The sequence below is a fragment of the Kribbella sp. NBC_01505 genome (assembly GCF_045040285.1).
In the GTDB taxonomy this organism is placed as follows: domain Bacteria; phylum Actinomycetota; class Actinomycetes; order Propionibacteriales; family Kribbellaceae; genus Kribbella.
Genome location: NZ_CP109425.1, coordinates 8310413 through 8366140, shown reverse-complemented (window position 1 = coordinate 8366140; position 55728 = coordinate 8310413). Strand labels below are relative to the sequence as shown.

Genomic DNA, 55728 nt, shown 5'->3' with positions numbered 1-55728 from the left:
ACGGTGACTTGGTCGCCGCCGGTGCGGAACTGGGTGGTGCGGTCCTGCCAGGCCTGGTCGAGGTCTACGCGGGATGGGCGTTCGGCTGGTTCGGCGAGGGCTTCGGCGGCTTTGATTCGGGACAGGCGGTAGGTGCGGTCGGAGCCGTCGCGGGTAGCGAGGAGGTAGCCCTGGTCGCGGACGGTGACTACGCCGATCGGGTCGACCTCGCGCCACTCCGGTGGCTTGTTGAAGGCGGCGTACTCGATGCGCAGTTTGTGGCCGGACAGTACGGCGCGTAGCACCTCGGCGGCGACGGTGTCGGGTAACTCGTCGGTGAGGACCGGGCGGGCGAGCAGGTCGGCGGCCGGGTCGATGAGCAGCCGTTGGGAGGCTCCGGCAGCGGTGTCTCGGTAGCTCTCCGGGAGGGCGTCGATGACCTTCAGCATCGCCGAGGCGAGTGCTGAGCCGAGGCCGAAGGCTTGGGCCCCGCGACGTGATCCCGCGACCACGAGCGCGAGCGCCTCGTCGTGGTTGAGACCGGTCAGCTCCGTCTGGAATCCGGGCAGCAGCGCGAACCCGCCGTACCGGCCGCGCTCTGCATAGACCGGCACGCCGGCCGCGGACAGCGCCTCGATGTCACGCAGGACCGTGCGGGTCGAGACCTCCAGCTCACGCGCCAGCCGGACCGCAGACAACCGGCCGTGCTGCCGCAGCAACAGCACAAGCGAAACCAGCCGGTCAGCACGCATACGAAAACCCTACGGCATACACGACAGAGGGTGTCGTGATTGCCTGGAAGGCTTGCCAGTAACAGAAAACAAGCCGAAGGGGACTGATGTGGTAGTTGCACGAACGGCGGTCAATCCGTGGGCCTGGTCGGGGGCGTTGGGGTACAACCAGGGCGAGCTCGTCAGCGGGCAGACCCGGACCTTGTACTGCGCCGGCCAGACAGCCATGAACGCCGAGGGCAAGCCCGAGCACGCCGGTGACATGGGCGCGCAGCTCGCGCTGAGCCTCGACAACCTGGAGGCAGTCCTCGCCGAAGCCGGCATGTCCCTCGCGAACCTGGTCCGCCTCAACGTCTACACCACCGACGTCGACGTGCTGTTCCAGGAGTACGGCGTACTCGCCGGGCGCCTGGGCGCTGCCGGAGTCGCTCCGGCAACCACGATGCTGGGCGTGACGCGCCTCGCGATACCCAACCTGCTCGTGGAGGTCGAGGCCACGGCGGTCGCATGAACCGCTACTGGGACTGGTGACGCTCACCAGGGCTCGGGCCGGGTCCCGTCCGTCGCATCCGGCGGATTGCCCGCGCGACGCCGTTCGAGATCCACGGCGAGCGGTAGCAACCCGATCTCTGCACGATTCCTGTCGATGACATCCGCGTCCAGCGTGGACCGGAGTACGAGCTCGTCGTGACGCTCGAAGGCGGTCGCCAGTACGGCGAAGTCGGGTGGCTGGTTCGTGCGCATGCGCTGGTTGTCGACCACATGGGCCAGGTGCCGCGGATGCATCTCACCGGCCCGTACGGCGTCCTGTAGCAGCGGGATGCAGTTGGCCTGGAAGGTCAGATTCTCCGGCGTACCGATGGTGGGGACCCCCGATCCGGCGTGCTGCAGGAGCAGCCAGATCGCGTCCGCACCGTCCTCGCCGATCACTGACCTTCCGGGCCAGCCACGCTCATCGAGCACGCCGCGCAGCCAGTGGACGTTGTCGTGCACGACCGCCACAACCCGCCGTACCAGCTCGGGTGCGTCGGCTAGCTCCAACAGGTAGTAGGGCCACGGGACCTCGGACTCCGTCTCGGGCCGGATGTCGTAGGTCTCGGCGTCCGCCAGGAAGGCGCCGACAGCGGCACTGTCGGCGCCTGCCCTGTCAAGTACGTCGGCACGCAATTGGTTGTCCACGCAGCCAAACTATGCGCTCTCGGCTGCGGCGGCGCGGCCGGTCTGGCGGCCGGTGAAGAGGCAGCCGCCGAGGAAGGTGCCTTCCAAGGCGCGGTAGCCGTGGACACCACCGCCACCGAAGCCGGCCACCTCGCCTGCTGCATAGAGGCCGGGCACCGGCTGACCGTTGGCGCCGAGCACGCGACCGGAGAGGTCGGTCTGGAGGCCGCCGAGCGTCTTCCGGGTCAGCACGTTCATCCGGATCGCGATCAGCGGGCCGGCCGACGGGTCGAGGAGTTTGTGCAGGGAGGCGGTGCGGGCCAAGCTGTCGCCGCTGTAGGCGAGCGAGTTGCGGATGCCCATCACCTGGCTGTCCTTGGTGAACGGGTTGTCGACCTGCTGATCCCGTACGACGATCTGCCGGCGCAGGTCGTCGTAGTTGATCAGGTTCGTCCCGGTGAGCTGATTCATGCCCGTGACCAGGTCGGGCAGCGTGTTCGCGATGACGAAGTCCTCGCCGCGATCCATGAACGCCTTCACGGGCGGCGGCGTACTGTTCAGCAGGCGGCTGGCGAGGTACGCGACCAGGTCCTTGCGGGTCAGCTCCGGGTTCTGCTCGGACCCCGACAGGACGAACTCCTTGTCGATGATCTTCTTGTTCAGCACGAACCACGAATAGCCGTGGCCGGACTTCCCGATCAGCTCCAGCGTGCCGAGAGTGTCGTAGCTGGGCACGCCCGGGTTGGCGAAGCGGCGACCGGTCGCGTCGAACCACATCGACGACGGCGCGGCCAGCACACGGATCCCGTGACCAGGCCAGATCGGGCTGTGGTTGACCATGCCCTCCGTGTAGTGCCACATCCGGTCGGGGTTGACCAGCCGCGCGCCGGCCTGGGTGCTGATGGCGAGCATGCGCCCGTCGACATGAGCCGGTACGCCGGTCATGAGCCGGGCGGGCGGCGTACCGAGGCGGGCCGGCCAATTCGCGCGGACGAGATCCAGGTTGCCGCCGATACCGCCGGAGGTGACGATCACCATCGGCGCGTGCAGGGCGAAGTCGCCGACCTTCACCCGCGAACTCGGCGTACCGCGGGCGGCACTGCTCGCTTCCAGAACACTGCCCTGTACGCCGGTCGCCGCGCCGTTGCTGCTGATCAGCCCATCGACCTGATGCCGGAACCGGAACGTCACCTTGCCCTCGGCGGCCGCGGCCCGGACCTTCTTCTCGAACGGCTCCATCACGCCAGGGCCGGTCCCGAGCGTCAGGTGGAAGCGCGGTACCGAGTTGCCGGGGCCGTCCGCGAGCTGCCCGCCGCGTTCGGCCCAGCCGACGATCGGGACCCAGGTGAGCCCGAGGCTCGCCAGCCACGAACGCTTCTCACCGGCCGCGAACTGCAGATACGCCTCGGCCCAGCGCGATCCCCAGTAGTCCTGGCCGAGCGGATCGTTGATCCCGCGGTCGAAACCCGCCGTACTGAACCAGTCGTTGCGGGCGAGGTCGATCGAGTCCCGGATACCGGCGAGGCGTTGCTCGGGGGAGTTGATGAAGAACAGTCCGCCGAGCGACCAGAACGCCTGACCGCCGAGACTGGCCGCGGGTTCCTGGTCGAGCAGAATCACTTTTCGCCCGGCCGCGACCAGCTCCGACGTCGCCACCAGGCCGGCCAGCCCGGCACCGACCACGATCACGTCGGCATCGGCGCTCGCTGCGGCTGAGGCTTGCCGCGGTCCGAACGCGCCCAACGCCGTACCGGCCGCGACCCCACCACCCACGGCCAGCACGCTGCGCCGGCTCACACTGTTGTCACCCATCGAGCCATCTCCCTCACAAAGATGCACTACTGTTCAGTAAGGGTAGGCTTTGTGACCACCCGATCACCAGAGGTGACGGCGAGCCTAAGGCTGCCGGCGAAACCGCACCGCATCGGCGATCACGAACCCGTCGGCCGCGTCGCTCAGCTGAACGTATCCGGCGATCCCGGCCTTGAAGGTGAAGATCCCGAGCGACTTCCATTCGCCCGTGCGGTTGTCGGGGGTGGCACGAACGCGCTGATTGACAGTGATCGTGCTCGTGCCGGTGGCGTGATGGACCGCGTACTTCGCGTTGCTCGCCCGGTTCGGATCGGCCGTGTAGGAGACGAGTACCTCGTACCGGCCGTCGGCCGGCAATGCGGGCCGGAACCGGGCCAGGCTGGTGCCGGTGCCCTTGGGATGCGTGAGGTAGTTGAAGCCGTAGTACCCGGCGATGCTGCGGGCGCTGTTCCACTCGCCGACCACCTCGAAGCCGAGCCCGTCGTTGTCCACAGTGACCTCTTCACGGAGATCAGGCTTCGCTGGTGCCGTGATCAGGCTGAGCTTGTCGAGGGAGACGGCCTTGCCGCCGCCTCGGCCGGCCCCGGCGAGCGTCACCCGGAGCGTGTGCCGACCGGGGGCGAGACGTCGCGTGTCCACCAGTACGACGTCGTACCCGTCGCCACGGAACGCGGTGAGGTCGATGGCGGAGGTGCGCGGCGTCTGGCCGTCGACGGCGAGCGTGACCAGAGCGCCGTCGGCAGTGCGGTAGTAGCGGAGCCAGAGCTCGTACTGGTCGTCACGAGTGACCATGAACGGGTATTCGATAGTGCCCGTCGGGGGAGGGCCGAGTGGGAAGGTCTGGGTCGTCAGTGCGGGTCCGGTGGCGAGGGAGTCGCGGCCTTGGGTGAGCCACTCGAGGTTGAAGCGGGCCACGGCCACATTGCGCGGGAATCCATCCAGATCGCCATCCCGCCCGTACAGGAGAACTATCGTGCCGTCGGAAAGCCGGCCGAGGTCCGAGTAGTAGCTGCGGCCCGGGTTGACGACGCGGCTGTAGCGGAACGAGTCGCCCTCGTCGTAGCTGACCGCCACCGTCATGTTCCGGCGCATCGGGGCGTCCGGGCGGCTGAAGAGGACCCGGTCTCCGGGGTAGCTGATCAAGCCCGTGTCGACGCCGTTGAACAAGCCGGCGCCGAAGTCGAGCCCTGGGCGCGACCAGCTCAGGCCGTCGTCGGTACTGACTGCCACACCCCGCGGCCAATCGTTGCCCGAGCCTGGGCGGCTGTTCAGGATGATGATGCTGCCGTCGACGCGCTGCACCACCCGGGCCTCGCCCATAGCCGGCAGACCCGGGCCCAGGGGGACATCACCGCCTGACTGCCACGTGCGGCCGTGATCATCGCTGTAGATGGTGGAGACGCCGTACCGGCGTTCGGCCGTCGGCACGCCGGTGATGACAGTCCGGTGGCCAACGGTCAGCAGCAGGCGGCCGGAGGCAAGCTGGATGCCGTGACCGGGGCCAGGTCCATGCATCGCCCAGTTGTGCGGGAAGTGGGCGAACAGTGCGGTCAGATCGCGCCGCTCGCCCCAGGTCGCACCGCTGTCCGTGCTGGAGATGACGTGGAGCGTGCTGGAGTCCGAGGAGCAACTGGTGTTCTCCGGCAGCCGCACGCAGAGGCCGTGGAACAGGAACACCTCACCAGTCTGCTGGTCGACGACGAACGCCGGATTGGCCCAGCTCTGGCCGTTGACGGACGGTACGACGGCATCGGACGGCTGCCAGGTCGTGCCGCCGTCGGTGCTGCGCCGAATGAGCAGGTCGTGCGGGCCGGCGTCACAGACCTCGTGCCTGCCCTCGGTACACGCGAGGATCGTGTCGTCGGGCAGCACCGCCAGCCCATGAACGTGGTAGCTGGCCAGCGTGCCGACGGTGTTGTCCCACAAGATGGTCTCGGCGAAGAACGGTGTCGCGGCCTCAGCTGCTCTCGCCGGCAGGGCCGCCGCTGCGGTGATTGGAACGGCGGACGTGATAGCTCCGGCGGCGAGTCCGGCAGTAAACGCGCGACGGCTGATGGGCGGCGTCATACGTCAGCTCCTCAGGGCGGGAACTCGGACGCTACCGACTCGCGCGCCCCCGCAACTGGTTCCTCCACGTCCAGATCTGGACTCTGGCAGGAAGCTGAATCAACGGGTGTCGATTTCCGGGGGGTGAGTTCGACGCTGGGGTGAACAGTCACCTTCAGAAGGAGAAATCGCCATGTCCCGTAAGGTCGTTGCCGCCTACTTCCTGTCCCTCGACGGCGTCGCCGAGGGTGCCGACAAGTTCCTCACCGGCTGGGACGACGAGACCGACGCCGCGGGCGCCCGGCTCATCGAGACCCAGGACACTGTGATCCTCGGCCGCCGCACCTACGACGAGTTCGCCGGCTTCTGGCCCACCAGCGACATCCAGCCCTTCACCGGCTTCGTCAATGCCGCCCCTAAGTACGTCGCCACGTCGACGCCGCTCGAACTGCCCTGGAACAACTCGCAGGCAATCATCGGGGGACTGGCCGAGTTCGTCCGCGAGCTGAAGACTCAGCCCGGCGGCGACATCGGCGTACACGGCAGCATCTCCGTCACCCAGACCCTCCTCGCGGCCGGCCTCCTCGACGAACTCCGACTGGTCATCATTCCCACAGTCGTCACCACCGGCCGCCGCCTCCTCGACAACCTTCCGCCCTTCCGCCTCGAAACCCTCACCAGCACGACAACCCCCAGCGGGCACCTGCTGGTCGACTACCGGGTGATCTCCTAGAACGTGAGCCGCATCAGCGTCCTGGCGTCGCCGGTGCCGCGGGCCTCGCGGTCCACGTAGAAGCACGTGACGGCGTGGACACCGGCTCGGGGACCTTTGCGCTCGAAAAGCTCGACCAGATCGCTCCAGCTCTTGGGGCGGACTATGTGAACCTCCACCTGAGGATTATGACTCTGCCGGTGAGCCTGTCGGATTTGGCGGATGTCGTTCGTAGCGTGGGTAGAGGCGGACAGTCGGTCCGCTCACGGTGAAGGAGCGGACATGCCTGAGTACCTCATCTACTTCAACCAGCAGTGGGTGGGCGACCACACCGAGGAGTGGTTTCGTGGGCGCGGGCCGCTCGCGAGAGCGGTCACTGAGGAGATGAAGGAGGCCGGCGTGTACGTCTTCGCGGGCGGGCTGGAAGAGGAAGACGGCCCGATCTACAGCGCCGATCCGACCAGCGGCGAGGTGCTGATCACCGACGGGCCGTACATCGAGACCAAGGAGTTCCTGGGCGGCTTCGCGCTGGTGAACGTTCCGGACGACGAGACCGCGAAGCTCTGGGCAGGCAAAGTGGCCAACGCCTGCGGCTGGCCGCACGAGGTCAGGCGCTTCAAGCCACAACCGAAGTCGCGCTGACCTACCGGGCCTCCGGGCGCGGGTCCCACTCGCGCCTCAGGAGTCCGTAGACCCACGAGTCGGAGACGTCGCCGTTGACGATGCAGTCTTCGCGGAGCGTGCCTTCGCGCACGAACCCGAGCTTCTCGAGGACCCGACCAGATGCTGCGTTGCGGGTGTCAGCCTCGGCCTGGACGCGGTTCAGATCCAGCGTCTCGTACGCCCACCCGAGCAACGCGCGCGCAGCCTCGGTCGCATAACCGTGCCCCCAGGCCGCAGCGTTGTAGCAGTACCCCAGCGACGCACTGCGGAACTCGGGATTCCACTGAGTCAGACTGCACCACCCAAGGAACACACCGTCCCGATCTACAGCTAGCCGCGCCCCGGTACGTTCCTCCGCCATCTGCCGGCAGGCCGCGATGAAACGCTCGGCGCGCGCCGGCTCGGTCCACGGTGGCGAATCCCAATAACGCAGTACGTCGGCATTGCTCTGCAGCGCGTACAGCTCCTTCGCATCCGCGTCCTCGAAGGGACGTAGCCGAAGGCGATCGGTGTGCAGAGTCGGAGTCGTCAACGCCATGTGCGTCATCGAAACACCTGGTCCTAGTTGATGTCGAACTCGTTTCCCTCCGGATCGAGCATCGCGACCGCGTAGTGATCCAGCCCCTCTTGGGACATCGTGTTCAGCCGCGTGGCGCCGAGCGCGACGAGCCGCTCGGCCTCGGCCTCGATACGTTCGCGCCTGACCTCGAGGGACGAACTGCGGCCGCCGCTCGCGTTGACGTCGATGTGGATCCGGTTCTTGATCGTCTTCTCGTCAGGCACGACCTGGAACCAGATCCGCGGCCCCTCACCCTTCGGATCGGAGATGCTGTCGGCACCGATGCCGAGCTCGTCCTCAGGCACGCCGATCGACCGGTAGAAGTCGTCCCACGTCTCGAAGCCGGCCGGCGGCGGCTCAACGACGTACTGCAAAGCCGCAGCCCAGAAATGAGCCAGCGGCTCAGGCGACCTGCAGTCGATCACCAGCTGGTACGACACCGTCATCCAAGACCTCCACTAGTTTCCACCCCGCGAAACACCCGGTCGCGGAGAAGCTCGTACTGCTCCCGATGACGCCGAGGCGCATCCGGCGGCCGAACAACCACCCGACCGTTGGCGATCACCTCACCCGGCCGGAACTGCTCAGCCGTCAGATCGACCTCACTGCCGTCCGGCAGCCGATTCCAGTAGTGATTGCCAACCTTGCTCCCGGCAACCTGCACCTCACCCAGAACCAACTCACCACCCAGCAAGTCCTGAACCACCAACGCCGTCATCCCACACTGATCCCGCGCCGGATCCTCCGCCCGCCACTCAGCACTCGACTCCGGATAACACGTATCCGCCCCCCAAGCCGCCCGCAGCAACACCTGCAACTCATCCACCGTCAACACCCCGCCACACTCCCACAAGCCCCCGACAATTCCGGACGACAAGGGCAGAAGCCCGCCTTTGTGGAGTGCTACTGCCACCCGGCGGCAGTAGGACTCCACAAAGAGGCGATGGCGGGCACCGGAACGGGGGTTGGTGCGCGTGCCGGTCGCCTGAGCTTCCGGGCTTCGGTTGCGGTCCCGGAAAACGAGGGGATCTCCCCGCAAGTTGCTGGTTCTCCCCTCAAATTTTGAGCAGAGAAGGGTCAACTTGAACGGATATCCAGCCAAATTTCCGCAGGCCAGGCAGACAGCCGAACCCCAGTGGTCAACCGCGGCGGCGAGTCAGCTGACAGGCCTCCTCGCCGTCGGGAGCAACCACAGCCCGTCGGCCACAGGCGGCGGGGAACCGCGGTCACCGGCCGCAACATCCGGCCCAGCCACAGACCCGCCCAGCCACCCGCCGCCAAATCGCGACAGGCTCTCCGTGGCAGTAGAACTCCGTGAACCTGCTGATAGGCCCGTTCCTCGCGCCTCTGCGGGGATCTACTGCCGCTCAGAGGCAGCAGATCCCCGCAGACCGCCAAAAACCACCGCGAACGGGCCACTCAACAGGCCTCCTGATCGCCGGGGGCAACCGAAGCCCAGAAGCTCAAGCAACGGGCACTCGATCACCGACCGCACCATTCCCTCAGCCAGAGGCCACCCCAGCCACACTGCTTCAGTAAATCCGGCCGCAGCGACGACCAGCCACCGCGTACGCGGCCGGACGGGACGAGCGCCTTCGGGGCGGAGGGGTTCCTGCCCAGACAAAGCCCTCAGCCCCCGCGACCGATACCACCTGTCGCGACGGGCGCCCAGCGGCAGCAGATCCCCGCAAAGACGCAAACGCCTGACCTCAAGTCCGGCTGGCGGTTACCAGAAGTCTGTCGGTGGTCCGTCTGCCGACGCCGGGCTGGATCACGATGGACCGGAATCCCGCGCGTCGCAGCCGATCCTCCAGCTCAGCGGTCGTCCATGGACGCATGTGGAACGTGTACTCGAGAGGCGGTGCCGCCAGACCGCGTACGTCGGTCAGTTGGTAGCGCTCGTCGACAACGATCCGTCCCGCCTGCCACGTCGGCCGGCTCGAAAACCTCAGCCGGGTGCCATCGGCGAGCTCCACATCGTTCGACCGCCAGATGCCGTCGGCGCGCGCTCGCGATCCGCCGGCCTCGCGTACGTCAAGAACCACGACGCCACCATCCCGGGTGAGCTCTCCGAAGAACGAGAGGGCCTGGTCGCGCTCCGCATCCTCGACGAGATCATTCAGAACCCCGCGACAAGTGATCGCGTCGAACGTCTCCGCAAGAGCCGGTGCGCAGATGTCCGCGCGAACCGCCCGCGAACCCGGACAGCGGTCGGCTGCAATCGCAAGAAGTCCCGGAGCGGCATCCAGCAGGGTGACCTGATGCCCGCGATCGATCAGAGCCGCCGCATGCCGCCCAGTCCCACAACCTGCATCCAGAATCGAAGCAGACTCAAAGCCCGCGCCTCGCAGATGCTGGTCGATCCGGTCGACCCAAGGTTCGACGGGATCAACGATCAAAGCGTCGTACGCGTCCGCATGGAGGTCGTAGAACGGTCGCTCCGAGCTGACCCGCGCCGATCGAGAACTCACCGGCCGACCTTCTGGAAGACCAGGCAGTAGTCACCGCTCATGATGTCGGGCATGCGATCCCACTGCAGATAGATCTCGCCGCGGAAGCGAAGTGGGGGAGCAGCACCCGCGCGATGTCCCACGCCAGCGGAGTCACGACCTCACCTGTTCGAAGATTCGCAGCGTTGACCACCAGATGACCACCCTCGCGCAGGCATCGTTTGACGGCCAGGAACACCTTCACAAGATCCTCCAGGTAGGTGGAGTAGTCACCGTCCAAGGTGGCATAGGCGGTCATCGGGTTCTGTGGATGGTCGACCGCGGTCATGTAGGGCGGCGACGTCAGGCAGAGATCCACCGGCCTGATCTCGAACCGATCGAGTTCGCGCGCATCCCCCTCGACAACCCGTGCGCTCGGGCCGAGCCGCTCCCTGATCAGCGCCGTGCGCTCAGGGAGCAACTCGACGCCGATCGGCGTCCTTCCGAGTTCCTGGCTCACGAGCAGTGTCGTCCCGTAGCCGGCGAAGGGATCCAGTACGACGTCGCCTGCCGACGAGTACTGCTCGACGATTTCGCGCACGAAGGCTCGCGTGAAATGCACGTCCACGAATCCTGCTCCTCCGGGACGTTCCGCGGCGAGCTGGTCAGCTGACATGTTCAGCACACGCTTCATGTACCGAGCATGCCCCAGGCCCAGGACAGATTTACGCGGCCAGTGCGCGCGCTGCGGCGTTCGCGCTGTCTTCAGGGCTGGTGTTGAAGGCAATGGCGGCTTGCGGGGCGTACTTGCGGACCAGGTTCACCATGAGCTCGAACAGCTCAAGCGCCTCCGGTGGCTTGCGGATGCCGCCACCGATGACTACGCAGTCCCAGGGACGCGTCTTCAGGGCCGCTGTCGCGTCCGACTCGATCTGATCATTCAGTCCGAGCAGGCAGTTCTCGGCCTCGAGGTCGAACTCGGCGAACCGCGCCTGCCCACGGTCGAGCGCGGCGGCGACCGCGTCCTGGTCGGACACGGGCACCTGGTACGGGTCGAATCCGATCACAAGCACTGTTGGCTGGGTCATGTTTTCCCTTCTGAAGTTGAGCCCGGTACCTGCCGAGCCAGTCCATCGATCAACGCCTGTACGCCGTACTCGAACGCGCGATCGCTCTCGGGCGGACCGCCGGTCGCGAGCGCCGCGAACAGCAACGGGTGTTCGGTCCCGGGGCTGTCGTTCCGTACGACGACCTCGCGGGTGGCCGCGGCCTGTTCCTCCAGGACGAAGCCGGTGACGAAATGGCTGATCGCGATCAGCGAATGCAGCGCGGTCGCCGGATCCATGCCCGCCCGGACCAGCTCAGTCAGACCGGCCTCGGCAGCATCAGCCGCATCCGGTCCAGGCCGGGTGCCCGCAATCAGCCGAGCCCCGTCCCGCCGCGACAACAGCAACCGCCGACGTTCGCGCGCCATCACCAAGGCCTGCTCCCGCCACGCTGCCCGCAAGTCACCGTCAAGCGGTACGGCGGCTTGCGGCATCGCTGGTCGCAGCAGCTCCTGAGCCATCAGGTCGAGCAGCTCCGGCTTGTCCCGGAAATGCCAGTACAACGCGGGCGACTGCACCCCGAGCCGCTCAGCCAGCCGCCGGGTCGACAACTTGTCCAACCCCACCTCATCCAGCAACTCAAGCGCCGCCCGCACGATCACCGCCCGGTCCAACCGAGCCCCACCTCGCTCCGTCACACCCCACCTTATCACTGATAAGGAGAGCAGTCAGGCTTGCCAGATCCTCCGAAGAACAGGACATATCCGCCCGCCGCCGCACCCAGCCGCCAACGCTGAGCGTGCCGCCGACCCGCAGTAGACCTATACGTCCTGTTGTTGCGCGCACCCCGACACGGGCTCAACGCCGTACGGGCGAGTTGTTCGGCCGACGGGGGAGGCGTGCCCGGGCTGGGCGCGCGCGTGCTACTGGCTGGTGAGGAGTAGTTCGTTGCCTTCGGGGTCGGCGATGCGCCAGTGGTGGTCCGACTCGTCGAGGAGGCGGCCGCCGGCTGCGGTGATTCGGGCGAGGCGGGACTGGGCGAGATCGGCCGGTACGGCGAGTTCGAGGTGGATGCGGTTGCGCTGCCGGAGGCGCTCGGTCTCGGAAACGTCGAGTTGCTGGAACACCAGCTCTGGGTTCAACCGTCGCGGGTCGTGGATGTCGCTGATCCCGGCTCGCCGGTCTTCGATGTATCCGAGTGCGGCGACCCAGAACGCGCGGACGGCGTCGACATCGGCGGCGTCGAGGAAGAGCTGGACGAAACGGGGGAGTGCCGGATCCACTGTGGCCCCGAGCTTGCGGGCGGCAGTCTGGATGGTTGCGGCGAGGTTGGTGAAGTCGAGTTCGAGGCCGTGGGCTTCGTCGCCCCACTGATCCTTACCGCTGTCGAGGATCACGAGTCCGGGGCGCAGGTCTACCAGCAGTGGGAAGCCGGCGTCGTCGGCCAGCGTCGCCACCGCTGCGGTCAGGTCGCCCTGCTGCTTCGGCGAGGTGACGCGGTAGCACGCCATCGCACTCCACACCTCCTGCCAGTCACCCGTCCCGACCCCTTCGCCCGGCGTCCCGCCCGGCAGGAAGTCGACCTCGTTTCCATCGGGATCGGCATGACGCACCCCGAACGGTCCCGATGCTTCACCAGGACTCGCCTGCTCAACCGCCGCTGCCGGCCGCACGACGTCGAGATGAATGCGGTTCCGCAACGGCCGCAGCTCAGCCGACTCCCGAATCCGCAGCGCAGGATCACGCCGCAACGAATCCGTCAGACCGCCGTTCTCCCCGGGCGCGTAGCCGAGCACAGGCTGCCAGAACTGACTGACGTCGGCTGGCTTCTCCGATTCGAACACGACACTCAGGTGCTGCAGCACCGCCGGATCCGCGGCCAGCCCGAGCTCCCGCGCGGCCGCCGAGATCGTTTCGGCGTGCTCGTCCGACTCGAGACGCACCCGCAGCCCTGTCGCCCGAAGCTCGACCGCATCCGCCAGCTCCACGATGCGTCCAGCCAGCGCCGCCCCCTCGATCAGCGAAGGCGCCTCGAACCACGCCGTCGCAACCCCATCGACCACTCGCCAGTCCGCGCCGATCCGTGTCATACCCGGCACCATAACGCCCATTCCGGACAGTCCCCGTCCGGATAGGAGCGTCCAGCTGGGGGAGTGGCCCAAGCATGCGCTAGGTGACGCTGGTGGCCCAGATCCCTTACCACGCAGGGTTTAAATGACTGGGGGAGTCAAATACCCACGGTTGATGGCGTCCAGGAGGTTCGGCAGGCTCTCTGGGTGGGCCAGCTTCAGGCCAGCGAGCTCGCCGGGCCGGAACCAGCGGAGGTCGTCATGCTCCTCCGGCGCGGCGTTCACAGGTTCGCCGTCCCAGCGCGTGACGAGGAACGCCTGTACGTCGAGTGTCGGATCGCTGATCGTCATCGGGACCCGTACGGCGTCGTGCACACGAACCCCGAGTTCCTCGAAGCATTCCCGGACAACGGCCTCGTGCGGCAACTCGCCTGCCTCAACATGTCCGCCCGCCGAGAAGCTCCAGGAATCGGGATACCACCGCCGCGCCGGATGCCGATGCACCAGCAGCACGAGACCGTCACGGACCAGGAGAGCGACCGAGATCGGAATTCGCGCAACCATGACGAGACTCCAGACGATCGATTCCTGTCAGGGCCGGACCCACCAGTTCATCAGGGTACCGCTGTCGAGGACGGAGGTGTCGGTGATCTCGAGGGCCCAGATTCCGGCCGCCGGCATGCTCGAGGCATCGACTTCGAAGGTGGTGTCCAGCCGGATCCGGCCGTCACTGTCGTCCGGCTCCTTGAGGGTCTTGCGGACTCCGTCCGGTCCACGGAGGACGATCCTGAGGTCACCGATGAACGGATGGACGATGCTGACGCCGACCTTCGTTGTCTTGAGCGCCGCCGGCCGCGTGCACTTGAAGACCTCGTTGGTGCTCTCTCTCGTGACCGGTCCCGCGTCGTTCGCATCGGGGATCGGCATCGGCCTGGTGTTCTTCGCGCCACAGGGCTGGGCAAGCAGCATCTTGGCGAATGCGGTGCCGTACTGGTAGACCAGCGGAATTGCTCCAGCGGCCGTCCGGTACTGCCCGTGGATGGGGTTGTTGAGCAGTCCCACCAACTCATCTACGTGCGCGTCGTTCAGCACGTCCCCGACCGTCTCCCAGGGAGGCTCGAAGAACGACCGGGGCGCGTCGCAGTACTTGTCTCCCTTGAGGCACAACTCAATGGTTCGCGTCTGCAGCGGCCGAGAGAATTCCTCGTCCGACATCAGCAGTCCCTTGCCGTGTTCAGGGACGAGTTGCCCCGTCCTCGGATCCAGAGTGGTGTTGTACCACGAAGGTCCCCAACTGAACGGATTACCGAAGACCAGCACCGCCCCTATCCGAGCAGTCGCCGCATCGGACAACTCACTCACGGCCTCGTGTACGACCATCGCGCCCTGGGAGTATCCGATGAGGCCGATCTGCTCGTTCGGACAGGTCACGACTCGTTGTTCCAGGAAGCCACGGAGCCTGTCGACACCGAGCGCAACCGAGCTTTTGAATTCGTACCAGTTCGCCCACGGAATGTCTCGATTCACCGGCGGCGCCGCCGGATAGTCGACCTCGTAAATGGAGCTGGGCGAGAGCGACCTCTTGGCCGCTTGCGCGTACTGCAACGTGGTGTTGCTCCCGTAGACCTCGCCACTTCCCCGGGCGTGCACCACCAGATAGCCGGTGCAGGGTGGCGGGGCAGGTGCCGCCTGGCTTCGGGCCGGTGCGAACACCAGACCTCCGAACACCAGCAGCATCGCTGACATCAGCTTGAGACTCCGCACAGCACTCCGCCTTTCTACTTCGGCCATCTGACGCCGACCGAGCTGTGCTGAATCAAGGTGGGCACCTTGGCCACCTCGGCCTCGATCTCCTGGTACACACCGACATTGTTCAGGAATTGCATAAGCGCGTAGTGATCCATTCCTTTCGTTCTGCTGATGATATTTCGAAAAATGTTTTCGGCGGCCTCGGCCTCCGGGCCAGTGGCATGGAGGGAGAACGAATACATTGCCGATTCGGCATCGCTCAGGATCTTTTCCGATATGGTCAATACATAATCGTTGAGATACTTCTCGACACCTTCTCGGTAATTGTAATAGAACTGCCGCGCGCTTATCTTCTCGTCCTGTGAAACCACCGCGTTCGACGCTCGGTCGACGATCTGCTCCGAATTCAGGTACAGCAGTTCGACGAATCTTCGCCCGACCACGGACATCGAGAGGAACTCGTCACGGACCCGGTCGGCCAGGGCCGGGTCCCCCTCGGTGTCAGGGAGGTCGAGCATGTCGGGGATGACCGGAAAGACGAAGCAGCCGTTCTTCACGACCCAGACCGGGTGATCCGCGTTCCCACCGGCACACACCAGCGATCCGGAGTCGCCCGCCCAGCCGAAAGAGTTGACCTGGTGGACGCCTGTGATCCAGTACGACGTGCCGGGCCGGACCTCCACCTGGATCGTATGGTCGAGGCCCGTCACCACCGCTGCGGTGTACCGCGTCGTGCGGCCGACCTTGTCGACCTTCATTCCGAGCTCTGCCTTACGGACGGCGTTCTGGTGCAGGAACTCCACGTTCAACAGATCAAGCGTCGTTCCGATGTCACAGATGTAGATGTTGGCGGCCGTGTCGCCGGCGAACAGCAGCCCCACCGCTGGATGGGTCGACGACAGCGGCTTCATCAGTCCGTAGGCGACGTTCTTGCTCATCAGGTCCGGGTTGATCACCTGCGCGATCGCGGCATCGACCCGGCCAGGTTGTGCCGGGTTGAAACTGAGTGGGACGAAGCGTTTGAGTTTCGCGATCGCGTTCTCCGGCTTGGTCCCGCCTCCGTCGAAGCCGGGCTGGGTGATCAGTTGCCCCACCTGGCCGGCGTTGACATTCGCCAGCACATGGTTGTTGGAGAGAACGCAGATCGAGCCGTCGGTCCGGTCCCGGACCACGGCACCCAGTGTGCCGGTCCCCAATCCGTCGATGTTGGCGATCCCGGCTCCTTGCATCACCGGCCTCAGTTTCTGCGAGATCGGCTCCGGCGCCTTCCAGCCGTCGCTCTGCAAGACCTTGGGTTGTTCGTCACTCGGTGGCTCGCCTGCGTAGAAGGGGCCGGCCTCGACGACGTCAACGCCGTACCGAATGCCGTTGATCTCGATGCTGGTCGGCAGGAGGCGATGGCCAGGCACGTACGCCGCACGGCGCTTCTTCGCCACCGTGGCGATGACGACCGGTTCATCGGTCGCCTCGCCCCCTCGGTAGCGGTAGCCGACCCCGGCTCCGGTCACGTTGCGGTCGGCCCCGAACTCGCGCAGCAACTGATCGCGTCCCTGACCCAAGACCTGCCGGTGCAGGCTGTCGAACTCCTCCTGGATCATCGTGTGGCCCCGATCGCCGTACCGCGAAGCCTCTTCACAGCTGCCAGCCACACCTGGGCACCGTCGTCGCGGCGAGGATCCGCGGGTTCGTAGACGAGATGAGCGGCCAGCGCGACGAGCGCCGTGATCGAGACAGGATCGGCACCACTCACGAGGGCGGCCAGCAGTTCCTGATCGGTCGCACCCACTTGCGGCCCGAGAAGCCAGGCACCGCGGCGAACCGCGGACAGTCGCTCGGCCGGCAAAGTGGTGACGATCTGGGCGGCCGTCCTGATGCGTGCGGCGGGTGCCGCGACGCCCTCGATCTGGGGGAACGGGCGCGGAAAGACCGCGCCGAGTTTCGCGACGCGAATCAGCACGGCCAGCTCGCTCTGGGACAGACTGCTTCCCAAGGTGGCGTACGCCGAGGTGCCTGCCACAACGAACTGGGTACTGACCACGGCACCGGCCGCGTAGAGCAATCGGCGACGACTGATGGTCATGGGCATCGTCCTTCCTGATCGGCCGTACGACGTCTGTCGTTGGTGTCCACATCGACGATCGCGTCGATGAATGATTCGAGTAGGCGACGGGCCGTCGCAGCGGGAACCTGGGACGCGGCACGTCGGGCCTTCGCGGCGGCGTCAAGAGCCGACTGCAACGCCTGGCTCTGCGCCTGCGACCCGCTCACCGCTGAGTCCAGGTCCGGTAGGACTTTTGCTGCTCGGAGTTCGCTGAGTGGTGAACCGAGCCGGGTCGGCGCATCAGCCAGTCCGAGGAAGTGCTCGACATGGATGAACGCTTCTCCGGCGTGATATCCGGCCGTCCGGCACGGGCCGACAGCGGAGTCGGACCTGCTCGCACCGATGCGCGCCGCGAACTCGAACAATGTTCCGAACATGGCCGCGGCGGAGCCATGGCCACTGATCAGCGCGGAGCGATGTGCGGCGATGTCGCCGAGCCACTGCGCGAACGACCAGGAAGCATCCGGCGCGTACTGTGCCACCAGCCGAGCGGCCGCACTGAGCAGGAAGTCACCGGCCAGGACGGCAGTCGTGGTCGCCCAGTCCACGCCGCGTGCCGGGTCTGTAGCCGGCGGACGAAGGAAGGCGAGCGAGCCGAGGACGGCAAGCTCGATCGCTGCCGCGACGGGGATCAACGAGGTGTCCGGCGGGCCACCGTCGGCCGCCGAGGAGGCCAGCAACAGCAGCGCAGGACGGACATCCGCGCTCGTCGGGCCATCGCCGGAGGCCAGCAACCGTGCGACGAACGGCCACTTCTCCCGAACCGTGGCTACCTCGACCTCGTCGCAGGCCGCCAGAAAGGGCCGGACCCGCAACGCGTCGGCGTCGCTCAGCGCAACCCGGAGACCGGAACTGACGGCAGGCAACCCGGCCGGCAGCAGGAGCGCCCGGCGCCCCTTGACGAAGAACCCGTTCTTGCTCTGCGCCGTGGCCGCGAACGCGCGCCACGTGAGGTGATAGCGGCGGGCCGCATGCCTCGCCGCGCCGAAGTAGCCGAGAAACTCGCGGGCGGCGCCACGCTGGTAGGCCGCACCGGCGAGTTTCGGATCATCCGGAAATGCCTGGATGGCGGCGGCGGCAAGGTGTCCGCTCTGGAATGCGTAGCTGAGACCTTCGCCGGTGAACGGATTGGTCAATCCGGCGGCGGACCCGACGAGGAGTGCGCCATCGCGAACCACGTGCCGCGGGTCGAAGGCCGTGCCCAGCAGACCTAGGGCGGGTCGGCCCAGAGGCCGGGCCCCGGCCGGAAGTCGCGGGGGACTGGTGGGCGGCGCACCCCGGGTCAGGACGAGCATCGTGCACCGGTCTCGTGCCGAAGGGATCATGACAACAGCGCGTAGGTTGCCGGTGCCGGTCAGGTCGGGCGGATCGAACGTCACATCAAGCCAGGACTGAACCGGCAGTTCCAGTCGTTGCGCCCAGATCGTGCCCTCCCCAGCCTGTGGACCGGTGGCCAGCACCGTGTGGATCGCTGCGCCGGTCGGCCGATGGACGATGCGGACACCCGCGGCCTCGCACTGCCGCAGCAATGACTGTTCCAGCGTGGAGCGATCACAACTGAATCCGGTGAACTCGGACAGCGTGTCATCCGGCCCGGTACCGAATCTGAACCTCAGCCCGGACAGGCTCCAGCGCGGAAGCGATCGAGTGATCTCCTCGGCCGTCGGTGCCGCGACGTACACGTCATGGTCGGCCGGCTTGCGATCTCCGGTGACCAGGACCGCATCGATCCCGCTGCCGGCCAGCGCCAGAGCAGTCGCGCAGCCGGCCGGTCCGGCGCCCACGATCTCGACCGTCACGGAAGACTCCGCCAAAGGTCGTCGGTCAAGGCCGTGACCCGCGTGACTCCCGGGATCCAGGAGACGCTGGACACGGCATCGGCGTACACCTGGTCGGCAGCCTCCCGTGCGATCCGCAGCCCACCACTCGCGTCGACCCGATGGGCGATCCGCGGCAGGTCGCCCGCACCCAGCTCCGGGTCGAGGAGCATCCGGGCCAGGTCACCACCGCCGTCCATCCGCAACGCGTGGAGCACCGGAGCTCCGAACAGCCCGAGCAGCAGGTCGCTGCCGGCCGGCTTCTGCTGTTGCACCAGGTCGAGATCAAGGCAGTCGTCGCGGACCTGGAACGCCACGCCGAACTCCATGCCGAACGAAGCCAGTCCCTCGACGATCTCCGCGGACAAGCCCGCTTCGGTCGCACCGAGGACGCACGACAAACGGAACAACTCGCCGGTTTTGCGGCGTACGAGTTCCGTGTAGTCCTCCGGCAGATAGCCGACATCGAAGGCACGCTCGACATCGAGCATCTCGCCGTACGTCAACTCGGCGAAGCTTTCGCTCACCGGGAGCTGGATGCCGAGATCTGCCGCCGCTTCTCCTGCCGCCGCGATACACGCCAACCCAGCCAGTAGCGCCAGCTCGACACCCGCGGTCACCTGCGCGGTAGCCAGCCCGCGACGGACCGATGAACGATCGATCACGTCATCGTGCATGAGCGACGCAAGATGGATCGCCTCCACCACGGCACCGACCTGCGCGAGCCGATGCGGAGCCGGCGCACCCAGTTCGGCACACGCGAACATCACCCGGTGCCGAATGCCCTTCCCGGGCCGAGAAGCCAGTCCCTGCACGAGCGCGCGCAGCTCCACCGGCAGCGAATCGGTCATGGCGAGCAGTCGGCTGTGAACTGACTCCGAGAACGCGGACTCGTCGCGCAGCACCACACCACCCCTCCCAGGCCCGGCTTGGCTGTGCCCCCGCAGCACCGGTCTCGTGAGCGTAGGTTCGCGCGATCACACCCGCCAAACAGTTGGCCTAGACCTCTCGCCTCGCCAACAAGAAGCCGGATCGCCGGGGGAGCGGGGTCTGGTCATCGCTCTCAGACTGGCCTTCACTGCCAGCTCCTGACTGCTTATGTGGTCACTGCAGTTTCATTGAGATTTCATCGCCGCCTGTCATCGTCTTTCTGGATTCAGGAAACAACACATCTGGGGGAGTTCGCATGAAAGCTCTATCAGTTGCAAAGACTTTTGCGAGCGGCCTGGTCGCGACAGCGATCGGCGGCTTCATGGTCCTGCCCGGCGGCGCGGCCGCGGCCGAGAAGGCACCGAGCTTCACCGGCCAGGCGGTGGCAGCCGGCCTGACCTCGGCCCAGGCCACATGGCTCCAGTCAGAGGTCGACCGCACCATGGCTCGCACCGGCGGTACACAGATCGCGCCGAACCGGATCCAGCTCGAGGGCGCGGTGGTGAACATCGCGCTCCCAGGTGAGCAGCAGCCTCGCACGTTCGGCACCGCCGCAGCCGCGTGCAGCAACTCCACGGCACCTTACGGCTATTTCTGCGCATACAAGAACGTGAACTACACCGGTTCCTACATTGCCATGTACCGATGCGGTAAATACAAGCTGCCGGGCTGGGTCAACAACGGTTCGTATCTCAACAACCAGACGCCGGGCACCAGAGGGTTTTTCCTGAATCAGTACGACGTCCTCTACGAAGGCAGCTCAGCTCCGGATTCAGGCAATCCCTACAACTGGAACCCGATCTGGTCGATCGTTCCCTGCTGAGGCCGTTCAGTCCGGAGTGCAGACGTAGAGTTGGAGTGGCGCATCTGCGGTGAATGGCGCACGGGACCAGTCGCCGAAGCGTTCAACAACCCGAAGGCCGCCAAGCGTGAGCAGCAGCGGCAACTCCTGGGGGAAGATGCTCCTGATCTCGAGCGGCGTGACGCTGAAGTCGGCCTCGGAATCGGTCGAGAAGTACCACCTGCCGCGACTCACCTGCGCGGCCGCGTCGTAGGTCTCCGCGACGTCGACATGGACTACGCCACGATTGGGATCCACGAACGACAATGCGTCGCGCCTGCGTCGAACGCCGTCGGCCTGGGCAAGCATGCGCACGCTCGGGTTGAACACGTCGAAGATGAGCCGTGCTCCGGGCGCCAGGTGTTTTCGCACCGACCGGAAGCAGTCCACCAAGTCCTCAGCTTTATGTAGATGGAGCAGTGAATTGGCGGCGATGAACACGAGATCGAACGTTTTCCCCAAGTCGAACTCGCGCATGTCGCCCTGCACCCACTGCACCTCCACGCCACGCTCGTCTGCCTTGCGCTGAGCCTCGGCGAGCATGTCCGGCGAGAGCTCCAGGCCCGTGCACGGATGCCCGTCGGATGCGATCGGGATCAGCTTGTGTCCGGTACCACTGCCGAGTTCCAAGACCGACCCGCCTTGCCGATCGGCCTGGGCCCTGTAGAAGTCGACGGCCTGTTCGCCTCCTGGGAACAACCGGTCGTACAACCTCGCGTCCGAGTAGAACTGCTCGCTCATGAGGCGCACCCTCCTTGCTGGATCCGAGTCGCTTCTACGCTCGTGAAGAAGCGCCGATAAGCGACATTATGTCAACTAGTAGCCTGAGAGCCCCCTCTACACCTTGCGCGCGACCACCTTGTAGTTCTCGGCTTCGAGGTCGAACGTGCTCACTTCCGTGCGCAGTCCGACCCGGTGCAGGTCGGCTTCGAGTTGCTCGTAGCGGTAGGGCCAGCAGGACAACAGTTCCGAGCGGGTCAGAACCGACCCAGTCGGATCAACTTGAGCGATCGCAATCTCGATGTGGTGCTCGTCCTCCCACTGCGGCGCGATGTCCCAGCGGTAGACCACAACGGCGTCGCGACCGTTCCGGCGGACGAGTCGGTCACTGATGTCGAGCCGGGAACCTCTGGCCCGCACGAGTTCCCAGGTGCGGGACGTGAGAACCAAGCGCCCGCCCGGGCGCAGGAGCCGTGACATCGACTCCAGAGCAGCGGCCCTGCCTGTCGCGCCCGCGGCATGGTGAAGCGAGTTGCCGACGCAGAACACCATGTCGAACGTGTCGTCCTCGAAATGGTCGGGCAACTCTTCCCAGTTCGCCCGCAGGGTCCGGACGGAGGCCCCGAACTCTTCAGACAGCTCTGCAGTACGTCGAACCATCGCTTCGCTGGCGTCGGTTGCGACAACCTGTATGCCACGACCGGCGAGGCCGACCGCCAGCTGTCCGGTTCCGCACGAACAGTCCAGGACGTGAGCGTTCGGCGGCAGGAGACCGAGGACGTCATCGAACGACGCAGCGAACTGGGCCGGAGGCAACTTTGCATCCGAGATGAGCCATTCGTACACATCGGCGAGCACGTCGTAGTCCGTCACAACCACTACCTCCGTCACGCGGCAGACTCACGGTGAGACGTCAGTCCATCAGCGTAGCGAGCCGGGCACCAATGATTTTCGCAAGGACACCTCTCCCCCGGACACAACCTCAGCCGTCGCGTTCGGCGCTGACGATCAGGAAGTTCGGCAGTGCGACGTACGACTCGATCGCGTCGATTCCGCTGTCTCGTGCGACCTGTGGATCAAGTCTCGGTTCGCACAGTTCGGTCAGGCGGCAGCCGAGACCGACGACCTCGTTGATGTAGGCCGACAGCGGGCGGTGGAAGTCGGGCGCGTGGCCCTCTGGCATCTCGTACTCGTCCAGGTACCGATCAAGTTGGTAATGACCGTGCTCCCGCCATGTCGGGTAGAGATTCTCGAACGCCGGATGAGTAATCGAGAACACGAACCGGCCGCCCGGCTTCAGGGCGCCGACGCACGCTGCCATCGCCGACTGCCAGTCGGGTATGGCGAGCAGCACCATGCTGCAGACCACCGCGTCGAACGGCTGACCAACCTCCGGCAACACCGAGAGGTCAGCCTGCACGTACCTGATCCCTTGGCTCCGCTCCCCCTCGATTTTCTGAGCGCGCGCCAGCAGTGCGGTAGCCGGCTCCACACCAACCACCTCAGCGCCGCCTTCGGCCAGCAGTCGGCTCAGATAGCCTTCGCCACTGCCCGCATCGAGGACTTTGCGACCATCGACGGTCCCCAGCATCCGGAGCAGGTTCCCGTTCATCAAGTGGCGCTTGGGAAAGTCGCCTTGATCGTCGTACGACTCAATCGCGTCGACCGGCATCGCCGACCACGCTGCGATCGCCTCTGAGTTGCTGATCGTGGACATGCAGGCAACCTACCGCTCCCCCATCAGCTGACTCGGTCTTGGAGCCTGTTGTGAGCGGGTTCCAAGAGAGCTGCGACCTAGTTGTGGGAGCTTCGCTGCCCTGGGGGTGGGGAGATGTCTGTCAGAGGAGCCAGCGCAGGTGGGGATCTGCTGGGTCAGTTGTGCCGTGATCTTCGGGTGCTGCGTGAGCAAGCAGGTGGCCCGAGTCTGCGGGCGTTGTCGGTGCAGGTGCGGCTCGGAAAGAGTCAGCTGGCGGCCATCTTCGGTGGGCAGGTTCGCCGACCGCTGGACTGGGAGGTACTGCGGGCCATCGTGGAGGCCTGCTACCAGCACGCCTCCCTGCACGATCGCTCTCATCTGCTGTCGTTGACCGCAGGCGTCGACCAGTATTGGCGGCCACGTCATGCGGTGGTGGAGCACGTCTACAGCACTGCTTTCACCGTCCCGCCGGCCGCTGCGGTGCTGGTGCCGCGCCAGTTGCCGTCGGCGGCGCCGTACTTCGTCTGCCGCGAGTCCGAACTGGATGCTCTGGACCAGGCAGCTCGGACGGGGTCTCCCCTGCTGCTGACCGGGCCGGCGGGTGTCGGCAAGACCACCTTGGCTGTGCAGTGGGCGCATCGGGTCGCCAGCGACTTCCCGGACGGACAGTTGTATGTGAACCTGCGCGGGTTGAGCGCTGCCGAAGTCCTCCGTGGGTTCCTCGGCGCATTGGACGTTCCGGGCGACCGGGTGCCGGACGGCTTGGACAATCAAGCGGCGCTGTTCCGGAGCCTGCTCGCGGGCAAGCGGATGCTGATCGTTCTCGACAACGTCCGCGACGCCGCTCAAGTGCGGCCGTTGCTGCCTGGTACGTCGACCTGTCAGGTGCTGATGACGAGTCGCGACCAGCTGCTGGGCCTGATCGCGAGAGATGGCGTGCATCCGGTCCTGCTGGATCCGTTCAGCGCCGACGAGGCGCGCACGTTCCTGGCCCTGCGGCTCGGGACCGAACGTGTCGACGCCGAGCCGGTAGCGGTCGGTCGGATCGTGGAGAGGTGTGCAGGCCTGCCGCTCGCCTTGGCGGTGCTGGCTGCCCGCGCGGCCACCTATCGCGAGTCTCCGCTCGAGCCCCTGGTCATTGAGGAAGCATGGGCCGAGGCCCGGACGGTGTAACCCGCCCGGGCCTCGGTCCGTGTGATCAGGCGTTCACGCAGTCCCAGTACCGGTTCGCGGGACCGTTGGGGTACCACCCGTTGACCTCGCAGTGCGTGTGCTCGTTGTCGCTCGCGTTGTAGATGTCGACGAAGGCCGGGAGCCACGCCGAACCACTGCCGTCCTTGCGGAGCCAGATACCTCCGATGTGCCCGAGGTCCTGCGCATTGAACGGCCCGAACGTGTCGGTCCGACCGGCCTCGAAGTTGTCGAACTTGTCGTCGAGCCTCTTGGGCCCGAACGTGCCGGTGTCGCCCAGAATCGTCAGGTCGATGTTGGCGTCGGTGCCCGCACCGGACACGTTCGCGGTGTAAACGGTGACGTAGTACGTCTTCACGCCTGCCGCGCTCGCCGGCGCGGTACCGGCGAGCAGCGCTGTCGACAGGACGCTGGCGAACATCAGGAGTGCGGCGGAGATCTTCCTCATCATGTACTTCCCCCAATAAGTTGCGAGTCTTTCGGACAGGAGAAGCGTTTCGCGATCGGTGGGTGCGGGTGAGCGGATCCGGACAGATTCACGCTCGGCCCGCCCGCGCGGGGCCGCGGACTCCGGACAGCGCCGGACACCGGACAGCGTTGACATGGTCCAGGTCCACCGTTGATGATGGTTGCGATGCAGTAGGAAGCATCGGCCGACCGCCGAAGGGCTATGCCCACCTATGTTCCGTATCCAGAACAATTAGGTGCACCGGTGTCGAATCTCGAGAATCTCCGCAAGCAGGCGAAGCTGTATGTGCGCTGGCATCGTGCGGGCTACCACCCCGTGGCCGCTCAGATCAGGGCCACGTTGCCGCGCTTCGAGCATCTGACCGATCGTCAGGTGCTCGAGGGGTCGTTCAAGCTGAGCGACGCCCAGGAGCTGGTCGCGCGCGAGCACGGATTCGAGAGTTGGCCGGCGCTCCGGACAGGAGTGCACGTGACGACCGTCAACAACACATCTACTCCCCCGGCCACTGTGCTGGGAGCGGTTGAGGCCCAGCTGTTCGTGGCCGACCTCGACGTGGCCTGCGAGTTCTATGTCGCGAAGCTCGGCTTCGCACTCGCCTTCACGTATGGGGAGCCGGCGTTCTACGGTCAGGTCAGACGCGACGAGGTAGGACTGAACCTGAGGCATGTCGACGAGCCGGTCTTCGTCGGCGACATCCGTGAACGTGACCATCTGCTGTCGGCCTCGATCAACCTCGGCAGCAGCGCCGAGACGCGTCAGCTCTACCTTGAGTACGAAGCAGCAGGCGTGGAGTTTCACCAGACGCTGCGCAAGGAACCATGGGGTGCGCGGACCTTCATCGTCCGGGATCCGGACGGCAACCTCGTCCTGTTCGCCGGGCCCGCGACCGACGCGTCCTAGCCCGAAACCGGGTTGACAGCGGGCGGGGCCGACCCTTCGGATGGGGCTGGTGAGTTCCCGCAAGATCTACGCTGACCAGGTCGAGATCGACACACCGCTCGTTCGCGAGCTGGTGGCGGTTCAGTTCCCGCAGTGGGCAGCCAAGCCGCTGGAGCCGATTGACTCCGGCGGCTTGGTGAACGCGATCTACCGCCTCGGTTCCGACCTGTCCGTACGCCTGCCGCTCCGGCCCGCGATCACCGACATGGTGCAACGGGAGCAGGCGAAGCTCGCGGCACTCGCGCCGTATCTGTCGATGGCCATCCCTGCCGTCGAGGCGATCGGCGCACCCACCGACGCGTATCCGGGCGAGTGGTCCGTTCACCGCTGGCTCACCGGTACGACGCCCTCCCCCGGCGAGCTCGTTGATCCACGCGGACTGGCGATGGACCTCGCCGCGTTCGTCGACGAGTTCCGGCGGATCGACCTTCCGGACCGGCCGCCGGCGTACCCGGGCGAGCGCCGTACACGCGCTTCGATGATCTCGATGGACTCCGCGACGCGGAAGGCGATCGGCGATCTGGTCGGCCTGATCGACACTCACGCGGCGCTGGCGTCGTGGGAGGAGTCGCTCGCGGCGCCGTACGACGGGCGCGAGGTGTGGGTGCACTCGGACCTGACGCCGAACAACCTGCTCGTGTCGGCGGAGGGCCGGCTCACTGCGGTGCTCGACTTCGAGACCTGCGGCGTAGGCGATCCAGCGTGCGACCTGTTTCCGGCGTGGTACTTACTGCCCGCGAAGGCCCGCGACGAGTTCCGTACGGCGCTGCGCGTGGACGACGCGACATGGCTCCGCGGCCGCGGCCGCGTGCTGTCCCAGGCCCTGATCGTGTGGTCGCACCACAAGGACACCAACCCAGAGATGGCAAACTACCCGCGCCGCGCCGTCAGCGAGGTGCTCGCATCCACCTAGCGGGGGGAGGCGCTTGAAGAGGGGGATGCTTCCGTTGCTATTGGATGGCGTCTACTTCGGCGTGTAGGACGGCGATCGCGTGGTCGGCGTCGAGGCCGCCTACCAGCACCCGGAGGGTGAGGCCGTCGGATAGGGCTAGCAAGCGTCGCGCGGCGACGAGGGCGTCCGCTTCGCTGATGTCGCGCATCGCCCGTACGTGCGCGGCGCACTCGGCCTCGCCGACGCGGAGCGCCTCGGCGAGGACCTCGCGGCTCCGGGCGTCGGTGATCGCGGAGGCGAGGTACGCGTACCAGACCGCCACCCCGATCCGCCCCGCTTCGGTGCGCGGCACCTGCTGGATCAGCACGTGCAGCAGCCGGTCGCGCGCGGGGGCGTCGACCGTGTTGTCGTACGCGGCGACGGCCTGCGCGACAAGCCGGTCGAGACCGGCCAGCACGAGCGCCTCCCGGCTGTCGAAGTAGTGCTGGATCCGGCCGATCGACACGCCCGCGGCCTGCGCGACCACGCGCAGGCTGACCCCTTCGATGCCGTGCAGGGCGATCACCTGCCACAGCGCGCGGACGATCTCGGTACGGCGCAGCTCGTGATCGACGATCTTGGGCATGGTGTGAGCCTATCCGGTATGGTCATACTGCAACCTGATACAGTATAAACGTATTGCAAAGATGTCTTGGACGGGATGACAGACATGACTACGGACACTTCGCGGGCCGAGACGAAGGACGCGCCGGCCGAAACAAAGAAGAAGAGTAAGAAGCGGCGTCGTTGGCCCATCGTTCTTCTGGTCGTCGTCGCGGTGCTGTCCACGAGCGGATTGGTGGCGATGTTGTTCATGAGCGGACCCGCGCTCGGGTACTTCCGCACTCCTGAGGGGCGTGCGGCCTATGTCTCGGCCTACGACGCGGCGATGAAGACGATGCCGGCGCCCACGGCTACGCGCGACGTCACGACGACCTTCGGGACGGTGCGCACCTACGTCTGGGGCAACGAGAACGCGGTCGACGACGTCCCGGTCGTGCTGCTGCCCGGTCGGGCCAGCGGAGTGCCGATGTGGAGCGTCAACCTGCCCGACTTCGCCGCGCATCGCACGGTGTACGCGTTCGACGCGATCGGCGACAGTGGGCTGTCGCAGCAGACGCTCCCCTTGCGCGACATGGACGACAACACGCGCTGGGTCGACGAGACGCTGACCGCGCTGAAGCTCGACAAGGTGCACCTGGTCGGGCACTCGCAAGGCGGCGGGCTCGCGACAGCCGTGGCCGTGCGGTATCCCGAACATCTCGCCAGCCTCACCGTACTGGAGCCGATCATGACGCTGGGAAGGGTCCCGGCCTGGGCCTTCGGCTGGACCGCGCTCGCCTCCCTTCCGGGGATCCCGAAGTCGTGGCGTGACCACGCGCTGAACAAGATCGGCGGGGTCGAGGACGACGAAGTCGATCCGAACGACCCGGTGGCCCGGATGATCACGGCGGGTGCCGAGCACTACTCGTCGGGAAGCCTGCCGATGCCGACGCCGTTGACCGACGCTCAGCTGAAGGCGTTGCCGATGCCGGTCTACGTGGCCTTGGCCCCCGACAAGTCGCTGGCGGGCGGCGGCGCGGCCGACAAGGCGAAGCTGATCCCGGACGTGCGGGTCAAAGTGTGGCCGAAGACGACGCACTCGCTGCCCATGCAGGCCGGCAAGCCGCTGAACGACGAGCTCGAGTCGTTCTGGGCCGCCCACCCGTAGGGGCTGTGCGTTTACCTAACGGGGGCGGAGCTTGAAGATGAAGATGCCGAGGTGCTTGTTCATCCACTCCTGCTTGTGCGGGTAGCGGCGTCGGGCATCCTCAGGTAGTTGCGGCTCCAGCGCGGACTCGATCCACAGCCCCGCGGCACTGAAGTCGTTGAGCAGGTCGGACATCGTGTAGGCGCGTTTGGTGAGGGTGATGTTCTCGTTCCAACTGTGGGCGTAGGAGAACTCGGCGGTGGAGAAGTACTCCTCCCCCAGCGACGTCCCGTTCTGTTCGGACCGCTCGACAGCGAACCGGATCGGGTTCGTCCTGGTCAGCAGGATGAACCCGTCGTCGGCCAGCATCGCGCGCGCTGCTTTGAGGGTGCGGACCGGATCCTGGGCGTACCCGAAAGACTGCAGGAACAGGATCCGGTCGAAGGTGCGACCCGCGAGCCCAGGCACCGCATCCAGGTCGGACAGATCGCCGCGGATGAGCTCCACGCCGGGCGGCGGCGTACTGAGGAAGTTGCCACTGATGTCGACACCCACGGACGCTGCCGCACCCTCTTGCACCAGCTCGGCGACCTTGCCGCCGTTGCCGCAGCCGAGATCGAGCACCGACCGGCCAGTGACATCGCCCAGCACGCCTCGCTGCGCGGGCCACTCGACGAGCCGGTCCAGCGAGTCTTCCTTGGTTCGGGCGCGCTCGTAGTCCGGGGCGAGGTCCAGCCACGGCCGGCTTGACTCCGCCAGCTCGTCCGGGGTCTGTGCGTCGTCTGAGATCGTCACGGGACAGACGATAGTCGTCCCCTCGGGGCATAGATTGCGGGGCGTGGATCTTTCGCATCTTGGCGTGCCTGTCGGGCCGATGGTTCGCGTCCATGGCGGGTTCGCCAATCGGATGTGGCGGCTCGACACCGATCAGGGGTCGTTCGCGGTGAAGGAGCTGAACCTCGTCGACCGTCGCCGGACCTACCCCGTCGACGACGTACTGAGGTTCGAGCGAGCGGCCTTCAGTGCGGGGATTCCGATGCCGGAGCCGATCTCGGCGGGCGACGGCATGCTGGTGCATCGGTGGGTCGAGGGCGAGAAGGTACCCGAAGAGCCGGTGCCGCCGGCGTACGCGTTCGAAGTCGGAGACATCCTCGCCCGCCTCCACGCCCTCGACGTCGAGTGGTCCGGTCCGTCGACCGAGGACCCGGCGGCGCGGGACTGGCCCGAGCTGGCGGCGCAGGCGGCGGCGACCGGTCAGCCGTGGGCGGACGAGCTCGCCAGCCACGTGGCGACGTTGCTTGCGATCGCCGAGTACGTCGACACCTGCGAGCGGCCGGGCCCCGTCGTACTGACGCACCGCGACATCCAGCCGTGGAACCTGCTGGCCAGAGACGGCCGACCGGTCGTGCTCGACTGGGAGCTGTCCGGGCTGGTCGACTTGTCCGGTGAGCTCGGCTCGACCGCGTTGAGTCTCGCGAAGGGACCTGGCTTCGACCACATCGAGCCGACGATCTTCCGTGCACTTCTAGACGGGTACGTCGCGGCCGGCGGAACGTTGCCGCCGGCGGGTGCGGGTTGGTTCGTCTACATGGTCGGCGGCTGGCTGGGGCACACGCGGTCGAACGTCCTGCGTTGTCTGGCGGGTGTCGAGGCGAGTACCGGTCCTGACCTCGCTTTGTCGCACGAGACGGTGCGCAACGGATTGCGCGGTCTGCCTGATTTGTTCGGCCGACTTCCGGAGCTTGAAGCGCTGCTCAGGTGACGGCCTATAAGTGAGTCAGCCACTATCAGGTCTGCCGATGCCGGTGCGGCCTGGTCGACGTGACGATCATCTTGACCCAGAATGGGCGGCCGGATGGCCGAGAGGGGCTGAACCTTCATGCGGGCACTACTCCTGAGCGGAGTACTCGCTACAGTTTTTTCATTGGTGGGAACCCGATTCGCGATCGGCTGGTTCACCCGGCACGGCTTCGGGCAGCCGATCAGGGTCGACGGGCCGACCACCCATCTGGTCAAGCGCGGTACGCCGACCATGGGCGGGGTCATGATCCTGCTGAGCGCCGCTGCGGCCTATCTGGCAGCGACCTATCTGACCGGCGGACGGCCCAGTGCGAGCGCTTGGTTGCTGATGTTGCTGTTCTTCGGCTGCGGGGTCGTCGGGTTCCTCGACGACTTCATCAAGGTCTACACGCAGAACAACCAGGGTCTGAGCAGCCGGGCCAAGATGGCCGGGCAGACGCTGGCCGCGCTCGCCTTCGGCATCCTGGCCACGAGCTTCTTCGCCGACGAGCGCGGCGTCCGGCCGGGGTCGTCGTACATCTCCTTCACCCACGACTGGGGCATCAAGCTTCCCTTGGTCGTCGTGCTGCTACTGATCTGGTTCATCGTCGCCGCGGCCTCCAACGGCGCCAACCTCACCGATGGAGCCGACGGGCTGCTCGCCGGCTCGTCGGTGTTGATCTTCGGCGCCTACACGATCGTGAACGTCTGGCAGAACAACCAGTTGTGTGGCTCCGCGCGGTCGAGCGTGGTGGTGTCGCAGTGCTACCAGGTGCGCGATCCGCTCGATCTCGCGGTGTTCTCCTCCGCCATCGCCGCGGCGTGTGTCGGCTTCCTGTGGTGGAACGCCAAGCCGGCCCGGATCATCATGGGCGACGTCGGCTCGCTCGCCATCGGTGGCGCGTTGGCCGGGCTGGCGATCATGTCGCGTACCGAGCTCCTGATGGCGATCATCGGCGGACTCTTCGTCCTCGAGACGCTGTCCGTCCTGCTGCAGATGACCTACTTCAAACTGACCAGGCGACTGGCTGGCACGGGCCGCCGCATCTTCCGGATCACTCCCATCCACCACCACTTCGAGCACCTGGGCTGGGAAGAGGTCACCGTGGTGATCCGCTTCTGGATCATCGGCGGCATCTGCGTCGCAGTCGGCCTCGGAATCTTCTACGCCTCCTGGCTGGCCTGACCTCAGCCGTCCTTGATGAAGTCACCAGTTCTGGTGACGACGTGGATCCGCGTCGGCGCCGAGGGTTGAGGCATCAACGGCACAAGGCAGCGGAGCGAGAACCATGGGCAAGGTAGTTGCGCAGGCGAACATGTCTCTGGACGGGTACGTCGCCAAGCAGGACAACAGCATCGGGCGGTTGTTCGACTGGCTGCAGAACGGTGCGGTCGAGTTCCCGACTCCCGCTGGGGACCTCACTCTGCACCTGAGTCCGTCGAGCTCGGAGCATATGCAGAGGTGGGTGTCTTCACTCGGCGCACTGGTTTGCGGCCGGACGCTGTTCGAGGTGGCGCACGGGTGGCAGGGACGGCATACGTTGGACGTTCCCGTTGTCGTCGTGACGCACGAGGTTCCTACCGACTGGGTCGAGGCGCACCCCGATGCGCCGTTCACGTTCGTGACCGAGGGTGTTGAGGCCGCCGTCGCTGAGGCGCAGAAGCTCGCCGGTGATCGCGTCGTCACAGTTACCGGCGGCATGATCGCCAAGCAGTGCCTGGAGCTGGGCCTACTCGACGAGGTGGCGGTCGACCTCGTCCCGGTCGTGATGGGCGCGGGCAACCGCCCCTTCTTCGGCGAGCTCTCCGCTGGCGACGTCCTGCTCGGCAACCCAACAGTCTGCATCCCGGGCGACTGCGTCACTCACCTCGTCTTCCCAGTGGTGCGATAGGACAGGTGTCCCGGCAGGTGGATGTAGCCGAGGTAGCTCGGCACGGTCGCGGGTGCTGGGGAGCAAAGCCGTCCGGTTCAGGGGGGCACGACTCCCCGAACCGGTTTAGGGACAGCGATCGGGTCCGACCCGGACACTCCCTAAACCGCTTTGGGGAGCACAACCCACCGATTCCGGTTCACTACCTTCCCCAAACCAAGCACGCCCTCCGATCGTTCGGGCGTTACGACACCCCGCGCGGCTGCTCGCCGTTTCCCCGGGACCGGACTTACGTCTGCCGGCACAACAGCGCTATCCGATCTCGTCAGTGCCTGAACTCGCCCGCTCGGACAGGCATCGTCGCAGGTCAGCGCCGCGCGGTGCTTCCAGTCCGGCGAGGCTGACCGAAGTCAGGTGGCACCTCGTGGCCGCCGGCCCGGTGATACACGGACCGTGAGCGGGCATGCAGTTCCGCCAGCGCGTCGCTGTCCCCGGGTACCGCGTCGCGAATCTGCGCTGCCTCCGTCATGGGATACGAGACTGAAGGGCGGCCGATCTCGTGGTCTGGGGGTGCTGGGAGGATCTGGGGTATGGCGTCGGTTCGCGAGTGGCTGGATAGGACGAGCGAGTCGTGGAGTCCCCCGCGTGCGCGCGATACGGCCGGGCCGTTTCGGCTGCTGTTCTGGTTGACGCGGTCGCAGGCCAAGCGGGTTGCGTTGGGGGCGTCGCTCGGCATCACGTGGATGGTCGGCCTGGCGGTGCCGCCGTGGGTGCTGTCGCGGGCGGTTGATGAAGGGCTGGTCGGGCGCGATACGGGTGCGCTGGTCAAGTGGGCGTTGGTTCTGCTGGCGACGAGTGTGGTGATCGCGTTGCTGGCGATCGCCCGGCATCGCACGATGACGAAGATCCGGATGGACGCGTCGTTCCGCGCGATCCGGGCCACGGTCTGGCACACCTCCCGGCTCGGCGCGTCCTTGTCGCGGCGGGTGAGTGCCGGCGAGATCGTGACCGTTGGGATCGCCGACGTACACACGGTTGCCATGGCCCTGACCGTCACCGGGCCGGGCGTTGGCGCAGTCGTCGCGTACGCCGTTGTCGCGGTCATCCTGTTCGCGATCTCACCGCTGCTAGCCGCGGTAGTCCTCGCCGGCGTACCGGTCCTGGTGGTTGCGGTCGGCCCGTTCCTGCATCGCATCGAGCGCACCGGCGGCGAGTACCGGGTGCACCAGGGACGGTTGACGACCCGGTTGGTCGACGTACTGGCTGGGCTTCGGGTGCTCAACGGTCTCGGCGGGAAGGCGTTCATGGCCGACCGGTACGGCGAACAGTCGCAGCGACTGGTGCGACGCGGCTACCGGGTCGCGGGGCCGGCCAGCTGGGTCGGCGCGCTCGCGACGGGATTGCCGGCGCTCTTCCTGGCCGCGGTCGTGTGGTTGGCAGCACGGATGGCCGCGGTCGGGACGATCACGATCGGCGATGTCGTCGCCGTCTACGGGTACGTCGCCGTACTGGTGGTTCCCGTGTCGAACTTCATCGAAGGCGGTGGCGACATCGCCCGGGCGCGGGTGGCCGGCCAGCGGATCATCGACCTGCTCAACCTGCCGGTCACTCCCGATGAAGGCGACGCCCCACTCCCCCGCGGCAGCGGTCCGTTGGTCGATCTCGAGTCGGGGGTGATCATTCGGCCCGGTCTGTTGACCGCGCTGGTGACCGCGCGGCCGGCGGAGGCGCTCACGGTGGTCGAGCGGCTCGGGCAGCTCACCCACGATCCCGGCGTGACATGGGCTGGGACGAGTGTGAACGAGGTCGCGCGCGCCGAGCTCAGGCAGCGGTTGGTTGTCGCGGACAACGATGCCGAACTTTTCGCGGGGACGATGCGTGAGGTGGTTGCCGGGCGCATGGAGGCTGACGACGACCGGATCCACGCAGCTCTTCGTGCCGCGGTGGCCGAGGATGTCGTGGAGGCGTTGCCCGGTGGTTTGGACGGAGCGATCGCCGCGGGCGGGAGTGATCTGTCCGGTGGGCAGCGGCAGCGCATTCGGCTCGCTCGTGCCCTGTACGCCGCTCCTGATGTTCTGCTCGCGGTCGACCCGACCTCGGCGGTGGATGCGAATACCGAGGCGGCGATGATCGACCGGATCCGCGCGGCCCGGCGCGATACGACGACGGTGATCACGACGTCTTCGCCGCTCGTGCTGGATCGTGCTGACGAGGTCATCGTCCTGGTCAACGGGAAGGTGTCGGCCGTCGGAACGCACACCGATCTTCTGCACAGCGATCCCGACTATCGCGAACTGGTGTCGCGCGCTCAGGAGGGTCGATGAGCAGCCAACTGCCGATCGCCAACCCGGCTGCTGTCCGCGCCGCGGCGATCCGGGATCTCGGCGCGGACCGGTGGGCGGTTGCTGGGGTCGTCGTGGTCAACGGTCTTGCGGCTGCGGCGGGTCTGGTCGGGCCGTGGTTGCTCGGCCGGATCATCGACACGATTCAGACCGGTTCGGGGAACGTGCTGAGCGCGGTGGACAAGCTGGCGTTCGGCGCGCTGCTGTTCACCGTCGTACAGACTGTGCTGGCGTGGTGGGCGCTCAAGATCGGTTACCGGTTCGGGGAACGTACGGCGGCGCGGGTGCGAGAGCGGTTCCTGCAGCGGACCCTGGCGCTGCCGCCGCGGGTCGCCGATCATCTGCCGGCGGGTGATCTGATCGCTCGCGGCAGCACTGACGCGTCGCTGGTCGCGCTCACTTTGCGGTCCGCGTTGCCTGAGGTACTGGTGGCGGTTGTGCACGCGCTGTTCCTGATCGTCGCCGTACTGGTTCTGGATCTGCGGCTCGGCGTGTGCGGGCTGGTGTGCTTGCTCGGTGTCGGCGGGGCGGTGCGTTGGTACGTGCGGCGCGCGCGACCGGTGTACTTGGCAGTCGCCGCAACGGGCGCTGAGCTGGCCGGAGTCATCGCCAGCAACGCCAAGGGCGCTCGGACGATCGAGCTGCTCGGGCTGGAGGATCGCCGTACCGAGGTGGGCGAAGCCGGCATTGCAGAGTCCCGTACGGCGCGGCTCGGGGCGCTGTGGTTGCGCTCGGTCCTGTTCCCGTGGGCGGAGATCGCGCTGGCGCTGCCGGTGGTTGGGGTGCTGCTGATCGGCGGCCTGCTGTATGCCAATGAGCTGGTCAGCCTCGGAGTCGTGGTCACCGCGACCGTCTACCTCCGCCAGCTCGTCGGCCCGCTCGACACGTTGATGCTGTGGATCGAGCAGCTGCAGGGCGCTGGAGCGTCGTACGCCCGGGTCGAGGGCCTGGCGGACGTCCCCACGGCGGAGGCGCACGCGCGCCTGGTGCAGAACGCGGATGGCGATCGCATCCGCGTCGAGAACGCACACTTCAGCTACACCGGCGCACGCGACGTACTGCGCGGAGTCGATCTGCTGGTGCAGCCGGGTGAGCGGCTGGCGATCGTCGGTACGTCGGGGGCCGGGAAGTCCACGCTCGCCCGGCTACTGGCCGGGCTGGACCGTCCGCACACTGGCTCGGTCACGATCGGCGGTACGCCGGTGGCCGAGCTGCCGGCTGATCAGCTCCGCGAACACGTCGTACTGATCACTCAGGACCACCACGTCTTCCACGACACCCTCCGCGACAACCTGCTCATCGCCAAACCGGACGCCACCGACGCTGACCTGCACGCTGCTCTGTCGGCTGTCGGAGTGACCTGGCTGGACGACCTACCGGACGGACTCGACACCGTCCTCGGCGTAGACACCGACCTGGCCGACGCCAACGCTCAGCAACTCTCCCTGGCCCGAGTAGTCCTCGCCGACCCGCACACCCTGATCCTCGACGAGGCCACTGCACTCCTGGACCCCAAAACAGCCCGCCAAACCGAACAGTCCCTGGCCGCCGTGCTCAGAGGCCGCACCGTCATCGCCATCGCCCACCGTCTCCAAACAGCCCACGACGCCGACCGCATAGCCGTCATGGAAGCCGGCCGACTAGTAGAACTAGGCACCCACCAACAACTAGTCACCGCCGATGGTGTGTACGGCCGCCTCTGGCAAACCTGGCACACCGCATGACCGAACACCTTTCAGGGCATCCAGCTGATTGCGGAGGCGTAGGTCGGGCGGCTACTTGGGGATTCTGGGTTCGACCAGTTGCGCGGATTGCTGCGCGAGCTTGCAGGCTGTGCCTGGGCCGGGGCTGATGACGACGACGTCGACGCGGGAGGTCGGGCCGAGCTCGAGGCCGATGGCGCAGGAGTAGCCCGGGGTCGCGGCCTCGACGCTTCGGCGGCCGTTCACTGTGCCTGGCTTCAGGCCGCCGCCGTTGTCGTTCATGGTGTCGATGCCCTGCTTGTCCCGGACGCCGACGCCGAACGACAAGATGTCGAGCATGGGCCCGTTGCCGTTGCTGGCGTTACGGACGTAGTTGCAGGAGCGAGCGCTGCCGGTCGTGGATCTGCTCACCGGTAGGAACTTCCCGTACTTGGCGTAGTCGGCGCCCTTGATCAGCGTGCAGGCATCGATCTTCTCCGAGGACGGTGGGCTCGACGTCGTAGGCGTCGGCGCTGAGTCCGGAGCCAACGAGTCGGCTATCGACGGCCCGCCGGACGATGACGCGGCGGGCGCGGCGGTATTGGCCTCCTTGTCGCCACAGCCGGCGAGCAGCACTGCACTCGCGGCCAGCACCAGGAGGGGCCGGACGACGTTCTTCACCACAGGTAGTCCTCGTCTTCAGCGATCATCATCACCTGCGGAGCGTACTAGTCCGGAAAGGTCAGACCGTGCGGGAATCCTTCGGCTGCGTTGTTCAACAGATGTTCACCCTCGGTCGAGAGGTGGTTGACGGAGCGTGAACCGAAGGTTTGCCCTTGTGCGACCCTGCGGGACTGGGTTCGGACTTGTAAGGACGTTCTGTTACCGACAACGATTCCCAAAATCGGTGGCCTTGAGGCAGGCCACCCCCAGAGGAATCGGATGTGAACTATGCGCTTCCCGCCCCGCCCCCGGAAGTCTCTCGTTGGTGCTGTGCTCGCTCTTGGACTCGCTGCTGCCGCTCTGGCGCCGATGCAGACCGCGACGAGTGCCCCAGTTCCTGCTCCCTCCCCTGTTGACGGTGTGTACGACGTACTCGGCTGGAGCTGGGGTGTCAGCCCGGCCGAGGCGAAGGTGCGGCTCGATGGTGAGCACGCCAAGGCTGCTGCGTTCGAGACTGCCAAGTCAGAGCTCGACGGTGGCTTCTTCAACTCTGACCAGCAGCTCGTGGTGAATGTGCATTCCGCCAAGGCTGCTCAGGTTGCTCGTGAGCACGGTCTGTCGCCGCGGACCGTGGCGCGTGGTGAGAAGGCGCTCGCGAAGCTGCAGCGTCAGGTGCAGGCGCTGGCCGACAAGTCCGGCTCGCTGCAGGTGCAGTCGATCGGCGCCGATCTGCCGACCGACAAGCTGCAGGTGGTGCTGCAGCCGGGTAAGCAGTCCGCGAACACTGTTGCCCTGGTCAAGCAGTTGAAGGCGGTCCCGGGTGTCGAGGTGAGCACGAACGACACCACGCTGGCGATGACGGCCGACGTGATCGGCGGTCAGATCATGGACCTGGTGCCGGGCACGAACTGCTCGCTCGGCTTCTCCGGTACCCGCAACGGCGGCGACAACGTGATGCTCAGCGCGGGCCACTGCGTCGAAGGCAACCCGATGGTGCAGAACCGGTCCGGTGTCCGGCTCGGTGCCGGGGTGGCCAGCCGCTTCCGCACCGGTTCGCCGAGCGTCGACATGGGGTTGATGGACATCGACTCCAGCAACGTCGGCCGCGGCTACATCGACAACCGCAACGGCCAGACCACGCGCGTCACCGGCTCGTCGAAGGCTCCGGTCGGCTCGACGATCTGCAAGGCCGGCAACACCACCGGCTGGACCTGCGGCACGATCACGCAGTACAACCTGACCGTCAACTACGGCGGCGCCGGCGGCAGCGTCACCCGCACCAGCGGTCTGGCTCGCTCGACCGTCTGCACCGAGGGCGGCGACTCGGGTGGCGCCTACATCTCCGGCACCGTCGCGCAGGGCATGACGTCCGGCGGCCCGAGCGACGGCCACGACTGCGGCTTCAACCAGGGCGGCAACGCCACCGGCTCGTACTCCTTCTACCAGCCGGTCGTCGACGCGGCCCAGTACTACGGCGTGACCCTCACCCTCGGCTGATCCCCCAGCCACCAGCGACCCCTCCCGCCGACCGCCGGCGGGAGGGGTCGTACACCGTCGCCAGCCGTCGGGGGCGTCGACACCGCAGGGTGGGCTTGAACAAGTTATGACCTGTCCACGCCCACCAGTTCCTGTTCAAGCCCCCGGCTGTCGGCTCGGTGATGGGGTGAGACGTGGTGAGCGTTAGAGACACGCTCTAGACGATCGTCCCGATCCAGTCGCCGGGCAGCGGGTCGGACACGAAGGTGACGAAGATCGAGTCGTCCACCTCGGGATGCAGCGGGTCGAACAGAACCACGGCCGTCTCCACGGTCGGGATCGCCGACCGGCCCTGCGCCTGGCGGGTGACCCAGCGGTCGGTGCCCTGCAGGTCGGTGAACTTGACGATCACCTCGGCGCCGACGACCGACCGATTGCCTTGATCGTTCTGCGAGGTCCGGACCGCCACGTTCGTGATCTCCCCGGTGACCTTGCGCCCCTCGGTCAGCAGCCGCTTCCTGGTCGCGAGCTGCAGACGCAGACGACGGTTGTACTTGATGGCGTACAAGGTGCCGGCTACCGCGATGACGATCCCGATCGCCGGGAGCCAGATGTCGGCCCGGTACATCAACCAGGAGCCAGCACCCCAGGGCTTGTCGTGCTGGAAGACCGGGTCGGTCCTCGTGCCGACGGTCAGCGGGGCACTCCAGGTGAGACCGCCCAGGAAGAGGCCGGCCGCAGCGGCCCAGAGAGCTACCACACTGTATCGGGCCGGTTGCTTCTCGCCGCCGCTGTAGACCTGCATCAGGTAGTGGCCGGTGCCGGCTGCCGCGAGCACACCGATCAAGCCACCCATGAAGAAGACCGGGATCGACGCGAGCCCCAGCAGCCCCTCAGCGCCCGGGTCGGAGTCCACGAAAATACTGTTGATGACGCCGATCCGGAGGTCGCCGACCATGGCGGCGATACCGAGACCGAGACAGAGCGCCGCAGCGACCTGGACGACCCCGGCGATGATCCCGCCGACCAGGAAGCCCGGTCGCCCCGCTCGCTGCAGCCGCTTCGCCCGGCGCGCCGCAATAGGATCCACAGTGCTCAATGTTCTCCCCCTACATCCCCAGTACCGAGAGAGAAGACTATCGGTCGGCACCGACAGAAACCGAGCCTTTTCGCGGGCCGCGAGCCACCACGAACACGGCCACCAGACCCATCAGAATCACGCCCGCCCACATCGACGTCTGCCACCCCTCAACGAACGCCTGCCTGGCGGCGGGACATCTCGACCGTAGGCGGCTGTTGCGGCGCAGGCATAGGATCGTGCCTATGCCGCAAGATGATGGTGAGATGGACAGCCTGGTGCGCAAGCGCATCCGCGCACTCCGGGTCGCGCAGGGCTGGTCGCTGGACGAGCTGGCCACCCGGGCGCGGCTGAGTGCGTCCTCGCTGAGCCGGATCGAGAACGGTCAGCGCCGGCTCGCTCTCGACCAGCTCGTCACGCTCGCCAGGGCCCTCGACACGTCACTGGACCAGCTCGTCGAGACGGCGTCGGACGACGTGATCTCCAACCCCATGCTCGACGGCGCCCACGGGGTGATGCGCTGGCCGGTCAGATCCGATCCCGGGATGACCGTGATGCGGCGGCGCCTGACCGATCCGCCGCCGGACAACCCGGCCCGGATGCGGGCCCACCCTGGCCGGGAGTGGCTCGTCGTACTGTCCGGGACCGCGATCCTGATGCTCGGCAACCGGCGGTTCCGGGTGGAGACGAACCAGTCGGCCGAGTTCCCGACGATGATGCCGCACGCGCTCGGCGCGGAGGGCGGACCGTGCGACATCCTCGGCATCTTCGACCGCGACGCCCGCCGCGGCCACCTGACCGACGAACCGCCGGAGAGGTGAGGTACAAAGGCGTCATGTGGGAGCACAACCCGGCAGTCATCGCGAACTTTCGCGCCAACGGCGGCAAGATCTCAGCCGCCGTCCGCCCCGAGCTGGCAGGGATGGATGTCGTCCTGATCGGCACCACAGGTGCCAGGACCGGCAAGAAGTACGTGATCCCGCTGGTGTACTTCAGCCTCGGTGACGACCTCTTCGTCGTGGGCTCGGCAGGGGGAAGCGCCACCACGCCGTCGTGGACCTACAACCTGCGCGCGCACCCCGAGGTCGAGGTCGAACGGGGAACCGACAAGTACCCCGGCATCGCCGTACCGGTCGATGACCCGGACGAGCGGGCCCGGCTGTACGCGCAGGCCGTCGAGACCAAACCGGCCTTCGGGAGCTTCGAGAAGAAGTCCGGTCGCGTCATTCCCGTGTTCATCATCAAGCGACGCTGAGGTTCACCAGATCCACGCTCGTGGTGAGAGCCTCGTTGGCATCGATCTCGCCGCGCAGCCGATCCAGACGAGCGCGTGCACCGCCGAGCGCGTCGGAGCCGAGAAGCAGCCGGAGCGGAGGCAGTTCCTCGTCCACCGTCGCGGCAATGGCCGCAGCGGCGCGAGCCGGGTCGCCCGGCTGGTTGCCGGAGACGGCCAACGTGCTGGTACGGCGCTTGCCCGCGGTCTGCTCGTAGTCGTCCAGCCGGATCGGCGACTGCTGCATCGATCCGCCCGCCCATTCGGTGCGCAGGCCGCCTGGTTCGGCGATGGTGACCGCGATACCGAGCGGTGCGACCTCCGCGGCGAGCGACTCGGACAGACCCTCGAGCGCGAACTTCGTTGCGTGGTAGTAGCCGGTCGCAGCGAAGGCGGCCAGCCCTCCGAAGGAGGAGATGTTGACGATGCGCCCGAAGCGGCGCTCCCGCATGCCAGGCAGGACGGCCTTCAGGACCGTCACCACACCGTGCACGTTGGTCTCGTAGAGCGCCCGGACCGCGGAGTCTTCACCCTCTTCGATCGCGGCGAGGTAGCCGTAGCCGGCGTTGTTCACCAGCACGTCGATGCGTCCGAAGGTTGCCTCGCATTCCTTGACGGCCGCGGTCACCGACGCGGGGTCGGTGACATCGAGCTGCAGTGCGAGCGCGCGAGCGCCGTACGCGGCGGCGAGATCGGTCACGGCCGCGCGGTTGCGGGCGGTGACGGCGACGCGGTCACCGCGCTCGAGGGCGTGGGTGGCGAGGGCGCGGCCGAGACCGGTGGAGCATCCGGTGATGAGCCATACCTTTGATTCTTTGCTGTCGTTCATGTCTCCATCTCACTGCTGAAGCCGCGGACGTACCACTCCCCCTTGAGGGTGGCCCTGCCAGGGACAGGCTCGCGAGGGCGGTAGCGTTCTGGGTGATGGCACCTGACGACAACCAACTCGGGGACTTCCTGCGCAGCCGCCGGGAGAAGATCGACGCTGCTTCGGCCGGCGTCGTCGACAACACCCGGCGACGGGTGAAGGGGCTGCGCCGCGAGGAGCTGGCGCTGCTCGCCGGGCTGAGCCCGTCCTACTACACCCGGCTCGAACAGGGCCGTGACCGGCACCCGTCACGCGAGATTCTGCAGGCGCTCGCCGGCGTGCTGCGCCTCGACGACACCGAGCGGACCTACCTGTCGTCCCTGGCAACACCCGCGCTCGCCCCGGCTGACCCCACGCCCGCCGGCGTCGTCGTACGGCCCGGGGTCCTGCAACTTCTGGAGCGGTGGGCTGATCTGCCGGCGTTCATCGTCGGCCCCAGCCGTGACGTCCTGGCCGGTACGGCGCTCGCAGCGCGAGTCAATCCGGCGTGGAGTCCGGGGCACAACCTGCTCGAGTTCACCTTCCTCGATCCGCGGGCCCACACGGTGTACCCCGCCTGGAACGAGATCGCTCTGCAAGCAGTCGCCGGACTGCGCGCCACGGCCGTCGCGCGCCGCGGCGAACTGGACGCCTTCGTGGCGGACCTCCGTGAGCGCAGCGAAACCTTCCGGGCGCTGTGGGACTCCCACGACGTCTACGAGCGCACGATGGGCGACAAGCTGTTGCGCGTCGACGGCGTCGGTATTCTGACCCTCAAGTTCGAGACCTTCGCGCTCACCGGACCCGAGGGCCACGTCCTGTACGTGTACTTCCCGGAGCCCGGCAGCGCAGCGGACGACGCGCTGCGCAAGCTCAGCTGAGAGATCTTGCGTTGTAGGCAATGAGGCACGCCTCTAGCGCAATCCACTCGTACGTTGGCGACAGAGCCACTACGAGAGGGAATGCTCATGACGAAGGCAAATAGTCACCCCGCCGAGTACGACGCCTGGCGGGCGGCGCGGTGGGACGAGATCGCCGGCCCCAACGGCAAGGTGAAGGTCGTCAGCGCCGACAAGGCCACCGGCGCAGTCACGCTCGATCCCGATGCGGTCGAGAAGTCAGGTCTCACCGGGATCGACACCTACCCGTATGACCCCGCCTGGGTGTTCGAAGGCGAGTACCGGGCTGTCCCTGACGGTCGGCTGGTCGAGGTCGGCCGGTTGACCGAGCCGCCCACGACCCAGCAGGTCGCCGCGCCGGTCGACCTCGCGGTCACCATCGACGGGACCGAGTACGTGCTGGCCGTGATTGAAGACTTCCCAGGTCAGCGGCTGGTCGTGTTCACCGACGAGACCAACGGCGACGGTACGCCGGAGATCGGTCGCTGGCTGGTCCTTCCGGTGCTGGAGCCGGGGAGCAGGCTGACGATCGACTTCAACCAGGTAACGCTCTCCCACCACCACCTGTCGCCGACCGTCTTCACCTGCCCACTCGCCCCGGACGGCAACCACCTCCCGCTGCGGATCGAGGCCGGAGAGCGCTCCCTCGTGTTCTCCGAGGACGTCTCCCGCAAGGGCAAAGCGATCGCGTACCTACGTCACCTCGAGAACCGTGAATGGGACAAGGCCCGCGCGATGTGCACCGAGAAGGCGACCGTCTGGCACAACGACGGCAAGGGCGACTCGTCGATCGACGAGAACATCAGCGGCATGCAGGCACAGATCGGCGGCATCGAGTCGATGCGGTACGACGTCGTACGGCAGTTCGCCGCTGAAGACGGTGTGCTGCAGCAGCACGCCGTACACGTCGAAACGAAGGACGGGCAGACGTTTCGCCTCGACGCGGCCGTGTACGTCGGGTTCGAGGACGGTCTGATCAGCCGGCTCGAGGAGTACGCCGGGGTCCCGGTGCCGGACTCTGTGGTTGCACCGTAGCGACCGCCCGCGACCTGCGGGCGACAATCGGCACACCTGGACTGCGCATCTCGAGGTGGAACGACTTACGGTCGAAGTGCACTCGACGCGTTCGAGGAGTGACGGGGGCCTGGGGATGGATCATCTGACGGACAGTAACCGGCGGCACGATGCGATCGCGGCCGCCGGCGCGGACCCACAGCGTCTGCGCGCCGACGAGCTGGAACCGCTGGTGTACGCCGTGGGCGGGACGATGGACGACCCGGCGCTGGCGGCGCCGTCCAGCGCGCCGCTGTTGCGCGTGCTGTTCGCGGTCAACCAGAAGCGCGACCGCGAGCCCGCAGTCGCCGCAGCCGTCGCGGCACTGGACGGACCGGCGCCAGGACTGGCCACAACCCTGCGAGCGCTCCTGGTGTTGCTGTACGCCGAGGAGTTCGCCGAGGCCGAGCGTCGGCTCCGCGCGCTACTGGCCGCCGGGGAGAGCTGTGCGGCGTTCGGGATGCTGCTGGCCCGGGTCGTCGCCTGCCAGGGCCGTAGCCGGGAGGCGTCCGCGTTGCTCGGCGCTCTCCTGGCTGGTGAGCTGCGTTCGGACCTGCTGGTGGCGGCTGTGGCCTGGCGAGTCTCCGCGCTCGTGGATCTCGGCGACCTTGAGCAGGCGCACGAGGTCCTGCGACTCCACGGCTTCGACCACGAGCTGGCCGACGTACGGGACCGGGCTGAGCTGCTGGCTGCCCGCGGTGCGCTGCACCTGGCCGAGGGGCACTTCGGGCTCGCGTACGACGACTACTCGGCCTGTGGACATGAGCTGACCGGCTGGGCAGTGGTCAACCCCGCTGTGGCCAACTGGCGCGCGTACGCTGCTCTGTGCGCTCACATGACCCGACGGAACTGGTTGGCCAGGACGCTGGCCAGTGACGAGGTAGTTGCGACCCGCGGCTGGGGCGGACGGCGCACCATCGGCATCGCACTGCAGATGTCGGCTCGTCTCGCCCCTGATGAGCAGGCGCGGATGAGACTGCTGGAGCACGCGGACGCCGAGCTCGACGGAAGCGGTGCGCTGCTCGAACAGGTCAGGGTCAAGTACGACCTCGCCGTACTACGAGCCGAGCGCAGCGATGACGCAGTCGCCCTGGACCTACTCGGTACGGCGCGTGTGCTGGCCAACGAGATCGGAAACGACCTGTGGCGCGGCCGGATCGCCTCTGCGATCGACCAGCTCGAAGGAGCACCCGGACCGGCGCGGCTGACCCCGCAGGAGCTCGCTGTAGCGCGGGAGGTGGTGCCAGGCCGGACGAATCGGCAGATCGCCGAACACCTGTGCCTGACAGTCCGGACAATCGAATTCCACCTGTCGTCGGTCTACCGCAAGCTCGGGATCGCTGGGCGACGCGAGCTGCAGCCGGCCATCCTGCTGACCCAGGAAGGCCGGCGTACACGCCTTCAGCCCATCATCTGGTAAAGCTCCGCGCGCCCCGAGATCCCGAGCCGCCGGTACGCCGCGGAGAGGTGGAACTCGACCGCCCGCACGGACAGGTTGAGCTGGGAAGCGATGTGCCGGTTCGTGGAACCGGCCCGGGCCAGACTGGTCACCCGGAGCTGCTGCCTGGTCAACATGGGATGCGGACGCCGGCCTTGCAGCCGATGCAGGGCCGAGTCGATCCGCTTGGCCCAATGCATCCGGCTGTCCAGCCGGGCCAGCTCGGACGCACGGGTGAGGCGCTTCCGGGCAGCCAGCGAATCGCCCTTCGCGGCCAGGTGACCTGCCGTCGCGAACAGAACCGGCACCAGCTCGTTGCGGGCGTCGGCGACCTCCAGCAAGTCGATCGCCTCACTGAGCAGAGCCGCGGTCTGCTGGTCGTCACGGACCACCGCATGCGCGTGCAGCGCCCAGCCGATCTGGCGGGGAGCACCCCAGCGCATCGCCAGCATCAACTCCTCCTCGGCCAGGCGTGCGGCCAGCGGTGGGCGTTCTTTCGCAAGCGCCAGCGCGGCGCGCGAACGCCAGCTGGAGATCGCCGGATTGTCGATCGGGCCGTCGGTGGGTGGCCGGCTGCTGTCGACGAAGTCGGCGATCGCCCTTGGTGATGTGCCGAGGGCGAGGTAGAGCTGCCCCCGGGCGGTCAGCAGGGGTCCGCGGCCGGGCAGGTCGAGCGCGATGACGCCGTCCAGCCGGCGGGCGTGCAGCACCGGCAGCGCTGACCTCGCCTCCCCCAGATCGAGCATCGCCTCGACCGTCCAGGCCGTGCGCATCGCGATCAGCCGATCGTCAGGCGCGGCGGGCTCCGAGTAGGTCTCGAGGGCGTGGGTGACCTGACCTCTGAGTTGGCGGATCCGGGCCTGGAAGAGCCTGATGCCCGCGAGGATCTCCGGCGAGGTCCTCGGATGCGTGGCCAGCCAGAGACAGTGCTGGTCGGCCCGGCGCAGCTCACCCGCACAAATGAGCGCGTAGAGCGCGCTCCAGAGCTGCCAGGGTGATTCGAAACATTCCGTGTGCTGGAGCACGCCGAGTGCGCGGCGTACCGTTCCCTCCCGTTCCTGACCGATTCGCAAACTTTTCCAGGATATGGCCGAGATATTCCCCAGTTCGTTGCTCATACGTCGGCTCAACCTCACTTCGGGCACTGCTGTGTGGGCGGTAGAGCGAGGCCGTGGTCGCGCTCTCATCGCTGAGCCTGACAAAGTTGGACAAGGTGTGTCAAGGTGCGAAAATGTTAGGTCGTTTTTACTTTTGCGCAATGCCCGGAAAACAGCAAGAATGCGCGCCAATTCGTCAATGATTGACGAACCGACGCGCATTCTTGTGGTCAGGTGTCACCGTTCGTAATCGACCGATCACATGACGGGTACGCTCATGATCAGCCCAGCTACGGCACCTGGTCAAGCATCGGTTTCGTCCGGCACGGCAAGCGGTGCGGGACGCGCGGCGAGTTGCTCACGAAGTGCCTCGGCGGTCTGCTCGGCGGCGCGCTGAGCAGCTGTGGCCGCGGTGACCCGATCGGCAGCCGCCTGCCTGATGTCGGCCAGCTGGGCCTGATGGTCTGTCCGAAGTTGGTCACGGTCGGCCCGGTGCTCGGCCCGGAGGCTCTCGAGCTCGGCCCGGTGCTGATCGCGCAGCTCGCGGAGCTCGGCGCGGAGTTGGTCCGCGCCGAGCTGGGTGGTTTGCCGCTCGGACTCCGCGGTGGCCTGAGCGATCCGGGCGACCTCGAGCTCGGTGCGAGCCTGCTGGATCTGTAGCTCAGCGGCGGCCTGGATCTCGGCGATCCGCCGCTCGGTGTCTCGCTGCCGCTCTTCGGCTTGAGCGGCAGCGGCCTCCTGAGCGGCGGCGACCTCACGGTGAGCCTGCTCCACTTCGGCGGTCGCAGCCTCGCGGGCATCCGCGGCATCCTGGCGGGACTTCTCAGCTGCCGTGAGAGCGGCCAGCGCTTCAGCTCGGGCCGATTCCAGCTCCTCGATGGCGTCCTGGGCAGCCGCATCGGCCTCCTCGCGGGCATCTTCCGCGTCAGCGGCCTGCTGCTCGGCCTGGCGGCGGCGGTGCTCTTCCTCGCCACGCTGGCGCTCGACCTCAGCCACCTGAGCGCGCGAGGAAGCCTGTAGCTGCTCCACCTCAGCAGCCACGGCTTCAGCGTCGCCGTACGCCCGCACCGCTGCGGTGATCCCGGTCAGGAACTCCTGCAGCTGATCCAGCCGCCGCGGAAGCTCCAGCATCTGGTTCTCCAGGGTTGTCCTGGCGGTCGTCACCGGGCCCGCGGGCGGCTGCGGCACTGCGGATCCCCCAGCAACGGGCGCAGGACGTCGCTCAGCGGCTTTCTTAGCCGACCAGGCGGTCGCCTTGTTGTGCACGACCAGCTTCCCGTCGATCCCAGGGCCTTCCAGGCCGCAGTACTTCGGCGGTCGGCCCGATGCGCCGGCGTCTGCCTGCTTCGGATTCGGGCAGTTCACGCCAGGGAACTCACACAGGCCGGCCCGCGCCTGCGAAGTCACTTCAGTTTCGGTCGCCGTCATGATCGTCATCCTATCACGATTCCGTCATTGAGTTCGTGATTACGTTAGTTTAGTTACGTCAACTCAAACGTAACTATGAGAACTTAATCAAGACTGGAGAGAGCGCATAATCCCCGTTATGCGCTAGGATCTGCGCTGTGGACGATGAGCGCGGAGACGCCCTGGAACGACGGTTCGAGCTGGCCGAAAAAGAGCCCCTGCCGGATCGCGCGACCGAAGCCGCCGTACGACGCGCACTCGGAGCCCGCCGGCCAGTAGGAGCCCCGCGCTCGGCAGAACCCGTCGACCGGCTGGATCTGCTGGCGAGCGCACTGACACCGGAGCTGACCGCGCTGGCCGTGCTGTGGCTCGGTGGGACGCGCCGAGCGAGCACCCAGACCCGGATCGCGTACGCCGACGACCTGCTGCTGTGGGCCGAATGGGCCCGCCGGGAGCTAGGCCGGGACCGCTTCGCGCTCGATCTGCACCGGGCCGAGGTGACGATGTGGTTGTCGCAGCAGCAAGATGCAGGCGCGAGTGAGTCCTCGCTCGCGCGCCGGCTGTCGACCCTGTCCAGCCTCTATCGGTACGCCGCGAGCTGGGGCCTGCAGGTGGTCTCCCCCATCTCCGACGACGACCACCGCCCGAAGTTCCACCGCGGCCGGCGCGCGACGTCGGCCCGGGTGCTCCAGGCGGACGACATCTCCGCGATCCTCGCGGCCGCCACCGATGTCCGTGACGCGCTCGTGGTCGGCCTGCTGTTCACCGGCGCGCTCCGCGTCTCCGAGCTGTGCGCCGCCGACGACGCAGACCGCCAGGACGAAGGCCGCCGTACCTGGCTGGTCATCACCCGCAAAGGCGGCGCCAGCGTCCGAGTGCCGCTCGAGACCACGGTCGCCGAGCTCCTCGACCTGTACGTCGCCATCCGCCCGAAGTGGACCGGCTCCGGCCGGGCGCCCCTGGTAGCCGACGCGGCCGGCCGGCGACTCGATCGCCACGACGTCACCCGCCTGCTCCGCCGCCTGGCCAAGACCGCCGGCATCCCCCGCCCCGAGAAGGTCACCCCACACTCCCTGCGCGCCACCGCGATCACCGACCAGAAGCGCCGCGGCCTCAACGCCGAAGACATCCAGGAGCTCTCCGGCCACGCCGACGTCCGCACCGTGATGATCTACATCGACGACGACGGCCGCGCCGAACGCGTCTCCGCCATCACCGACGACCTCGGCCGCGTCATGCGCGCGGTTCCCCGGCATTTGCGCCGTTCCGCGTCGTGATGTCGAGGACCGCCGGACGGCTTCGTCCTAGGGGTACAAGTTGACGCGATGGAAGAGGAGCAGGACGTGACTGTACGACGGATGGACAACGTCGGGATCGTTTTCTCGGACCTGGAGGCGGCGGTCGCCTTCTTCGTCGAGCTCGGTCTGGAGGTGGAAGGAAGGACGCAGATCGAGGGCAAGGTCGCCGACCAGTGCACTGGCCTCGAGGGTGTCCGCTGTGACATCGCGATGCTCCGGACCCCCGACGGCCTCAGCCGCCTAGAGCTCACCAGCTACGTGACACCCACCGTGATCCCCGGCCCACCCAAGCAGCCGCACAACACGGTAGGCATGCACCGAGTCATGTTCGCCGTCGACAACCTCGAGGACGTAGTCACCCGCCTGGCCCGCCACGGCGCCGAACCAGTCGGCGAGATCGCCCGCTACGAAGACAGCTATCTCCTCTGCTACGTCCGGGGCCCCGAAGGAGTCATCGTCGGCCTGGCCGAGCAACTCAGCTGACAACCTCCGGCCAAGCGATCAGGCCCGAGCGATCAGGCTCGGTCGATCGGGATGGAGTAGAGGATGAAGCCGCGGTTGTCGGCGACCTGGTCGTAGAGGCGGCGCGCGGCCTCGTTGGATTCGTGCGTCGACCAGTAGACACGGCTGCAGCCGTGCTCCGTGGCCCAGGTGGTCACGGCGGCGATGAGGGCGCGGGCGGCGCCTTGGCCGCGGGCCTCGGGTGCGGTGAAGAGGTCCTGCAGGTAGCAGGAGTCGGCCGTGGTCGTACTGGCGTGGGTCAGGAAATGGGCGATGCCGACCAACCGGCCGTCGAGGCGAGCGCCGAGTGCGTGGAGCTCCTCGTCGTTCTGAAACCTTGTCCACGCCTGATCGTAGAAGCCGTCCGGCATCGTCGATCGGCCGTAGAACTCGTTGTACCCGGCGAAGAGTTGCTGCCAGACATCCCGATCGATCGGTTGCAGAGGTCCCGAGGTCAGCACACCTGGCACCGTTCCATATCAGGGGGCCAGTCGGGCGAGGTCCCGGGTGGCGTAGCGGTGGTGTTCCCATTCCTCTTCGAGGATGGTGTGGAGGCAGGAGAGCACGGTCTCGGGGTAGTCGGGGGCCCAGGGGTTCTTCCGGATGCCTGCGAGATCGGCCGCGGTGACGGTTGCCAGGTATGTGCGGACCTGGGCGACGTGGTCGGCGCGGACGGCCAGCACTTCCTCGTACGGCGGTTTGGTGGTGCTGAACACGGACATGTCGAGGCCGTCGGTCTCGTACTCGGCGTGCGGCTGGCCGATGGGGTGGAACGGCTGCTCGTCGCCGAGGATCGCTCGGCCGAGCCACGTGTTGGTAGCCATCACGAGGTGGCGCAGCGTCTGGGCGAAGGACCACTCGCCGTCGACCGAGACGTCCGCCTTCTCCGGGGAGACCTCCTCGATGAGGGGCGCCCAGGCGCGTTCGAGCGCGGCCCACGCCGTACGAAGGCCGTCTGGGTCTTCGGCGAGGCGCAGCTCGCGGCCGGGGAAGCGACGGTTCAGCTCCGCGTCGACATACGGGGCGACGTTCACGCCGTTGACGAGCAGCGAGTTGTCGCCCGCCAGCAGCCAGGGCGCGTCGATGTCGACGCCGGCCACCTCGGCCGCCCGCAGGACCACGCCGGACAGGTTGCAGCGAACGAAGCGCGCCCCGCTGAGATTCACATCCGTGAACGTCGCCGCCTGCAGGTCATCGGACTCGGTGAAAGCTGCCATGCCTGAACCTACCGAGAATCACGGAACGAACCGAGCATGATGGCAGGAACCTGCAACGGGCCGGCGGGTGTCCCCAAGGCACCTATAGTCCGTTCGATCGACTGTGGAGGCGCTGGTGACGGAGACGTATACGACGAGGGCGTTGTCGCCGGAGACGTGGGACGACTTCGCTGGGTTGGTGGAAGCCAACAACGGGGTGTGGGGTGGCTGCTGGTGTATCGGCCTTCATGTCGAAGGGTTCGGCGAGAAGCCGCACAGCGCTCAACGCAACCGCGACGCGAAGCGCGCCCACGTCGAGGAAGGCACCGCGCACCAGATCCTGGTCTACGACGCGGACGGCACTTGCCTGGGTTGGTGCCAGTACGGACCGCCGGCGGAGCTGCCCAATATCAAGAACCCGGCCAAATACGCCGCTGGACTCTCAGAGCTTCCCGACTGGCGGATCGGCTGCATCTTCACCAGCAGCAAACACCGTGGTCGTGGCGTGGCCCGGGCGGCTGTCAGTGGCGCGCTGGATGCGATCCGGGCTGCGGGCGGCGGAGTGGTGGAGGCCTACCCGGAGCAGACCGTCGACCGCGCGGAACAACGCGGCGCCTACCTGCACACCGGGCCGGAGGAGCTCTACGAGCAGTTCGGGTTTGTGCGTGACCGCAAGATCGCCAAGTGGCGCTGGGTCATGCGCGCAGAGATCTAAAGGCGGCCGTGGTGGGCTAGGGAGTGCCAGAGGTGTTTGAGGGTTTGGGGTGGGTGGGTTCCGGCTCGGGCTGCGGTGCCGATGACGGCAGGGGTGAGCAGCGGGCCGAGGGACTTCGCCAGTACGACGATGTGCGGGCCTCGGTACGACGGATCGATGGCCTCGGCGTGGATCCGGAAGCCCGGGTGGTACTCGACCGGGCAGCCGAGGCGTTCGGCCGCGGCCGCGATGGGAGTGCCGGCGAAGGACGGATCCAGTACGACGGCCTCGGCGTCGGTGCCGAAGCGGACCGGGCCATGGACGTGCGCCTCGACGGCGTCGTCGAGATCGCCCAAGTCTGATTCGTCAGCCAACGCGCAGAGCCGAGGGAGCGCTCTCCGGTCTCCGAAGTCGGTCGGCTCGTAGACCGAATCCGGGAAGCAGAACGTCGCGCGATCAACGACCTCCGGGCGCAACCGCACATACGACGATCCGAACCGGACCGCTCCCCCGTGCAGATCGCCACGCCGGTTCCACGCGCCGTAGACCGGACGTTCCGAGGCGGGAGCGTCGTCGTACCGGCCGGCGAAGAGGCGGGATTCCCAGCGCCAGCGGTCGCCGCCGGCGTGGGCGGTCAGACCGCCGTTGGAACTGCCGGTGCTGAACTGGGAGCGGTAGATGCCGTCGGCAACCATCGAGTCGATCACCGTGCCGGTCTGGTACGGCCAGTCCGGATGGAACTGGAGCGTGATCACCGGCGCTGGGCGACCAAGCGGATCAGGCCCAGCAGCTCACCCTGATCGGCCTCGAGCATGTCGGCATCGGGCGCGTAGCCGCGGTCCACGAGCTCGCAGGCGCGGAGCCATTGCAGCCAGTCGTCCCAGCCGCCCGGGATCATCTCGGTGGTGGTGACGTCGACGAGGCCGGTGCGCTGCCAGTGGGTGTGCCACCAGCCGGGGCTCATCCAGGTGAAGAAGTCCGGCGTCCAGCGCTCCGCCAGGTACGGCGGCAATGTCAGCCCGGGATCGTGGTGCAGCCCCGGTCCGGCGACGCCGACCGTGCCGTGCGGTTTCAGGAACTCCAGGAGATACGCGAGGTACCGGGATTCGGTGCCGAAGTAGTGATACGCGCCGATGCTGACCACCGCGTCGAAGAAGCCGCGCGCGAACGGCAACTCGCGCGCCTCGGCCCGGATCGGGTGCACGCGATCGGCGACGTCCCACGTCCGGATTCGTTCCCAGTTCTCGGTCGGGTCGGTCCAGAGATCGGCGGCCCACACCTCCACGCCGTACTCGCGGGCCAGGAAGACCGACGAAACCGCGGCCCCACAGCCCAGATCCAGCACGCGCATCCCCGGCTCGAGCGTCATGACCTCCATCAGGGACTCGGCGCACCAGAGCGGATGCGGGCCCATCGGCCGCTCGACGATCCACGCCGGGTCGTAGCCGGAGCTGCGGGGATAGCGCTCTCTCGTGAGCGCGGTCCGGAGTGCTTGCTCAGTGGTAGGAGTCATCTGTTAGAAGATGACAGGACCCCCAGAGGCCCGCAACGCATTTCCGGAGGACAACGGCGTGACGACGTACGACGGAGTGGCGAGCGGCCGGTTGATCGCGCTGATCGGTACGTCGAGTTCGGGGAAATCGTCCACCGCGCAGCAACTGCAGCTCATCCTGCCCGAGCCCTACCTGCTGGTCGGTCTCGATCATTTCTACGACATGTTCCCCCAGGACTGGGGCGGCCACCGGCGTGGGCCGGGCCCTGGGTTCTGGCAGGAGACGTTGACCGATCCGGACGGCAAGCCGCGGATCGTCACGCACTACGGCGAGGCCGGTCAGCGGATGTTCGCGGGGATGCGGGCCGCGGTGCTGGCGCTGCTCGATGCGGGCAATCACGTCATCCTCGACGACATGCCGGTGGACGAGTCGATCGTGCCGGCCTGGCGGCAGGCGCTGGCTGGGAGAGCGGTCTATTGGGTCTCGGTCGAGGCGCCGATCGAGGTGATCGAGGCGCGCGAACTGGAACGCAACCACGGTCGGCATCTCGGGAACGCCCGCGGGCATCTCGGTCTGGGGCTCGACGGTGAGTTCGACCTGCGGCTGGATTCGGCAGCGCTGTCTGCCGAGGAGCGGGCCGCGGCTGTGGTCCGCGCCGCGGAGGCAGCTGGGTTCTTCAGCGCGAGCGGTAGCGCGTCATCGCCTTGAGGAGCAGCTGGTTGACGGCGCCGGGCAGAGCGCGTTCCCACTCGCCGACGGATTGGACGAGCTCGCCGCCGGTGCCGAGCTTCCAGCGCAGCAGACCGAACGCGCGATCCTCGGGATCGAGTGAATCCGACACCCCACGCATGTCGTAGCGATCGGCGCCCAACGTCTGAGCCTCGGTCATCATCTTCCACTGCAGGATGTGGCTCGGGCGCACCTCGCGGTGATGGTTGGCCGAGGCACCGGATTGGTACCAGACCCGGCGGCCGACCACGTTCATCGTGTGCGCCGCGAGCACCTCGCCGTTCCAGGTCGATAGGTAGAGGCGCATCTGGCCGTGCCGCTCGGCGTTCATTACGCGGTACTGGCGCTGGTAGTAGGCCAAGCTGCGCCCGAGCCGGAAGCCGTTGCGGCGCTCGGTCGCCTCCAGCAACTGGAAGAACGCCGGGAGATCGCTCTCCATGCCCTGCCGGATCTCGATCCCGGACTTCTCCGCCTTCTGGATGTTGCGCCGCCACTCCTTGCTGAGCCCGCTCCACAGCTCGGCGTTCGTCCGCCCACCGACCGGAACCTGGAACAGGTACCGCGGCTGTGCGTCGCTCCCAGCACCCTCCTCGCCGCCCCGGCTCCAGCCGAGATCACGTAACCGCTCGGCGACCGACGCCCCCACCGGCTCGACAACATCCGGAAGTACGTCGTCCACTCGGCGCCCTCGTCGTACCGAGCCCTTCAGGGTCGTTGCCTGCCAGCGTTTGAGCACCGTGGGCGGGCCGAGCCGAACGGCGAACACCTGCTTGCGATCCAGGTGCGCGAGCAGTGGATCCAGCCACCGCTCGAGCCGCGGATCGGCCCAGTCGATGTCGGGTCCCTCCGGAAGATAGGCATACCAGCGGGAGACGCCCGGCAGCCGGCGGTAGAGCACGAGCGTGGTCCCGACAACTTCTCCGTCGGTGTCGCGCCAGGCCAGTAATTCAGAGCTCCACTCCGTTTTCACCGCCGCCCAGGAAGCCACCTGAAGAAAGCTCCGGCCGCCGTACAGATCGGCCTGTGCGTGGTATTCCGACGGAGCGATTGCTCCGATTTCCAGTAGCTCCGAACGCGTCCGTACCTCGGTCCTCACGGTGCCTCCCCAGCGGTCGCCTCTACCTGGAGAGACGTTGCGAGCTACGGAAAAGTCACACGTGGCCTGGGGATCCGGTCGGGGCAGCGCAGCCCCGAACAACAAAAAATCCACCCTGGAAAGGGTGGACCCGAAGTAATTCTTGTTTTATTATGAGCGAATGCCCAATTGGAATGTAAATGCATTCCTACTAAGAAACATATCATCAGAAATTGCGAGGTGCAAGCCCATGGAGTTCTGGCGGGGAGTGCGGCGGGTCGGGTTCGGCACGAAGCGGCTGGCGGGAGCAAGTGGTGGGACCGATGCGCGGGAGAAGGCCGTCGCGCTGATCCGGCGGGCGGTGGAGCTCGGGGTCAACCACCTGGACACGGCTGCGTTCTACCCGACCACGTCGCCCTCCGACAACGTGTGGGAGATGGATTCCTTACGCTGGGCGAACGAAGCGGTCCGCGAGGCATTGACGCCGACAGACAAGGTGGTCATCGCTACCAAGATCGGTGCCCTGGACGGTCCGATGGCCCGGCCGGACGAGCTGCAAGGACTGCTGGAGCGCGACCTGCGCGATCTCGGCCGCGACACCATCGACCTCGTCTACCTACGCCAGCAAGGACTGGAATCCGTGGCCGAGCACTTCGGCGCACTTGCTCAACTCCAGGAAAAGGGCCTGATCCGAGGCCTCGGTCTCTCCAACATCCGTCTCCATCACCTAGCCCAGGCGCAAGAGGTCGCCCCCGTCGTCGCTGTCCAGAACCGGTACGGCGTGGGCTTCGGGCGGGTGAACGACGAGCTCGTCCGGCTCTGCGGTGAGCAGGGCATCGCCTACGTCCCGTACTTCGCCTTGGCCGGTGCCTCCCGCGAAACCGGTGGGGTCGCCGACTCCGACATCGTCCAGCAACTCGCCGACGCCCATCAGGCAACGCCGGCCCAGATCCGGCTCGCGTGGACGCTCAGCAAGGGTGAGCACATGCTCGCCATCCCAGGCACCAGCAGCGTCCAGCACCTGAGCGACAACCTGACCGCCGAATTCATCCATCTCTCACCCAGCGACATCGATACGCTGAACGCCATACCGTCTGACTAACCGATCCGGAGGTCGCCGCGTGCTCAAGGTTGTTCTGTTCGATCTCGACGGCACATTGGTCGAACAGGAGCACGCGGCGGCCCGGGCGGTCGTCGAGTGGGCCGCGCAGTACGGCATCACCGATCCGGAGGTCGCCGCCCGCTGGGCAGCGATCTCCGACCGGCATTACCGCGGCTACCAGCGGCGCGAGCTCAGCTTCGCCGCGCAACGGCGTGCGCGGGTCCGCGAGTTCCTCGGTCTCGAGGTCGACGACACCGAGGCCGACGCGATCTTCGACGGCTACCTGTGGCGCTACGAAGCCGGCTGGACACTGTTCGACGATGCGATCCCCGCCGTACGGCGGGCTCGGGCGGCCGGTCTGCGGGTCGTGGTCTTCAGCAACGGGAACACCGCCCACCAGCAGCAGAAGCTCGACCGCTTCGGACTGACCGCCGAGATCGACGCCCTGATCTCATCC

Annotated in this window: 60 protein-coding genes (2 of these 60 only partly in view); 25 read left to right on the top strand and 35 right to left on the bottom strand. The window is 67.0% G+C overall.

The genetic code is table 11. The annotated features are described in order from the left end of the window. Positions 1–731, bottom strand: the 5' portion of a protein-coding gene (locus tag OG474_RS39350) for a helix-turn-helix transcriptional regulator (protein WP_405058745.1). The gene continues 235 nt to the left of window position 1, outside the view; the window shows 731 of its 966 coding nt (coding positions 1–731); it begins with the start codon at positions 729–731; its stop codon lies off the left edge, out of view. 88 nt (positions 732–819) lie between these two features. Between OG474_RS39350 and OG474_RS39345 the strand changes: the two genes are divergently transcribed. Next, positions 820–1221: a RidA family protein gene (locus OG474_RS39345; RefSeq protein ID WP_405058744.1), complete on the top strand. Its 402-nt coding sequence runs from the start codon at positions 820–822 to the stop codon at positions 1219–1221. A gap of 23 nt (positions 1222–1244) precedes the next feature. Here the strand turns inward: OG474_RS39345 and OG474_RS39340 are convergent, their stop codons facing one another. The 3 genes from OG474_RS39340 to OG474_RS39330 form a co-directional block, all read right to left on the bottom strand. Beyond that, positions 1245–1889 carry a hypothetical protein gene (locus tag OG474_RS39340; RefSeq protein ID WP_405058743.1) on the bottom strand — a complete coding sequence of 215 codons (645 nt, stop codon included), beginning with the start codon at positions 1887–1889 and terminating at the stop codon, positions 1245–1247. A gap of 9 nt (positions 1890–1898) precedes the next feature. Beyond that, the gene (locus tag OG474_RS39335) at positions 1899–3680 is read right to left on the bottom strand and encodes an FAD-binding dehydrogenase (protein WP_405058742.1); all 1782 of its coding nucleotides are present in this window, start codon (positions 3678–3680) and stop codon (positions 1899–1901) included. A gap of 84 nt (positions 3681–3764) precedes the next feature. Beyond that, positions 3765–5747, bottom strand: coding sequence for an exo-alpha-sialidase (locus tag OG474_RS39330; RefSeq protein ID WP_405058741.1), 1983 nt, complete (start codon positions 5745–5747; stop codon positions 3765–3767). Positions 5748–5919: 172 nt separating this feature from the next. On the opposite strand from OG474_RS39330, the gene OG474_RS39325 reads away from it, so the two are divergent. Beyond that, positions 5920–6459 carry a dihydrofolate reductase family protein gene (locus OG474_RS39325; protein WP_405058740.1) on the top strand — a complete coding sequence of 180 codons (540 nt, stop codon included), beginning with the start codon at positions 5920–5922 and terminating at the stop codon, positions 6457–6459. Here OG474_RS39325 and OG474_RS39320 read toward each other — a convergent pair. Next, a complete protein-coding gene (locus OG474_RS39320; protein WP_405058739.1) occupies positions 6456–6617 on the bottom strand; it encodes a hypothetical protein in 162 nt (53 codons plus the stop codon). The genes OG474_RS39325 and OG474_RS39320 overlap by 4 nt on opposite strands. Positions 6618–6720: 103 nt before the next feature. Between OG474_RS39320 and OG474_RS39315 the strand changes: the two genes are divergently transcribed. Beyond that, complete coding sequence (locus OG474_RS39315; RefSeq protein ID WP_405058738.1) at positions 6721–7080, top strand: YciI family protein; 360 nt, start codon at positions 6721–6723, stop codon at positions 7078–7080. Position 7081: 1 nt separating this feature from the next. Here OG474_RS39315 and OG474_RS39310 read toward each other — a convergent pair whose 3' ends face one another. From OG474_RS39310 to OG474_RS39245, 14 genes are all read right to left on the bottom strand, one after another. After that, entirely contained in the window at positions 7082–7648 is a 567-nt protein-coding gene (locus tag OG474_RS39310) for a GNAT family N-acetyltransferase (RefSeq protein WP_405058737.1), read from the bottom strand. A 14-nt stretch (positions 7649–7662) separates the two neighbouring features. Further along, on the bottom strand, positions 7663–8106 hold the full coding sequence (locus OG474_RS39305; RefSeq protein WP_405058736.1) for a VOC family protein: 444 nt from the start codon (positions 8104–8106) through the stop codon (positions 7663–7665). Next, the gene (locus tag OG474_RS39300; protein ID WP_405058735.1) at positions 8103–8486 is read right to left on the bottom strand and encodes a hypothetical protein; all 384 of its coding nucleotides are present in this window, start codon (positions 8484–8486) and stop codon (positions 8103–8105) included. Before OG474_RS39300 ends, OG474_RS39305 begins: the two co-directional genes overlap by 4 nt. An 883-nt stretch (positions 8487–9369) precedes the next feature. Beyond that, complete coding sequence (locus tag OG474_RS39295) at positions 9370–10131, bottom strand: class I SAM-dependent DNA methyltransferase (RefSeq protein ID WP_405058734.1); 762 nt, start codon at positions 10129–10131, stop codon at positions 9370–9372. A 37-nt stretch (positions 10132–10168) separates the two neighbouring features. Further along, on the bottom strand, positions 10169–10783 hold the full coding sequence (locus tag OG474_RS39290) for a TRM11 family SAM-dependent methyltransferase (RefSeq protein ID WP_405058733.1): 615 nt from the start codon (positions 10781–10783) through the stop codon (positions 10169–10171). Positions 10784–10814: 31 nt separating this feature from the next. Beyond that, the gene (locus OG474_RS39285) at positions 10815–11177 is read right to left on the bottom strand and encodes a hypothetical protein (protein ID WP_405058732.1); all 363 of its coding nucleotides are present in this window, start codon (positions 11175–11177) and stop codon (positions 10815–10817) included. Then, complete coding sequence (locus tag OG474_RS39280) at positions 11174–11833, bottom strand: TetR/AcrR family transcriptional regulator C-terminal domain-containing protein (RefSeq protein WP_405058731.1); 660 nt, start codon at positions 11831–11833, stop codon at positions 11174–11176. The genes OG474_RS39285 and OG474_RS39280 overlap by 4 nt, the downstream gene beginning before the upstream one ends. 225 nt (positions 11834–12058) lie before the next feature. Next, on the bottom strand, positions 12059–13225 hold the full coding sequence (locus OG474_RS39275) for a VOC family protein (RefSeq protein WP_405058730.1): 1167 nt from the start codon (positions 13223–13225) through the stop codon (positions 12059–12061). Positions 13226–13345: 120 nt separating this feature from the next. Continuing rightward, entirely contained in the window at positions 13346–13768 is a 423-nt protein-coding gene (locus tag OG474_RS39270) for an NUDIX domain-containing protein (protein ID WP_405058729.1), read from the bottom strand. 27 nt (positions 13769–13795) lie between these two features. Then, entirely contained in the window at positions 13796–14950 is a 1155-nt protein-coding gene (locus OG474_RS39265; protein WP_405058728.1) for a cutinase family protein, read from the bottom strand. 32 nt (positions 14951–14982) lie between these two features. Further along, on the bottom strand, positions 14983–16551 hold the full coding sequence (locus OG474_RS39260) for a hypothetical protein (RefSeq protein ID WP_405058727.1): 1569 nt from the start codon (positions 16549–16551) through the stop codon (positions 14983–14985). Next, positions 16548–17033 carry a hypothetical protein gene (locus tag OG474_RS39255; RefSeq protein WP_405058726.1) on the bottom strand — a complete coding sequence of 162 codons (486 nt, stop codon included), beginning with the start codon at positions 17031–17033 and terminating at the stop codon, positions 16548–16550. The genes OG474_RS39260 and OG474_RS39255 overlap by 4 nt, the downstream gene beginning before the upstream one ends. Further along, the gene (locus OG474_RS39250; RefSeq protein ID WP_405058725.1) at positions 17030–18853 is read right to left on the bottom strand and encodes a hypothetical protein; all 1824 of its coding nucleotides are present in this window, start codon (positions 18851–18853) and stop codon (positions 17030–17032) included. Before OG474_RS39250 ends, OG474_RS39255 begins: the two co-directional genes overlap by 4 nt. Then, positions 18850–19776 carry a polyprenyl synthetase family protein gene (locus OG474_RS39245; RefSeq protein ID WP_405058724.1) on the bottom strand — a complete coding sequence of 309 codons (927 nt, stop codon included), beginning with the start codon at positions 19774–19776 and terminating at the stop codon, positions 18850–18852. The genes OG474_RS39250 and OG474_RS39245 overlap by 4 nt, the downstream gene beginning before the upstream one ends. 281 nt (positions 19777–20057) lie before the next feature. On the opposite strand from OG474_RS39245, the gene OG474_RS39240 reads away from it, so the two are divergent. Continuing rightward, positions 20058–20624 carry a hypothetical protein gene (locus tag OG474_RS39240; RefSeq protein ID WP_405058723.1) on the top strand — a complete coding sequence of 189 codons (567 nt, stop codon included), beginning with the start codon at positions 20058–20060 and terminating at the stop codon, positions 20622–20624. Between the two features lie 6 nt (positions 20625–20630). On the opposite strand, the gene OG474_RS39235 is transcribed toward OG474_RS39240, so the two are convergent. From OG474_RS39235 to OG474_RS39225, 3 genes are all read right to left on the bottom strand, one after another. Beyond that, positions 20631–21383, bottom strand: a complete 753-nt coding sequence (locus OG474_RS39235; protein WP_405058722.1) for a class I SAM-dependent methyltransferase — start codon at positions 21381–21383, stop codon at positions 20631–20633. 96 nt (positions 21384–21479) lie between these two features. Beyond that, entirely contained in the window at positions 21480–22235 is a 756-nt protein-coding gene (locus tag OG474_RS39230; RefSeq protein WP_405058721.1) for a class I SAM-dependent methyltransferase, read from the bottom strand. A 109-nt stretch (positions 22236–22344) separates the two neighbouring features. Then, the gene (locus OG474_RS39225) at positions 22345–23079 is read right to left on the bottom strand and encodes a class I SAM-dependent methyltransferase (protein ID WP_405058720.1); all 735 of its coding nucleotides are present in this window, start codon (positions 23077–23079) and stop codon (positions 22345–22347) included. Positions 23080–23193: 114 nt separating this feature from the next. On the opposite strand from OG474_RS39225, the gene OG474_RS39220 reads away from it, so the two are divergent. Continuing rightward, complete coding sequence (locus tag OG474_RS39220; protein WP_405058719.1) at positions 23194–24231, top strand: NB-ARC domain-containing protein; 1038 nt, start codon at positions 23194–23196, stop codon at positions 24229–24231. A gap of 25 nt (positions 24232–24256) precedes the next feature. Here OG474_RS39220 and OG474_RS39215 read toward each other — a convergent pair whose 3' ends face one another. Next, the gene (locus tag OG474_RS39215; protein ID WP_405058718.1) at positions 24257–24697 is read right to left on the bottom strand and encodes a PLAT/LH2 domain-containing protein; all 441 of its coding nucleotides are present in this window, start codon (positions 24695–24697) and stop codon (positions 24257–24259) included. A 264-nt stretch (positions 24698–24961) separates the two neighbouring features. On the opposite strand from OG474_RS39215, the gene OG474_RS39210 reads away from it, so the two are divergent. Together OG474_RS39210 and OG474_RS39205 are read left to right on the top strand one after the other, a co-directional pair. Further along, positions 24962–25618 (top strand): VOC family protein, encoded by a 657-nt coding sequence (locus OG474_RS39210; RefSeq protein ID WP_405058717.1) that lies wholly within the window; start codon positions 24962–24964, stop codon positions 25616–25618. A 49-nt stretch (positions 25619–25667) separates the two neighbouring features. Further along, positions 25668–26570, top strand: a complete 903-nt coding sequence (locus OG474_RS39205) for an aminoglycoside phosphotransferase family protein (RefSeq protein ID WP_405058716.1) — start codon at positions 25668–25670, stop codon at positions 26568–26570. A gap of 37 nt (positions 26571–26607) precedes the next feature. Here the strand turns inward: OG474_RS39205 and OG474_RS39200 are convergent, their stop codons facing one another. Beyond that, positions 26608–27174, bottom strand: coding sequence for a TetR/AcrR family transcriptional regulator (locus OG474_RS39200; protein WP_405058715.1), 567 nt, complete (start codon positions 27172–27174; stop codon positions 26608–26610). 84 nt (positions 27175–27258) lie between these two features. On the opposite strand from OG474_RS39200, the gene OG474_RS39195 reads away from it, so the two are divergent. Next, positions 27259–28299: an alpha/beta fold hydrolase gene (locus tag OG474_RS39195; RefSeq protein ID WP_405058714.1), complete on the top strand. Its 1041-nt coding sequence runs from the start codon at positions 27259–27261 to the stop codon at positions 28297–28299. Between the two features lie 15 nt (positions 28300–28314). Here the strand turns inward: OG474_RS39195 and OG474_RS39190 are convergent, their stop codons facing one another. Beyond that, positions 28315–29073 (bottom strand): class I SAM-dependent methyltransferase, encoded by a 759-nt coding sequence (locus tag OG474_RS39190; protein WP_405058713.1) that lies wholly within the window; start codon positions 29071–29073, stop codon positions 28315–28317. Positions 29074–29116: 43 nt separating this feature from the next. On the opposite strand from OG474_RS39190, the gene OG474_RS39185 reads away from it, so the two are divergent. The 5 genes from OG474_RS39185 to OG474_RS39165 all read left to right on the top strand — a co-directional run bounded on the left by OG474_RS39185 (position 29117) and on the right by OG474_RS39165 (position 35994). Next, complete coding sequence (locus tag OG474_RS39185) at positions 29117–30040, top strand: phosphotransferase family protein (protein WP_405058712.1); 924 nt, start codon at positions 29117–29119, stop codon at positions 30038–30040. 117 nt (positions 30041–30157) lie between these two features. Then, positions 30158–31243 carry a phospho-N-acetylmuramoyl-pentapeptide-transferase gene (gene mraY, locus OG474_RS39180; RefSeq protein ID WP_405058711.1) on the top strand — a complete coding sequence of 362 codons (1086 nt, stop codon included), beginning with the start codon at positions 30158–30160 and terminating at the stop codon, positions 31241–31243. A 103-nt stretch (positions 31244–31346) separates the two neighbouring features. Further along, positions 31347–31949, top strand: coding sequence for a dihydrofolate reductase family protein (locus OG474_RS39175; protein ID WP_405058710.1), 603 nt, complete (start codon positions 31347–31349; stop codon positions 31947–31949). A 569-nt stretch (positions 31950–32518) separates the two neighbouring features. After that, positions 32519–34252 carry an ABC transporter ATP-binding protein gene (locus OG474_RS39170; protein ID WP_405058709.1) on the top strand — a complete coding sequence of 578 codons (1734 nt, stop codon included), beginning with the start codon at positions 32519–32521 and terminating at the stop codon, positions 34250–34252. Continuing rightward, positions 34249–35994, top strand: coding sequence for an ABC transporter ATP-binding protein (locus OG474_RS39165; RefSeq protein WP_405058708.1), 1746 nt, complete (start codon positions 34249–34251; stop codon positions 35992–35994). Before OG474_RS39170 ends, OG474_RS39165 begins: the two co-directional genes overlap by 4 nt. 51 nt (positions 35995–36045) lie before the next feature. On the opposite strand, the gene OG474_RS39160 is transcribed toward OG474_RS39165, so the two are convergent. Then, complete coding sequence (locus OG474_RS39160; RefSeq protein WP_405058707.1) at positions 36046–36636, bottom strand: DUF3558 family protein; 591 nt, start codon at positions 36634–36636, stop codon at positions 36046–36048. Between the two features lie 309 nt (positions 36637–36945). Between OG474_RS39160 and OG474_RS39155 the strand changes: the two genes are divergently transcribed. After that, positions 36946–38112 (top strand): S1 family peptidase, encoded by a 1167-nt coding sequence (locus OG474_RS39155; protein ID WP_405058705.1) that lies wholly within the window; start codon positions 36946–36948, stop codon positions 38110–38112. Between the two features lie 196 nt (positions 38113–38308). Here OG474_RS39155 and OG474_RS39150 read toward each other — a convergent pair whose 3' ends face one another. Next, positions 38309–39181, bottom strand: coding sequence for a hypothetical protein (locus OG474_RS39150; RefSeq protein ID WP_405058704.1), 873 nt, complete (start codon positions 39179–39181; stop codon positions 38309–38311). Between the two features lie 233 nt (positions 39182–39414). Between OG474_RS39150 and OG474_RS39145 the strand changes: the two genes are divergently transcribed. After that, entirely contained in the window at positions 39415–39990 is a 576-nt protein-coding gene (locus OG474_RS39145; RefSeq protein WP_405058703.1) for a helix-turn-helix domain-containing protein, read from the top strand. Positions 39991–40004: 14 nt separating this feature from the next. After that, complete coding sequence (locus tag OG474_RS39140; protein ID WP_405058702.1) at positions 40005–40424, top strand: nitroreductase/quinone reductase family protein; 420 nt, start codon at positions 40005–40007, stop codon at positions 40422–40424. On the opposite strand, the gene OG474_RS39135 is transcribed toward OG474_RS39140, so the two are convergent. Continuing rightward, positions 40411–41271 (bottom strand): oxidoreductase, encoded by an 861-nt coding sequence (locus OG474_RS39135; RefSeq protein ID WP_405058701.1) that lies wholly within the window; start codon positions 41269–41271, stop codon positions 40411–40413. The genes OG474_RS39140 and OG474_RS39135 overlap by 14 nt on opposite strands. 95 nt (positions 41272–41366) lie before the next feature. On the opposite strand from OG474_RS39135, the gene OG474_RS39130 reads away from it, so the two are divergent. From OG474_RS39130 to OG474_RS39120, 3 genes are all read left to right on the top strand, one after another. Beyond that, the gene (locus tag OG474_RS39130; protein WP_405058700.1) at positions 41367–42170 is read left to right on the top strand and encodes a helix-turn-helix domain-containing protein; all 804 of its coding nucleotides are present in this window, start codon (positions 41367–41369) and stop codon (positions 42168–42170) included. Positions 42171–42257: 87 nt separating this feature from the next. Next, a complete protein-coding gene (locus tag OG474_RS39125; RefSeq protein ID WP_405058699.1) occupies positions 42258–43223 on the top strand; it encodes a DUF1684 domain-containing protein in 966 nt (321 codons plus the stop codon). Positions 43224–43338: 115 nt separating this feature from the next. Further along, entirely contained in the window at positions 43339–44661 is a 1323-nt protein-coding gene (locus OG474_RS39120) for a LuxR C-terminal-related transcriptional regulator (protein WP_405058698.1), read from the top strand. On the opposite strand, the gene OG474_RS39115 is transcribed toward OG474_RS39120, so the two are convergent. Together OG474_RS39115 and OG474_RS39110 are read right to left on the bottom strand one after the other, a co-directional pair. Continuing rightward, entirely contained in the window at positions 44643–45752 is a 1110-nt protein-coding gene (locus OG474_RS39115) for a LuxR family transcriptional regulator (protein ID WP_405058697.1), read from the bottom strand. The genes OG474_RS39120 and OG474_RS39115 overlap by 19 nt on opposite strands. Positions 45753–46079: 327 nt before the next feature. Beyond that, positions 46080–47204, bottom strand: coding sequence for a hypothetical protein (locus OG474_RS39110; RefSeq protein WP_405058696.1), 1125 nt, complete (start codon positions 47202–47204; stop codon positions 46080–46082). 137 nt (positions 47205–47341) lie between these two features. On the opposite strand from OG474_RS39110, the gene OG474_RS39105 reads away from it, so the two are divergent. Continuing rightward, positions 47342–48460: a tyrosine-type recombinase/integrase gene (locus OG474_RS39105; protein ID WP_405058695.1), complete on the top strand. Its 1119-nt coding sequence runs from the start codon at positions 47342–47344 to the stop codon at positions 48458–48460. A gap of 66 nt (positions 48461–48526) precedes the next feature. Continuing rightward, a complete protein-coding gene (locus OG474_RS39100) occupies positions 48527–48964 on the top strand; it encodes a VOC family protein (RefSeq protein ID WP_405058694.1) in 438 nt (145 codons plus the stop codon). A 32-nt stretch (positions 48965–48996) separates the two neighbouring features. Here the strand turns inward: OG474_RS39100 and OG474_RS39095 are convergent, their stop codons facing one another. Both OG474_RS39095 and OG474_RS39090 read right to left on the bottom strand, forming a co-directional pair. Continuing rightward, the gene (locus OG474_RS39095) at positions 48997–49443 is read right to left on the bottom strand and encodes a GNAT family N-acetyltransferase (protein ID WP_405058693.1); all 447 of its coding nucleotides are present in this window, start codon (positions 49441–49443) and stop codon (positions 48997–48999) included. Positions 49444–49461: 18 nt separating this feature from the next. After that, positions 49462–50199: a DinB family protein gene (locus OG474_RS39090; protein WP_405058692.1), complete on the bottom strand. Its 738-nt coding sequence runs from the start codon at positions 50197–50199 to the stop codon at positions 49462–49464. A gap of 115 nt (positions 50200–50314) precedes the next feature. On the opposite strand from OG474_RS39090, the gene OG474_RS39085 reads away from it, so the two are divergent. Continuing rightward, positions 50315–50893 (top strand): GNAT family N-acetyltransferase, encoded by a 579-nt coding sequence (locus OG474_RS39085; RefSeq protein WP_405058691.1) that lies wholly within the window; start codon positions 50315–50317, stop codon positions 50891–50893. Here the strand turns inward: OG474_RS39085 and OG474_RS39080 are convergent. Both OG474_RS39080 and OG474_RS39075 read right to left on the bottom strand, forming a co-directional pair. After that, the gene (locus OG474_RS39080; protein ID WP_405058690.1) at positions 50890–51627 is read right to left on the bottom strand and encodes a DUF3626 domain-containing protein; all 738 of its coding nucleotides are present in this window, start codon (positions 51625–51627) and stop codon (positions 50890–50892) included. The genes OG474_RS39085 and OG474_RS39080 overlap by 4 nt on opposite strands. Further along, entirely contained in the window at positions 51624–52385 is a 762-nt protein-coding gene (locus OG474_RS39075) for an SAM-dependent methyltransferase (protein ID WP_405058689.1), read from the bottom strand. Before OG474_RS39075 ends, OG474_RS39080 begins: the two co-directional genes overlap by 4 nt. A gap of 10 nt (positions 52386–52395) precedes the next feature. Between OG474_RS39075 and OG474_RS39070 the strand changes: the two genes are divergently transcribed. Then, entirely contained in the window at positions 52396–53073 is a 678-nt protein-coding gene (locus OG474_RS39070) for an AAA family ATPase (protein ID WP_405058688.1), read from the top strand. On the opposite strand, the gene OG474_RS39065 is transcribed toward OG474_RS39070, so the two are convergent. After that, positions 53042–54190, bottom strand: coding sequence for a lipid II:glycine glycyltransferase FemX (locus OG474_RS39065; RefSeq protein ID WP_405058687.1), 1149 nt, complete (start codon positions 54188–54190; stop codon positions 53042–53044). The genes OG474_RS39070 and OG474_RS39065 overlap by 32 nt on opposite strands. Positions 54191–54419: 229 nt before the next feature. Here OG474_RS39065 and OG474_RS39060 point away from each other — a divergent pair, with 229 nt between their 5' ends. Continuing rightward, positions 54420–55271: an aldo/keto reductase gene (locus tag OG474_RS39060; RefSeq protein WP_405058686.1), complete on the top strand. Its 852-nt coding sequence runs from the start codon at positions 54420–54422 to the stop codon at positions 55269–55271. A gap of 19 nt (positions 55272–55290) precedes the next feature. Continuing rightward, on the top strand, positions 55291–55728 hold the 5' portion of the coding sequence (locus OG474_RS39055; RefSeq protein WP_405058685.1) for an HAD family hydrolase. It continues 222 nt past the right edge of the window; 438 of the gene's 660 nt are visible here — the first part of the coding sequence; the start codon lies at positions 55291–55293; its stop codon lies off the right edge, out of view.

Coding starts and splice junctions, on each gene's coding strand:
- OG474_RS39170 (WP_405058709.1), top strand. CDS start 32,519: ATGGCGTCGGTTCGCGAGTGGCTGGATAGGACGAGCGAGTCGTGGAGT.
- OG474_RS39130 (WP_405058700.1), top strand. CDS start 41,367: ATGGCACCTGACGACAACCAACTCGGGGACTTCCTGCGCAGCCGCCGG.
- OG474_RS39335 (WP_405058742.1), bottom strand. CDS start 3,680: ATGGGTGACAACAGTGTGAGCCGGCGCAGCGTGCTGGCCGTGGGTGGT.
- OG474_RS39275 (WP_405058730.1), bottom strand. CDS start 13,225: ATGACACGGATCGGCGCGGACTGGCGAGTGGTCGATGGGGTTGCGACG.
- OG474_RS39310 (WP_405058737.1), bottom strand. CDS start 7,648: ATGACGCACATGGCGTTGACGACTCCGACTCTGCACACCGATCGCCTT.
- OG474_RS39165 (WP_405058708.1), top strand. CDS start 34,249: ATGAGCAGCCAACTGCCGATCGCCAACCCGGCTGCTGTCCGCGCCGCG.
- OG474_RS39240 (WP_405058723.1), top strand. CDS start 20,058: ATGAAAGCTCTATCAGTTGCAAAGACTTTTGCGAGCGGCCTGGTCGCG.
- OG474_RS39120 (WP_405058698.1), top strand. CDS start 43,339: ATGGATCATCTGACGGACAGTAACCGGCGGCACGATGCGATCGCGGCC.
- OG474_RS39305 (WP_405058736.1), bottom strand. CDS start 8,106: ATGACGGTGTCGTACCAGCTGGTGATCGACTGCAGGTCGCCTGAGCCG.
- OG474_RS39135 (WP_405058701.1), bottom strand. CDS start 41,271: ATGAACGACAGCAAAGAATCAAAGGTATGGCTCATCACCGGATGCTCC.
- OG474_RS39260 (WP_405058727.1), bottom strand. CDS start 16,551: ATGATCCAGGAGGAGTTCGACAGCCTGCACCGGCAGGTCTTGGGTCAG.
- OG474_RS39200 (WP_405058715.1), bottom strand. CDS start 27,174: ATGCCCAAGATCGTCGATCACGAGCTGCGCCGTACCGAGATCGTCCGC.
- OG474_RS39285 (WP_405058732.1), bottom strand. CDS start 11,177: ATGACCCAGCCAACAGTGCTTGTGATCGGATTCGACCCGTACCAGGTG.
- OG474_RS39315 (WP_405058738.1), top strand. CDS start 6,721: ATGCCTGAGTACCTCATCTACTTCAACCAGCAGTGGGTGGGCGACCAC.
- OG474_RS39265 (WP_405058728.1), bottom strand. CDS start 14,950: ATGTCAGCGATGCTGCTGGTGTTCGGAGGTCTGGTGTTCGCACCGGCC.
- OG474_RS39235 (WP_405058722.1), bottom strand. CDS start 21,383: ATGAGCGAGCAGTTCTACTCGGACGCGAGGTTGTACGACCGGTTGTTC.
- OG474_RS39075 (WP_405058689.1), bottom strand. CDS start 52,385: ATGACTCCTACCACTGAGCAAGCACTCCGGACCGCGCTCACGAGAGAG.
- OG474_RS39330 (WP_405058741.1), bottom strand. CDS start 5,747: ATGACGCCGCCCATCAGCCGTCGCGCGTTTACTGCCGGACTCGCCGCC.
- OG474_RS39290 (WP_405058733.1), bottom strand. CDS start 10,783: ATGAAGCGTGTGCTGAACATGTCAGCTGACCAGCTCGCCGCGGAACGT.
- OG474_RS39175 (WP_405058710.1), top strand. CDS start 31,347: ATGGGCAAGGTAGTTGCGCAGGCGAACATGTCTCTGGACGGGTACGTC.
- OG474_RS39110 (WP_405058696.1), bottom strand. CDS start 47,204: ATGACGGCGACCGAAACTGAAGTGACTTCGCAGGCGCGGGCCGGCCTG.
- OG474_RS39145 (WP_405058703.1), top strand. CDS start 39,415: ATGCCGCAAGATGATGGTGAGATGGACAGCCTGGTGCGCAAGCGCATC.
- OG474_RS39270 (WP_405058729.1), bottom strand. CDS start 13,768: ATGGTTGCGCGAATTCCGATCTCGGTCGCTCTCCTGGTCCGTGACGGT.
- OG474_RS39060 (WP_405058686.1), top strand. CDS start 54,420: ATGGAGTTCTGGCGGGGAGTGCGGCGGGTCGGGTTCGGCACGAAGCGG.
- OG474_RS39255 (WP_405058726.1), bottom strand. CDS start 17,033: ATGACCATCAGTCGTCGCCGATTGCTCTACGCGGCCGGTGCCGTGGTC.
- OG474_RS39225 (WP_405058720.1), bottom strand. CDS start 23,079: ATGTCCACGATCAGCAACTCAGAGGCGATCGCAGCGTGGTCGGCGATG.
- OG474_RS39215 (WP_405058718.1), bottom strand. CDS start 24,697: ATGAGGAAGATCTCCGCCGCACTCCTGATGTTCGCCAGCGTCCTGTCG.
- OG474_RS39125 (WP_405058699.1), top strand. CDS start 42,258: ATGACGAAGGCAAATAGTCACCCCGCCGAGTACGACGCCTGGCGGGCG.
- OG474_RS39325 (WP_405058740.1), top strand. CDS start 5,920: ATGTCCCGTAAGGTCGTTGCCGCCTACTTCCTGTCCCTCGACGGCGTC.
- OG474_RS39195 (WP_405058714.1), top strand. CDS start 27,259: ATGACTACGGACACTTCGCGGGCCGAGACGAAGGACGCGCCGGCCGAA.
- OG474_RS39220 (WP_405058719.1), top strand. CDS start 23,194: ATGTCTGTCAGAGGAGCCAGCGCAGGTGGGGATCTGCTGGGTCAGTTG.
- OG474_RS39070 (WP_405058688.1), top strand. CDS start 52,396: ATGACAGGACCCCCAGAGGCCCGCAACGCATTTCCGGAGGACAACGGC.
- mraY (WP_405058711.1), top strand. CDS start 30,158: ATGCGGGCACTACTCCTGAGCGGAGTACTCGCTACAGTTTTTTCATTG.
- OG474_RS39090 (WP_405058692.1), bottom strand. CDS start 50,199: ATGGCAGCTTTCACCGAGTCCGATGACCTGCAGGCGGCGACGTTCACG.
- OG474_RS39140 (WP_405058702.1), top strand. CDS start 40,005: ATGTGGGAGCACAACCCGGCAGTCATCGCGAACTTTCGCGCCAACGGC.